The following is a 56,904-nucleotide window of genomic DNA, read 5'->3' as shown; positions in this document are numbered from 1 at the left end:
GCCAGACCGTCGCCGCGAGTTGCCCGGCCGGCGTGCGCCCCATCGCCTTCGTCGTGATGGAGCCCGGCCGCACGCTCGACGAGGCGGCGGCGCTGGCCGCCTGCCGGGCGCGGCTCGCCGTCTACAAGGTGCCGGCGCGCGTCTTCGCCATCGAGGCGATGCCGGTCACCGACGGGCCGAACGGCGCCAAGGTGAAGAAGAACGTGCTGCGCGACATGGCGACCGCCTGGATGAACCCGGCCGGCGAGGCCGCCGCCGCGTCCGCGTGAGAGCGCCGAATTCTTCATCAACCTTGCCCAAAGTGCGCAAAGTCGAACACCGATTCCGTTCAGTATTGCAGGTCAAGCTCTGCCGAGAAACGGGCGACCGCGCGCTTCATCGTGGCCGCGATCTCAAGAGCGCGAGCGGAACAGCGGTACATCGGACCGGCGACGACCAGCGCCAGCCGCTTGCCCTGGATCGGCAGGGGCAGGGCGACGCCGACCAGATCGGCGCTGTAGTCCGCGTTGCTCTGGTGATAGCCGCGCTCGGCCGATCGCCGCAGTTCCGCCTCGACCGCATCGATGCTCGTCGGAGTGGTCTCGGAGTATTTCTCGAAATTTATCCTGCGATAGAGGGCCTGCCGCTCCGCCGGGGTGTATTGCGCCAGGATGGCGCGGCCGGTCGAGGTGGCCTGGATCGGCAGCTTGTGGCCGACCTTGGCGAAATAGCGGATCGGATGAGACGACTCCACCACATGGATGAAGATCGCCAGGGTTCCGACGGGACCGCCGATCGCCGTGGTCTCGCCGGTTTCAGCCGCCACCTCGGCGACAAGCTGCATGGCGGCTTCGGGCAACGGCTCGGCCTCGGCGATGGAGCCGACGACACTGGACCAACGCGGGCTCGGATAATAGCCGTTCCGCGCCCTGGGTTCGTAGAGGTATCCCATCTCCGCCAAGGTCCCGATGATGTTGTAGGCGCTCGACCGTGGCCATCCCAGCTCTTCGGAAATTTCCGCCAGCGTCGCCGGACGCTGGCGCTTGGCAAAGAACTCCAAGAGTTCGATGACGTTGGCAGCCTGCTTGACTTGCATGCTCGTCGATACCCGCGTTTGGAACCAGCCGGCCTTCTTATGCTATTGCAACGCTGCGGATTCCAGGATTTTCTCGGCGGCGCGCAGGTGTGGCTTGTCGATCATCTGGCCGTCGATCTTCACTACGCCGGTGCGGTCGCCAGCAAACGCCTCGACGATGCGTCGGGCCCAGGCGATCTCACCTTCGGTCGGTCGGAAGGCGGCGTTCACCACCTCGACATGCTTGGGATGGATGATGCCTTTGGCGCGGAAGCCGTCGCGCCGCGCCGCGCGGGCCTCCTCGGCCACCGCGTCGAGATCGTCGATGGTGGTGGCGACCGTGTCGACGGCAACCACCCCGGCCGCCGCCGCCCCAGCCAAGCACAGGGTCCGCGCCAGCCGGAAACTGTCGAGCAGGGCCCCACCCTCGCGGTTGGTGGTGGCGCCGAGCGAGGCGATCAGATCCTCCGCCCCCCACATCAGCCCCCACAGCCGTGGACTGCACCCCTTGTACCGGCCGAGGTTGAACAGGGAGTCGGCGGTCTCCGTGGCAATGGCAAGGATGCGGGTATGACCCGGTTCCAGCCCGGCGGCGGCCTCCAGCGCGTCGAGCATGTGGGACAGGCGCTCGACCTGTTCCGGTCCTCCGCATTTGGGCAGGGCAATTCCATCCGGAGCGTATGGCAACACCGCGGCGAGATCCCGGGCGGTCAGGCCGGTGTCGAAGGCGTTGACCCGGACGAACAGCTTCTGTGCCCCGCGCGCCTCCCGCAGCATGGCGGCGGTCTCCTGACGGGCGCGCGGCTTTTCCTCGGCCGCGACCGAGTCCTCCAGGTCGAGGATCAGCGCGTCGGCGAGGCTCTGGCGGGCACGGGCGAATTTGCGCGGGCTGTCGCCCGGCACGAACAGGAGAGTGCGCATCACGCGGCGTCCTTGCGGCGGTAGATCATGGCCATGCGGCGGCAAACGGCGACAATCTCGCCGCGCTGGTTGAAGCCGGTGTGTTCGAATTCCACGAGCCCGACGTCGCCGCGCGACTTGCTCAGCCGCTTGGAGACCACTTGCGTTTGGGCGCGCAGGGTGTCGCCGTGGAACACGGGCTTGGGGAAGCGGACGTCACTCATGCCCAGATTGCCGACGGTGGTGCCGAGCGTGGTGTCCTGCACGCTCATGCCGATCAGGATGCCCAGCGTGTAGAGGCTGTTGAACAGCGGCTTGCCCCATTCCGTCCGACCGGCGAAGTCGGCGTCGATGTGCAGCGGCTGCGGGTTCAGCGTCATCAGGCTGAAGCTGATGTTGTCATATTCGGTGACGGTGCGTGAAACCGCGTGATTGAAGACGTGGCCTTCCTCGAATTCCTCATAGTACTTGCCGCTCATAAGTGATGCTCCTGCGGTGATCGGTGGATGGTTCAGAGCGGCCGGATGATGCCCTGCCGCTCCAGATGTTCGATGCGCTCCCCCGCGATGCCCCAGGCCGCGAGCACCGCATGGGTGCCGGCCCCCGGCGGTTCGGCCGGTTGCGGCATGGCGGCCGGCGTACGGCTGAAGCGTGGGGCCGGCGCCGGTTGGACCACGCCGTCGATGACGAGATGGGCGGCACGGGCGCGGGCGTGCGGATGGTCCGCCGCTTCGGCAACCGACAGGACGGGCGCGAAGCAGGCGTCGGTGCCTTCCAGCAGCGCGCACCATTCGGCCCGGCTGCGCTCGGCGAAGCGCGCGGTCAACAGCTCCCGGACTCGCGGCCATCGGGCGCGGTCGGCAACGTCGGGAAAGGTCGTCGGATCGAAGCCGATGCGGGTCAGCAGATCGTCGCGGAATTTGCGCTCGATCGGGGCGACGGCGACCCACTGTCCGTCGGCGCACCGGTAGACATCGTAGTGCGGCGCGCCGGAATCGAGCAGGTTGGTGCCGCGCTCCGGGCGGTGCAGCCCGGCGGCGGCAAGGCCGAAGGCGCTCGCCATCAGCGTCCCCGCACCCTCGGCCATCGCCGCATCGACCACCTGTCCCCGGCCGGACCGTCGGGCCTCCAGCAAGGCGCATACGATGCCGAAGGCGAGCAGCAGCCCGCCGCCGCCATAGTCGCCGACCAGATTGAGCGGAACGGTCGGCGGCTGTCCCACCCGCCCGATGGCGGCAAGCGCGCCCGACAGCGCGATGTAGTTCAGGTCATGTCCGGCCGCCCCCGCCAGCGGCCCGTCCTGGCCCCAGCCGGTGACCCGGCCGTAGACCAGACGCGGGTTGACCGCGTGGCAGGCGTCGGGGCCGAGGCCCAGGCGCTCCATGGTGCCGGGGCGGAATCCTTCGACCAGCGCGTCGGCCTGCGCGATGAGATCCAGCGCGCAGGCGATGCCGCCGGGCCGCTTGAGATCCAGCGCCACCGAGCGCCGTCCACGGCGGGTCACGTCGAACCGCGGCGCGCGGGGAATGCCGTTGCCGCTCGGCTCCAGCCGGTCGACCGAGATCACCTCGGCGCCGAGATCGGCCAGCAGCATCGCGCACATCGGCGCCGGACCGATGCCGGCGAACTCGATGACCCGCAGGCCGGCCAATGGTCCCGCCCCAGTCATGCCGCGCCTCCCAGGCTGCGTTCCAGCGCCTCGCGGTGTTGGGGAGCCGCGATCGCGATCAGCGCCCGGGCCCTTTCCGCCAGACCGAGCCCGACCAGCCGCGCGACGCCGTGTTCGGTGACGATGGTGTCGGCGTCGCTGCGTGCCAGCGTCACCGCGGCAACCCGCGGCACGATGCGGCTGACCGTGCCGGAGCGGTCGGTCGAGCGCAGCGCGACGATGGCCCGCCCCCCCTTGGCCGCCCGGGCGCCGCGGGTGAAATCGGCCAGCCCGCCCACGCCGCCGACCGGCGCGCCGTCGGCCAACTCGGCGTTGACCTGACCGGTCAGGTCCACCTCGATGGCGGCGTTGATGGCGATCATGCGGTCCTGCGCCGCCAGGATGGCCGGTGAATGGGTGTGCGACGCCGGCATCAGCCGCACCGCCGGATTGTTGTCGATGAACCGGCAGAGAGTGCCGGATCCGAAGGCGGTGTTGCTGACCGTCAGCCCGGGATCGACGGACTTGTGGGCGTTGGTGACGGTGCCGCTCCCGACCAGCGCCGCCACCCGGTCGCCGATCATGCCGGAATGAACGCCGAGATCACGGTGCCCGGCCAGCTCCGACAGCGCCGCGTCGGGAATCGCACCGATGCCGACCTGCAACGTGGCCCGGTCGGGAACCAGGCCGGCGACGTGGCGGGCGATGGCGCGCTCCGCTTCGCCGATCGCGGCCGGTTCGAGCGCCACGAGGTCCCGGTCGGTCTCAACCACCGCGTCGAGGCGGATCGCCGGATCGAGTTCCGCCCCCCGGCACCACGGCGCCCGCCGGTTGACCTCGGCGATCACGCAACGGGCCTTGCGCGCCGCCGCCAGGACATGGTCGTTGGCGAGCGCCGCGGCATGGCCCTGCGGTCCGGGGGCGAGTTGGATCAGCACCACATCCGCCCGCAGATCGCCGTTTGCGAAGGCCGGACCGAGCGCGCCGTAATGCAGGGGCAGCACCTCCAGCCGTCCGCGCCGCGCCAGCCGCGACGCCTTGCCCATGGCGCCGTAGCTGGCGAAGCGCAGGCGGCCGGGCTCGGCGAAGCTGTCGGAGAACAGCGGGCCGATGAACAGCTCGATCGGCAGATCGAGCGCCGCCAGCCCGGCGGTGAGCGCCAGCGGCTCGGCACAGCCCTGGCCGCACACGACCCGGTCGCCCGCCCGGATGAAACGGGCGAGGTCGAGGGCCGGCGTGAGCGTCGCAATCATCACGCCCTCAATAGGATTTGGGAAGGCCGAGCACCTTCTCCGCGATGAAGCACAGGACGAGTTGCGGGCTGATCGGCGCGATGCGCGGGATCATCACCTCGCGCAGATAGCGCTCGACATGGAATTCCTTGGCGTAGCCGAAGCCGCCATGGGTCATCACCGCCTGCTGGCAGGCGTTGAAGCCGGCCTCGCCCGCCAGATACTTGGCGGCGTTGGCACTGGCGCCGCAGGGCAATCCGTTGTCGTACTCCCAGGCCGCGCGCAGGATCATCAGCCAGGCGGCCTCCAGCTCCATCCAATTTTGGGCAAGCGGATGCTGGATCGCCTGGTTCTGGCCGATCGGCCGGTTGAACACCACCCGCTCCTTGGCATAGGCGGTCGCCCGGGACAGCGCCAGACTGCCGAGCCCGACCGCCTCCGACGCGATCAGCACCCGCTCCGGGTTCATGCCGTGCAGGATGTAGTCGAAACCGCGCCCCTCCTCGCCGATGCGGTCCTCCTCCGCGATCTCCAGCCCCTCGATGAACAGCTCGTTCGAATCGACGGCCTTGCGGCCCATCTTGTCGATGACGCGGACGTCGATCCTGCTGCGGTCGAACGCGGTGTAGAACAGGCTGAGCCCGTGCGTCGGCTTGCCGACCTCCTCCAACGGGGTGGTGCGGGCAAGCAGCAAGAGACGGTCGGCGACCTGGGCGGTCGAAATCCACACCTTCTGCCCGTCGACGATGTAACGGTCGCCCTTCTTCACCGCGCGGGTCTTGAGCTGGGTGGTGTTGAGGCCGGTGTTGGGTTCGGTGACGGCGAAGCACGCCTTCTCGCGCCCCTGCACCATGGGCGGCAGCATGCGGCGCTTCTGCTCGTCGGTGCCGTGCACCACCACCGGATTGAGGCCGAAGATGTTGATGTGCAGGCTGGAGGCGCCGGACATGCCAGCGCCGGATTCGGCGATCGTCCGCATCATGACCGCCGCCTCGGTCACGCCGAGGCCGGAGCCGCCATACTCTTCCGGGATGCAGATGCCGAGCCAGCCATTGTCGGCGAAGGCGGCGTGGAAATCGTCGGGAAAGCCGCCGTCGCGGTCGCGCGCCAGCCAGTAATCGTCTCCGAAACGCTTGCACAGTCCGGCGATGGCGTCGCGCAACGCTTCCTGGTCGTCGGTCAGTCGGAAATCCATGGTGCGGAATGCTCCCGTCAGGTGTCTGAGCCGGCCGCCTCGGCCGGAATGGTCAGGGCGCGCCGTTCGGCCAGCGCCGCGATCTCGTCGTCCGCAAACCCGGCTTCGCGCAGGATGGCCGGGCCGTCCTGGCCGCGCCGGGGGGCCAGGCGCCGGGTCGCGGCCGGCGTCCGGGACCAGCTCGCCGACAGCCGCATGTTGCGCACACGCCCCTCGGTCGGGTGCTCCACGAGTTCGAAGAAGCCGGTCTGTTTCAGTTGCGGGTCGTCGAAGATGCTGTCGAAGTCGTGCATCGGCATCGCCGGCACGTCGGCGCGGTCCAGCAGTTCCATCCATTCGGCGGTCGTGCGTTCGGCGAAGATCCGCCCCAGCTCGCCATAGACGAAATCGACGTTGCTCTGCCGGTCGGCATAGGTGGCGAAGCGCGGATCGTCGCGCGGCAGGTCCTCCCGTCCGATCGCCCGCAGGAAGTTGGCCCACTGCTTGTCGTTGTAGATCACGGTGCAGATATGGCCGTCGCGCGTCCGGTACGGCCGGCGCTCCGGCGAAAGCTGGCGGGCGTAGCCGCCGCCGCCGAGGGGAGGATCGAAGGTCAGCCCGCCCAGATGGTCGCCCAGCACGAAGCCGACCATGGTCTCGAACATCGGGATGTCCACCCGCTGCCCCAGACCGGTCTGGTTGCGGTTCACCAGGGTGGCGCAGATCGCCCCGACCGCGGCCAGCCCGACCACACGGTCGGCGACGGCCGAGGGAACGTAGCGCGGCGTGCCGTCGCCGGCCTGCGCGATCAGCGCCGACATCACGGAGGCGCCCTGGATCAGGTCGTCATAGGCCGGGCGTGCCGCGTAGGGACCGTCCTGGCCGAACCCGAAAAGCCCGGCATAGATCAGCCGCGGGTTGCGCGCGGCCAGGGTTTCATAGCCCAGGCCGAGGCGCGTCATCGCCTGCGGGCGGATGTTGTAGGTCAGTATGTCGGCGGTGTCGGCCAACCGCAGCAGGGCATCGAGGCCGGCCGGATCCTTCAGGTTCAGGCAGATGCTCCGTTTGTTGCGGTTGGCGTTGAGGAAGTACGCCCCCATTCCGGCGTTCCGCTGCGGCCCGATCTGCCGCACCACGTCGCCGTCCGGCGGCTCCACCTTGATGACATCCGCCCCCATGTCACCGAGCATCTGCGTTGCCGAGGGTCCCATGACGACAGAGGTCAGGTCGAGGATCCTGGTTCCTGCCAGCGGCCCCATTCCCATTCCTTCCACGATGTTCCTGGATTTGGTGCGGATGCCCGCCCCGACAGCTTTATGTCCATATACAGAGATTAATAATCCACATGCAAGGGCAATTTGGGTGGACGAGTTTATCGCTTCCGGAAAGTTCATGGTGCAACGCAGTAGGAATTTTCGCGCCGCACCAATATGTCAAAACGGGCGACTTCAAGGAAAACTGGTTTTTAATCAATTGAATAGCCTAAATAGTTCGCATGGCTGATTGATGGATAAGCGACTTGACAGACGCGTCCGTGAACATGTACGTATTATCCATCATACTGGACAAGAGGCTCGGGTCTGTGACCAACGCGTTCAAGAGCGGCTCTGGCGACGGCGAACTGCGCCGCTATCCGCACCTCTTCATCGGCGGCGAGTGGGTGGCACCGGCGGATGGCGGCATGGTCGAGAGCATCGACCCCGCGACCGGACGCCCCTGGGCCGCCGTCGCCTTCGGCGGACCGAAGGACATCGACCGCGCGGTCCAGGCGGCGCGCGATGCGTTCGAGGGGCCGTGGCGACGCATGCCGGGCTGGGAGCGCGCGGCGATCCTGCGCCGCCTGGCCGAACTGTACCGGGAGTTCGCGCCGGAGATGGCGGTGCTGGAAACCCGCGATTCCGGCCGCGCCATCCGCGAAACGCGCGCCGACATCGGCGCGCATCACCAGTGGTATCACTGGTTCGCCTCGCTGGCCGACAAGCTGTCGGGCCGCACCATCCCGATCGACGACAGCGTCCATTGCTTCACCACGCGGGTGCCGGTGGGGGTGGTGGGTGCGATCACCCCCTGGAACGCGCCGATGCTGACCACGGCCTGGAAACTGGCGCCAGCACTGGCCGCCGGCTGCACCGTGGTGCTGAAGCCGGCCGAGCAGACCCCCGTCACCGCGTTGGAACTGGCCCGGCTGGCCCATGAGGCCGGCGTGCCGCCCGGCGTGCTCAACGTGGTGCCGGGCTACGGCCACGACACCGGCGCCCGTCTCGTGGCGCACCCCGGCGTCAACAAGATCGCCTTCACCGGCGAGGGCAGCACCGCCAAGGTGATCCTGCGCAACGGCGCGGACACGCTGAAGCGCTTCTCCTTCGAGCTGGGCGGCAAGTCGCCCCACATCATCTTCAAGGACGCCGACCTGGAGCAGGCGGTGAACGCCGCCACCTCCTCGGCCTGGTCGGTGTGCGGGCAGAGCTGCGCCCTGGGCTCGCGCGTGCTGGTCGAACGGCCGGTCTACGACTGGGTGGTCGCCGCCTTCGCCGAGCGTGCCGCCAAGGTCCGCGTTGGCCTGCCTCTCGACGAAGCGACCCACATGGGACCGCAGGCCCACGGCGAGCAGCTCGCCAAGACGCTGTCCTACATCGACATCGGCCAGCAGGAGGGCGCGCGGCTGGTCACCGGCGGCCGGCGGCTCGACGCCGGGGATCTCGGCGACGGCTATTTCGTCGAGCCGACCGTCTTCGCCAACGTCTCCAACGACATGCGCATCGCGCGCGAGGAGATCTTCGGCCCGGTCGCCTCGATCATCCCCTTCGACGGCGAAGACGAGGCGGTGGCACTGGCCAACGACACCAGCTACGGCCTCGCCGCCGGCCTGTGGACCGGCGACACCGGCCGCGCCCACCGGGTGTCGGCGCGGATCGAGGCCGGCATCGTCTGGGTCAACACCTACCGCTTCATCCGCTGGTCGACGCCCTACGGCGGCTTCAAGGCGAGCGGCTGGGGCCGCGAGAACGGTATCGAAGCGCTCGACAACTATCTGGAGACCCGCACCACGGTCATCAGCACGACCGGCCGGTTCCCGGACGCCTACGCACAATAAAACGGGGAGGGGAACATGCGTCTCAAAGGCAAGCTGGCGGTGATCACCGCCGCGGCGTCGGGCATGGGCAAGGCCGGCGTCGAGCTGTTCGTGCGCGAAGGCGCCACCGTGGCGGCGATCGACATCAACGAAGGCGCGCTGAACGATCTCGCAGCCACGCTCGGCTCCGCCGTGATTCCGGTCGTCGCCGACCTGTCCACGGTGGACGGCGTCAAGGCCAGCATCGCGGCGGCGGCGGAGCGGCTCGGCGGCATCGACGTTATGTGGGCGCACGCCGGGATTCCCGGTCCGGCCTCGGTCGAGGACATGGACCTCGACCAGTACGATCTGGCGATCGCGCTCAACCTGACCTCCGCGGTGGTCGCGGCCGGCGAGGTGGCCAGGCACATGCGCGCCCGCGGCGGCGGCTCGCTGATCTTCACCGCTTCGGTTTCCGGCCTCGTCGGGTCGATGTTCAGCCCGGTCTACTCGGCGGCCAAGTTCGGCGTGGTCGGCCTGACCAAGTCGCTGGCCCAGCGCTTCGCCCCCGACGGCATCCGGGTCAACGTGGTCTGCCCCGGCCCGATCGACACCCCCATGCTCCCCGGCTTCGTCGCGCGCGGCGACGACACGGCGCAGGCTGCGGAGAACGAGAGGAAGCTGCTGGGCGCCGTCCCGCTCGGGCGGGTTGGCAAGCCGTCGGAGGTGGCGCATGCCGGCCTGTGGCTCGCTTCGGACGACAGTTCCTACGTCACCGGCGTGGCGCTGCCGGTCGACGGCGGCTTCCTGTCGCGGTGAGGTGGCGATGCGATCCTACTGCATCCACGCTTTCGGGGAACCGCTGGTCGGCGATGACCGGCCGATCCCTGAGGTCTCCGGCACCGAGGTGCTGATCAAGGTCAAGGCGGCGGGGGTGTGCCACAGCGACCTTCATCTGTGGGACGGCGGCTACGACCTCGGCCTCGGCCGCAAACTGTCGCTCAAGGACCGTGGGGTGGCGCTGCCGCTGACCATGGGCCACGAGACCGCCGGGGAGCTGGTGGCGGTCGGGCCGGACGCCACAGGGGTGGACATCGGCGCCTCCTGCCTCGTCTATCCCTGGATCGGCTGCGGCGAGTGCCGGAGTTGCCGCGACGGATACGAAAACTACTGCGCCAAGGCGACCTACATCGGCGTCCACCTCCATGGCGGTTATGCCGAGTATGTCCGGGTGCCGCACCCGCGCTACCTGCTGCCGATCGGCGACCTCGACCCGGCCCAGGTGGCGCCGCTCGCCTGCTCCGGCGTCACCACCTACAGCGCGCTGAAGAAGTTCGGGGACCAGATCGCCGAGCACCCGGTCGTGGTGGTCGGCGGCGGCGGGCTCGGCCAGATGTGCCTGCAAATTCTGCGCGCGCTCGGCGGCAAGGGCGCGGTCGTCGTCGATCTCGATCCCGTCAAGCGGGAGGCGGCGCTGGCCGCCGGCGCGCTGGCCGCTGTCGATGGCGGCGCCCCGGACGTGGCGACCCTTGTCATGGACGCGGCCGGCGGTCCGGCCCACTGCGTGCTCGACCTTGTCGGCAGCCCGCAATCGGCGGCACTCGGGTTCGATGCCCTGGCCAAGGGCGGCACGCTGGTCATGGTCGGGCTTTTCGGCGGCAACACGCCATGGTCGCTGCCGCTGATCCCGATCAAGGCCGCCCGCATCCTCGGCAGCCTGGTCGGCAATCTGGAGGAGATGCGGGAACTGGTGGCGCTGGCACGGGCCGGCCGCATCCAGCCGATCCCCGTCACCCGGATGCCGCTCGATCGCGCCAACGACGCGCTGCTCGCTCTGCGCAACGGCTTGGTGGTCGGCCGGGCCGTGCTCTGCCCCTGACGGCCGACAACTCCGCAATCCGCCTTTCCAGGAGGACACATGACGGGAATTACTCGCAGGGACGCGCTGTTGCTCGGCGGCGCGGCCATGGCGGCGCCAGGCCTCTTCTCCTTCGGCGCGTCGGCCCAGGGCGGCACGCTGAAGATCGGCGTCCTGGTGCCGCTCACCGGGACTCACGCCTCCGACGGCGCGCGCATGCTGAAGGCCCACCAGCTCGCCGCCAAGATGATCAACGACACCGGCGGCCTCAAGGGGCTCGGCGGCGCCAAGGTCGAACTGGTGGTCAGCGACATCCAGTCCAAGCCCGAGGTGTCGCGCAGCGAGGCGGAGCGGCTGATCAGCCGCGAGGGCGTCAGCGCACTGACCGGCGCCTGGGCCTCGTCTTCGACGATCCCCGCGGCCCAGGTGGCCGACCGCAACCGGACCCCGTTCATGGTGACCAGCGCCGTGACCGACGCCATCACCGAGCAGGGGCTGAAATACGTCTTCCGCACCGCGGTGAAGGCGAAATGGTTCGGCCAATACGTCGCCGACTTCATGGACGACATGAAGAAGAAGGGCATGGCGATCGACAAGGTGGCGCTGGCGACCGAGGACGGTCCGGCCGGCCAGTCGGTGCACGCCAATTACGCGTCGGTGATGCCGGGCCGCGGCTACCCCGTGGTGGCCGACGAGACCTTCCGCACCGGTTCGCCCGATTTCAGCACGGTGGCGACCAAGCTGCGCACCAGCGGCGCCGACGCGGTGCTCAGCGTCGCCTACGCCGACGACTCCACCGTGCTGCTGCGGGCGCTGGCCTCGCAGAGCTACCGGCCGCTCTACATCGGCTTCGGCGGCGCCCACGTCAACCAGACGGTGGCCGCCTCGGGGAAACCGGCCGAGCGGACGTTCGGCGTGGTGGAATGGGCGCCCGACCTGCGCAAGCCGGCCAGCGAGGCGTTCGTGAAGGCGTTCGCCGAGAGCTACCCCGGCGAGGTGCCGCTGAGCAACCAGGCCCAGGCCTTCGCCGCGACCTACGCGCTGGCGCTGGCGGCCGATGCGGCGGCCTCCACCGACCGCAACAAAATCCGCGACGCGCTGCGCACCCTGCGGATCAAGGACGGGCCGGCCTCGCTGCTGCCGGCGCCCGAACTGTATTTCGACGAGCAGGGGCAGGCGCCGGCGACCTGCGTCATCGTCCAGGTGATCGACGGCAAGTTCGTCACCGTCTGGCCCGACGCGGTCGCCGCCCGGCCGCCCGCCCCGCTTCAGGGGTAACGTCAGCCCCTCTCCCGCCGGCCGCGCATCCGACGCGCGCGGCCGGCGGGCGCCGGAGATTTCCATGTCAGCGACCATCTTCCTCCAGGCACTGCTGAGCGGGCTGACCAACGGCGCGATCTATGCGCTGATCGCGGTCGGCCTCACCCTCGTCTTCGGGGTCATGCGCGTGGTCAATTTCGCGCATGGCGAGTTCCTCATGCTGGCGATGTACGGCGGCTACCTCGCCTGGGCGCATCTCGGCGTCGATCCGGTGATCGCGGTGGCGCTGGTGGTGCCGGTGCTGCTGGCGCTCGGCGTCGGGCTGTTCGAAAGCCTGATCCGTCCGGCCATGAAGGTGCCGGAGATCAACCAGATGGCCGTCACGCTGGGGCTGTCGCTTCTGCTCCAGTACCTCGCCCTGATGGCGTTCAAGGCCGACAATCTGCTGATCGTGCAGGACCGGTCGACCGCCAGCGTCTGGATCGGACCGGTGCTGCTGCAAATGCCGCACGCGATCGCGGCGGGGGCTGCCGCCGTCCTGCTCCTCGGACTCTACCTGATCATGCGCAAGACCGATTTCGGGCTGATCATGCGCGCGGTTTCGCAATCGCACGACGGGGCGGCGCTGTCCGGAATCGACATCGGCCGCACCTACCGCTGGGCGATGGGGATCGGGGTCGGGACGCTGGGCGTCGCCGGACCGCTGATGGCGTCGGTGCTCTACGTCAACCCGCACATCGGCACCCTGTTCACCTTGAAGGCCTTCGTGATCGTCATCGTCGGCGGCATGGGCAGCTTCGGCGGGGTTCTGCTGGGCGCCCTGCTGGTCGGGGTGGCGGAGAGCGTGGCCGGCGTGCTGACCACCGCCTCGGTCGCCGCGGCGGTGCCGTTCGCGCTGCTGATCCTGGTCATGCTGGTGCGGCCGGAAGGGCTGCTGCCGGTCGGCGGGGGAGCGCGCGCATGAAACGCTTTCTCCCCGCCCTCGTGCCGGCGGCGCTGGCCGCGGCCCTCTTCGGGATTTGCCTCGGCGATCCGTATTTCATGGACATCTTCATCCTCACGGCGTTGATGGGAACCATCGCGGTGGCGTGGAACCTGATGGCGGGCTTCACCGGGCTGATCTCGCTCGGGCACTCGCTGTTCTTCGGCATCGGTGCCTACGTCGTCGCCTACGGGCATGTCGGCTTCGGGCTGGGGCCGCTGCTGACATGGCCGTTGGCCGCCGCGCTCGCCGCCGCGGTGGCGCTGGTGATCGGGCTGCTGTGCTTCCGCTACGGGCTGCGCGGCTATTTCTTCGCCATCGCCACGCTGGCCTTCAGCGAGGTGGCGTTCCTGCTGGTGTCGGCCACGCCATGGCTGGGGCGCTCCGACGGCATGATGATGCCGACCGAGGACGACGCGGCGCGCTACCTCCAGTTCATGGAGAAATGGCCCTACGGGCTGATCGTGCTGGCCTTCCTGACGGCGACCCTGCTCGTCGGCCAGCATTTCGCCAGCAGCCGCGCCGGTTCCTACTGGCGCGCCATCCGCGACAACGAGGGGGCTGCCGAGGCGCTGGGCGTCCCGGTGATGCGCTACAAGCTGCTGGCCTTCGTGGTCAGCGCGGTGCTGACCGCGGTGGGCGGCGCCTTCTTCGCCAGCACCTTCTCCTTCGTCGATCCGCGCTCGACGCTCGGCGTCGACCTGTCGATCCAGCTTCTGGTGTTCTCGATCATCGGCGGGCTCGGCCTGCTGTGGGGACCGCTGCTGGGGGCCGCTCTGCTGATCCCGCTGGGCGAGGTGCTGCGCACCGCGATGAGCGGTTTCACCGGGGTCAACATCGTCGCCTATTCGGTTCTGCTGATGGTGATGGCCCTGATGCTGCCACACGGGCTGGGCGGTCTGCTGAAGACCCGGCTGCCGCGCCCGCGCCTGGGCGCCAGGACCGCTTTCCGGCAGGAGGACGCCGCAAGATGACCGCTCCGATCCTTGAGGTCCGGGACCTCGGCAAGTCCTTCGGCGGGTTGCGGGCGCTGAGTGGCGTCAGCTTCGCGGTGCCGGCGGGCGCCGTGTTCGGGATCATCGGCCCCAACGGCGCCGGCAAGACCACCCTGTTCAACTGCCTGTCCGGTCTGCTGAAGCCGAGCGGCGGCCAGATCCTGTTCGAGGGTCGGCGCATCGATGGACTGCGGCCGCACGACATCTGCCGGCTGGGTCTCGCCCGCACCTTCCAGATCGTGCGGCCGTTCAAGGGCATGAGCGTGATCGAGAACGTCATGGTCGCCTCCTATGGCCGCTACCCGGCCTCGGCCGATGCCGAGCGCCACGCGTTCGAGGCGCTGCGCGCCATCGCCATGGACCATCTGGCCGGCACCGATGCCGAGCGGCTGAGCGTCGCCGAGATGCGCCGGCTGGAGATCGCCCGCGCCATCGCCACCGAACCGCGCCTGCTGCTGCTCGACGAGATGCTGGCCGGGCTGACCGCCACCGAGGCCGGCGCCCTGTGCGACCAGATCGTCGAGCTCAACCGGCGGGGCATCACCATCGTGATGGTGGAGCACTCGGTCCCGGTGATCAGCCGGATGTGCGCCCGGTCTGTCGTGATCAACTTCGGCTCCCTGCTGGCGGAGGGCGCGACGCAGGACGTGCTGCGCGATCCACGGGTGCAGGACGCCTATCTCGGGAGTGCCGCCGCATGACCCGTCTGACGCTGGAACGCGTCTCGGCCGGCTACGGCAAGGCCGACGTGGTGCGTGACATCGACCTGGTCATCGAGAGCGGCCAGCGGGTCGCTCTGATCGGCTCCAACGGCGCCGGCAAGAGCACGGTGGTCAAGACCATCAACGGGCTGGTCGCCACCCGCCGCGGCCGGGTCCTGTGGGACGGAGGGGAGCTTGGGCGGATGCGGGTGTCCGACCGCACCCGCGCCGGCATCGGCACGGTGCCGGAGGGCCGCCTGCTGTTCCCCGAGTGCACGGTGACCGAGAACCTCGTCGCCGCCAGCACCTTCGGCAAGGCGCGCGAGCATCGGGACGAGGGGCTGGCCCGCGTCTTCGGCCTGTTCCCCCGCCTCGCCGAACGGGCCCGCCAGCGCGTCGGCACCTTGTCGGGGGGCGAGCAGCAGATGGTGGCGATCGGCCGGGCGCTGATGACCCGGCCGCGCCTGCTGGTGCTGGACGAACCGTCGATCGGGCTGGCGCCGCGCGTGGTGGCGGAGATCTTCGAGATCCTCGGCACCCTGACCCGCAGCGGCCTCAGCCTGCTGCTGGTCGAACAGAACGTGCAGCTCAGTCTGCGCTCGGTCGATTACGCCTATCTGCTGCAACAGGGAGAGGTCGTGCTCCAGGGGCCCTCCGGGGAGCTTCTCGACAGTCCACTGGTGCGGGCCGCCTATCTGGGAATGACGGTATGAACATCGGCACCCTGCCGACGCGCGCGGCCTCGTCCGTCCCGAGCGGACCGCGGTCCTTGAGGGCGCCCGCCCGGTTTGGAGTTACCGCGGGCTGGCCGGCCGTGCCGCCCGCCTGTTGACGCGACGGCGCCGGAGGACCGCATTCTTCATCCGGCGCCGCTGTCGCACGGCTCCGGCATTTACGCCATCCCGCATGTGACGGCGGCGAGCTGCCACGCGAGGAACTCGACCGTCCGTGCGAGGCGCATATTGCCCGCTTCAAGCGGCCGAAGCAGTATCTGTTCTGCGAATCCTTGCCCAAGAACTCCTATGCGAAGATCCTGGAGACGGAGCTTCGCAGGCAGGCCGGATTGGGCAGGCGAACGGACGCGTGAAGCCGCACCCACCAACCATGCGCGGAGCTGATGGCCCATATCGGTTTCGCCGTCGCGAACGGCGCCCCGCAAGCCATCCGGCCTCGGCCGGCTCCGGCCGGCCGAGCCGGTCACCGAAAATGACTGCGACCGCTATTCGCCGTTGCGCAAGACGTTTGCCAGACGATCCGCCGTGTCCTTCAAAGGACCGAGAAACCGCTCCACGGCCATGTCGGGCGTGATCGCGTTGCGCAGCATCATGATGTTCAACGTCGCATGGATGCCGTCGTCATCCTGGACGGGAACGGCCATCGCCCACATTTGCCGCGAATATTCCCGTTCACTGTAGGCGTCGTCCATGCAGGCGAAGCCACGTGCACGAACGTCCGCGAGAAGCGCCTCCAATTTTTCCGGCTCGCTGGCCAACATGTTTCTCACATCCGGCTTCACGCGCAGGCGGGCAATGATCCGCTCCCGCTCGGCCGGATCGCAGTAGGCGAGGTAGGCGCGTCCGATCGACGTCTCCAGGATCGGCGCCCGAAAGCCTGGCCTGCGGTTGAAGAACAGCGGACCGGTTTCACGGCTCGTCTGCACGACGATCATCGCGTCGTGGTCGAACAGGGCCACATCCGATGGCCATCCGATCCTGTGACGGAACTCGGTCAGGATCGGTTCCGACAGCAGCCCGATGCGATGGTGAAGGTCGTAGCCGCGACTCAGTTGCAACGTGCGCCCGGTGGCGACGTAGCCGCTGTTCGACGGGCTGCGGGTGACGTAGCCCTCATGCTCCAGGGTTTCCAGCATGCGAACGATCGTCGCCTTGTCGAGGCCGGTCTCCTTGTGAAGAGCGGAGACGGTGGCTTCCCGCAGTTCGTTCACGACACGAAGAACGTCCAGACCGCGCGTCAGCGCGGCCACAGGTTTGAACGACGGCATTGAAACTTCAGTCCCTTCGATTCCAGGCACAACCGGATGGCAAAACCAGCCTATCGCTTCTCGTATTTCGCTTGGAAGGCCAGCGATCCGCCCTCCCGCATTTTTCCCGGCTAAGCGTTGAAATGCCAGTTGCATTTTATCAGCACGCTGGTTAGCCTTTCCACAATGAAACGGTCATTTCACTGTATGAAATGACGGGCACCAACCATCCACCCCTCCCAGCCGGGAAACCGGCCGCGAGCGGAGAGCCGACCATCGTGACTCAATCAGAACTTCCAGCCGATCGCGACGAAGCCGCGGCCGCACTCGCTGGCGTGCGGGTGCTCGATCTCAGCCGCGTTCTCGCCGGCCCCTGGGCCTCGCAGATCCTGGGCGATCTCGGGGCCGAGGTGATCAAGATCGAGCATCCCGGCAAGGGCGACGACACTCGTGCCTGGGGACCGCCCTATCTGCGCTCCGTACGGGAGGACGCGGACAACGATCCATTGAGCGCCTATTACCTGAGCTGCAACCGCAACAAGAAATCCGTGGCAATCGACATCGCCTCGCCCGATGGCGCCGCTCTGGTCCGACGCCTTGCTCGCTCCTGCGATATCGTGCTGGAGAACTTCAAGGTGGGCGGGCTCGCCCGTTACGGCTTGGACTATGAAAGCCTGAAGCGCGAGAACGAAGCGCTGATCTACTGCTCGATCACGGGCTTCGGACAGACCGGCCCCTATGCCACACGTGGCGGCTATGACTTCCTCATCCAGGGTATGAGCGGGCTGATGAGCGTGACCGGCCAGCCCGACGGCACGCCCGGCAGCGAGCCGCTCAAGGTCGGGGTTCCAGTGTCCGACCTCTTCACAGGGATGTACGCGACGGTGTCGATGCTCGCCGCTCTGCGGCACCGTGACCGCACAGGAGAGGGCCAGCACATCGACTGCGCCTTGCTCGACACGCAGGTCGCGGTGCTGGCCAACCAGGGAATGAACTGGCTGGTGGGCGGTCAAGTGCCCCGCCGCATGGGCAACGGCCATCCCAACGTCGTGCCCTATCGCTGCTTCGCCACAAGCGACGGCCATATCATTGTCGCCGTCGGCAATGATGGGCAATTCCGCTCCCTCTGCCAGTTGCTGGAGCGGCAGGATCTGCTCGACGACAGCCGCTTCGCCGACAACCCCGGACGCCAGCGGAACCGGCAGGAGCTGGAGGCCGCGCTCGCCGACAGCATCGCCGGATGGACCTCGGCGGCGTTGACCGCCGCGATGGCCGGCGCGGGCGTTCCCGCCGGCCCGATCAACCGCATCGATCAGGTCTTCGCGGATCCCCAGGTGGCCGCGCGAAGCCTCGTTCACCGGCTGGAAACCGATGACGGCACCGCCGTTCCGGTCGTCGGCTTCCCGGCCCGCCTGTCCCAGACGCCGGCGCGCTACCGGCAAGCCCCACCCCGCTTGGGACAGCAGACGGCGGACGTCCTCGGCGAGCTTCTCGGTCTCAGCCCCGCCGAGCTCGACGACCTCAAGGCTCGCGCGGTGATTCAGACAACGGACCGTCGCTGAGCCGCCCTGCCCTTCCGTCAGACGCGAAAGACGAACAAGTCATGGAAAAGACGAACTGGATCGGCGGTCGTCCGACCGGCAGCCCGATCTTCGAGCCGAACGTAAATCCGGCCAAGCTGGACGAGGTCATCGGCCATTACGCCTGGGCGACGGTCGAACAAGCCGCCGAGGCCCTGGCCGCAGCGCGCGAGGCGCTGCCCGGCTGGGCGGCGAGCAACCCGCAGACACGATCCGACATCCTGCGTCGCGTCGGCGACGAACTCCACGCGCGCGCCGAGGAGCTTGGCGCCCTGCTGACCCGCGAAGAGGGCAAGACCCTGCGGGAAGGCATCGGCGAGATCCGCCGCAGCGCCCAGATCTTCCATTACGCCTCGGGCGAACCGCTGCGGAACGGTGGCGAGTGCCTGCCCGGCCTGCGCGATGGGACGACCACGATGGTCACCCGTGAACCGGTCGGCGTGGTCAGCCTCATCACGCCGTGGAATTTCCCGATGGCCGTACCGGCCTGGAAGACCGCGTATGCGCTGGCCTTCGGCAACACCGTCGTGCTCAAGCCATCGGAGACCACCCCCGGCTGCGCCTGGGAACTGGCCGACATCCTGCACCGCGCCGGCCTGCCCGCCGGTGTGTTCAACCTCGTGATGGGCGACGGCCGAACGCTCGGCCCGGTTCTGGTCGATGGCGCCGACGCGGTCAGCTTCACCGGCTCGCCGCCGGTCGGCCGGGCGATCCTGGAACGCACGGTCGCGAGGATGACCAAGGTCCAGCTCGAGCTGGGCGGCAAGAATCCGTTGGTGGTGCTGGACGACGCGGACCTCGATCTCGCGGCCGACATCGCCCTCCAGGGTGCCTTCCACTCCGCCGGCCAGCGCTGCACGGCCACCAGCCGCATCATCGCGACCCGCCGGATTCACGACGCCTTCGTCGAGCGTCTGGTCGCCAAAGTCCGCGCGATGCGCGTCGGCGATCCGCTCGACGCCCGGACCGACATGGGGCCGGTGGTCAACCAGCCGCAGCTCGACAAGGATCTGCGCTACATCGCCATTGCCCGCGAAGAGGGGGCGGAGCTGGCCTGCGGCGGACAACGGCTCGATGCCAACGGCTACTTCCTGGAACCGACCCTGTTCATCGGCACCGACAACGACATGCGGATCAACCGCGACGAGGTGTTCGGTCCGGTTGCCAGCGTCATCGCCGTGGACGATCTCGAGCATGCCATCGCCATCGCCAACGACAGCGAGCACGCGCTGTCCAGCGGCGTCGTCACCCAAGGGCTGGTCGCGGCCGAAACCTTCCGGCGCCGCTCGCGCGCCGGGCTCGTGATGGTCAACGCGCCGACCGCCGGCATCGACTACCACGTTCCCTTCGGCGGGCGCAGCCCGTCCGGCTATGGCGGGCGCGAGCAGGGAAGCGCTGCGGTCGAGTTCTTCACCGAAGGCAAGACCGCCTACATCAACCACGGCGTCACGGCCTGAACACCACCGGATGCTCAGCGCGTGAACGAACAAGAAAGTGATGGGAGATCGAACATGAGCGAGACGATCGCGTTCATCGGCCTCGGGGCGATGGGGTTGCCGATGGCCTCCAATCTGGTCCGCAAGGGCTTCGCGGTGGTCGGCTTCGACCTCGATCGCGGCAAGCTCGACACCCTGGTCGGCCTGGGCGCCCGCGCCGCCGGCAGCGTCGCCGAGGCCGTGACGGGAGCGACCATCGTCGTCACCATGCTGCCGGCGCCCCCGCATGTGCGTGGCGTGGTTCTCGGCGGCGAGGGCGTGCTGGCCAACCTTCCGGGCGGATCGCTGGTGATCGACATGAGCACCGTCGATCCGCAGACCACCGACGACGTCGCGGCGGCGTGCAAGGAACGCGGCGTGGCCTTCGTTGACGCTCCGGTCGGTCGGCTGGTCAGCCACGCCGAGCGCGGCGAGTCCCTGTTCATGGTCGGCGCCAGCGACGAGGGCTTCGCACGGGCCGAGCCGTTGCTGCAAGCCATGGGAACGACGATCCACCGTTGCGGCCCCGAAGGATCGGGAACGCGGATGAAGATCGTCAACAACTACCTTGCCGTGATCGGCGCCCAGCTCACCGCCGAGGCGATCCTGCTCGGAACCAAGCTCGGCTTGCCGGTCGACGTGATGAAGGCGGTGTCGGGCGGCACCACCGCGACCAACGGTCAGTTCCAGGTCAATTTCGCGACCAAGGTTCTGAAAGGCGACACCGCGCCCGGCTTCACCATCGATCTTGCCCACAAGGATCTGATGCTGGCGCTTGCCGCCGCCGCACAGCAGCGCCTCGGTCTTCCCGTCGGACTGGCCGCCGCCGGCGCGCTCGGCGCCGCACGCGGCGGTGTCTACGCCACACGCGATTTCTCGGCGCTCCTCGACTACGCCTGCGACGTGGCCGGCGTCGTTCCCCCCCGCTTGCCTGATTGATCCATCCGCGGCCGGGCGATCCGCATCGGTTCGGTCAAAAAATGGCATCCCCCTTGGGAAGAAGACGTTCATGAAGACATTGGCAGTGCTGGCGACCTCGCTCGCCGTTCTGGCGCAGGCGGCGTCGGCCCAGAACATTTCGGACAACAAGGTCAAGATCGGCGTCGTCACCGATCTGTCGGGAGTCTACGCGGACATCGCCGGCTCGGGCTCCGTGGTTGCCGCCGAACTGGCGGCCGAGGATTTCGGCGGGCGCGTGCTCGGCATGCCCATCGAGATCGTGAGGGCCGACCACCAGAACAAAGCGGACATCGCCAGTTCCATCGTCCAGAAATGGTTCGACACCGAAGGCGTCGACGCCATCACCGACATGGTGACCTCCTCCGTCGGTCTCGCCTTGCAGGGTGTCGCCACCCGCGCGAAGAAGATCGCGTTGAACACCGGCGCCGGCACCTCGGCCATGACGAACGCCGCCTGTTCCCCCTATGGAGTGTCGTGGGTCTACGACACCTATTCCCTGGCGACGGTGAACGCCAAGGCGACGCTCAAGAGCGGCGGCGACACCTGGTTCTTCATCACGGCCGACTACGCCTTCGGCCACGACCTGGAGAAGGACGTCCGCAAGGTGGTGGAGGGCAACGGCGGCAAGGTGGTGGGCAGCGTCCGCCATCCCTTCCCGTCGCAGGATATGAGCGCCTACCTGCTCCAGGCGCAGGCATCGGGCGCGAAGGTCATCGCGCTTGCCAACGCCGGCAAGGACACGATCACCACGATCAAGCAGGCCAAGGAGTTCGGCATCCTCGACGACTCCAGGGTGAAGGTCGTCGCCCTGCTGGCCTTCGAACCGGACGTGCGGGCCATCGGGCTTGAGGACGCGGCGGGCATTTTGATGTCCAGCGGCTTCGTCTGGAACCGCACAGCGGAGTCCAAGAGCTGGTCCGACCGCTTCCACGCCAAGACGCAGAAGCGTCCGACCAGTGTGCAGGCGGGCACCTATTCGGCGGTCCTTCATTATCTGAAGGCCGTGGAGAAGGCAGGCACCGACGACTCCGAAAAGGTCGCGCAAACCATGCGGGCCATGCCGGTAAACGACATGTTCGCCACCAACGGCACGGTGCGCGCGGACGGGCGGATGCTTCACGAGATGTATCTGGTCCAGGTGAAGAAGGCTCAGGAATCCAACGATCCTTGGGATCTCTTCGAGGTGATCGGTTCGGTTCCGGGTGATCAGGCCTTCCGCCCGGTGGCCGAAAGCGAATGCGCGCTGCTCAAGAAGTGATGCGCGCTCCGTGTCCCGGCCCCTCCGGGCCGGGACACGGCTTCATGACGCATGGACCGCTTCAAGGAACAGGGCATGGCATCGGACATCATCCTGGAAGCGCGTGGCCTGACGAAGGAGTTCAAGGGCTTCGTGGCCGTGAAGGAGGTGAACCTGCAAGTGAGGCGGGGACGGTGCATTCGCCCTTCGGCCAAGTCCTGAAGGCGATCCGCGAGAACGAACCGCGCGCCATCCCGCTCGGCTATCGGACGGAGCGCTCCTTTCAGAACCCTCTTCCGGACAATGGACCGGAATCACCATTCACGCCCAGAGGTCCCAAGGTGAGCGAGACAAGTCAAATCGTGTGGGATACAGCGGCACGGCTGTTCACCGAGCAGTTCACACCGCAAGAGTTGCATCGTGCCGAGGCCGGGGAATGGCTTGGTGCCCAATGGGACAGGATCGAGGAACTCGGCCTTCCCCTGGCCCTGGTGCCCGAAGAGGATGGCGGCGTGGGCCTCGACGCGATCGAGGGGGCGATGCTGGTCCGCATCGCCGGCTCCTTCGCCGTCCCGCTTCCCCTCCCCGAAACCATGCTGGCGAACCGGCTTCTGGCGGCGGCCGGTTTGCCGCTCGCCGCCGGTCCGGCGACCGTGGCGCCGGTGCGGCTCGATGACCGGCTCACGCTGGCGCGCACGGAAGGCGGCTGGAGGCTGAGCGGTGTCGCGCACCGGGTCCCGTGGGGCCGCTCGGCGGCCGTCCTGGTGGGGCTCGCCGAGCATGAAGGGCGGGTTCTGGCGGTGCGCCTGACGGGGGCTCAGGTCCGGACGGAACCGGGCGTCAACCTCGCCTGCGAACCGCGCGACACCCTGCGGATCGAGGGCGTGGCGGCGGAGAGCGCCGTGGCGCCGCTTCCCGACGGCTTCGGCCTCGCGGAGTGCTTCGCCATGGGGGCTGCGCTGCGCACCGCCGCGATCGCCGGCGCGGTCGGCCGGGTGCTGGAGATGACCGTGGGCTACGCCAACGACCGGGTTCAGTTCGGCCGGCCGATCGGCAAGTTCCAGGCGATCCAGCAGAGTCTCGCGATCATGGCCGGACACGCCGCCGCCGCCGCCGGATCGGCGGACGTCGCGGCCGAGGCGATGCATGATGGAACCGTTCTCCTGCCCATCGCCGCCGCCAAGGCGCGGGCCGGCGAGGCCGCCGGGTCCGTCGCGACCATCGCGCATCAGGTGCATGGCGCCATCGGCTTCACCCATGAGCACAGCCTGCATTTTCTGACCAAGCGGCTGTGGTCCTGGCGTGACGAATTTGGAAACGAGGCGCATTGGAACCGCGTGATCGGGCGGCGGATGATCGCGGCGGGCGCCGATGGCGTGTGGCCCTTGATTGCCGCCCTCTGAGCGCCGCTGCCAATCCCGGAGAAACGCAGATGCAAGATTTTTCTTTCCCGGCGCCGCCCGCATCGCCGGACACGGAGTCCCTGCGCGCTGAGGTGCGGGAGTTCCTGGGAACCGAACTGGCGTCACGACCGGCTTCCGAACGCATCAAATCCTGGAGCGGCTTCGACGCCGATTTCAGCCGCAAGCTGGGCGAGCGCGGCTGGATCGGCATGACGTGGCCCAAGGCCTATGGCGGGCACGAGCGCAGCGCCCTGGAGCGCTACGTCGTGCTGGAGGAACTGCTGGCGGCCGGTGCGCCGGTCGCCGCGCATTGGATCGCCGACCGGCAGAGCGGCCCACTCATCCTCAAGGTTGGGACCGAGGAGCAGAAGCGCGCCTTCCTGCCGCGCATCGCCGCCGGGGAGTGCTTCTTCTGCATCGGCATGAGCGAACCCGATTCCGGTTCCGACCTCGCTGCGGTGCGGACACGGGCCGTCCCGATCGAGGGTGGCTGGCGGGTCAACGGCACCAAACTGTGGACCACCTACGCGCATCACGCCCATTGCATGATCCTTTACTGCCGGACGGGCGCCGCCGAGGAGCGTCATGGCGGCACCAGCCAGTTCCTGGTCGACCTCACCCTGCCCGGCGTCACCATCCGTCCAATCGCCGACCTGTCGGGCGAACGGCACTTCAACGAAGTCGTGTTCGAGGATGTCGTCTTGCCGGCCTCCGCCCTCATCGGGCCGGAGGGGAATGGCTGGAACCAGGTCATGAGCGAACTCGCTTATGAGCGCAGCGGTCCGGAGCGCTTCCTGTCGACCTTCGTTTTGCTGGTCGAGCTGATCCGTGCCCTCGGAGCGTCTCCCTCGGATCAGGCGACCGATGCCGCCGGACGCCTGGGCGCGCAGCTCGTCGTGCTGCGCCGGCTGTCCCGATCGGTCGCGGGCATGTTGCAGAAGGGAGAGAACCCCGCCCTCCAGGCCGCCGTCGTCAAGGACATGGGGGCGATCGTCGAACAGGAAATTCCCGAGATCGCGCGCCAGTTGGTGGCGACGGAACCGGCCCTGCGATCGCCCGATGTCCTGTCCGCGGTTCTCGGCTACGCGATCCTCAACGCTCCGGCCTTTTCCCTGCGCGGAGGAACGCGGGAGATTCTGCGCGGCATCATCGCGCGCGGGTTGGGACTGCGCTGACCGGCGGGTGTCCGGGAGCGGACACCCGCACCCTGTTCCTTGAAGGAGTCTTTTCCATGCCCGATCCTGTTCTTTACGAAGAGAACGATGGCATCGTCACGCTCACCTTGAATCGGCCGGAAACCCGCAACCCGATTTCCGATCATGATATGATCGAGGCGCTTCTTGAGGCGTTGAACCGCATCGACGGTGACATGTCCGTGCGGGCCGCCATCCTCACCGGCACCGGAAGCAGCTTTTCGTCGGGCGGCAACCTCAAGACGATGGGGGAACAAGGCGGCATCAACGATCCGCTCCCGGCCCAGACCCGCCGCAACTACAAGCGCGGCATCCAGCGCATTCCCCTGGCGTTCGAGGCACTGGAGGTCCCGATCATCGCGGCGGTGAACGGTCCGGCGATCGGCGCCGGCTGCGATCTCGCCTGCATGTGCGACCTCCGCATCGCGGCGGAAAGCGCCCGTTTTGCCGAAAGCTTCGTCAAGGTCGGGATCGTGCCGGGAGATGGCGGCGCTTGGCTGCTGCCGCGCGTCGTCGGCTTTTCCAAAGCCTGCGAGATGGCCTTGACCGGCGACCCCATCGACGCCGCTGAAGCTCTTGCCTGCGGTCTGGTCTCCAAGATCGTGCCGGACGCGGAGCTTCTGGACCATGCCCGGCGCCTTGCCCTGCGCATCGCCGCGAACCCATCACACGCGGTCCGCATGACCAAGCGCCTTCTCCGGGAAGGCCGCAACGTCAAGCTCGACGCGCTGCTGGAAATGTCGGCGGCCATGCAGGCCCTGGCGCACGCGACCGAAGACCACAAGGAAGCCGTCGCCGCCCTGCTGGGCAAACGTTCACCGGTCTTCTCGGGGCGTTGAAAGCTCATCAACCGGATAAAGGCAGGAGCAGGAGCGGAACCATGAGGATCCTGGTGCCCGTTGCCGCGCGTCGCGGCCCTGCTCGACGTCGCCGCCATCTCGGACATCACCGGCGTCGTCTCGGCCGACACCTTCGAGCGGCCGATCTACGCCGGCAACGCCATCGCCACCGTCCAGTCGAAGGACCCGATCAAGGTCGTCACCGTGCGGACCACCGCCTTCGAGACCGCCGCCGCGACCGGCGGCTCGGCCCCGGTCGAGCCGGTGTCGGGCGCCGGGGCCGCCGGCCTGTCGTGCTTCGTCTCGGCCGAGCTGACCAAGTCGGAGCGTCCCGAGCTCACATCCGCCCGCGTGGTGGTGTCGGGCGGCCGCAACATCGAGGCTCCCTGGGCGATCTTCGCGAGCCCCCTGCCCCTCGACGATTTCGCGACGATGAAGCCGGGCTTCGCCTCCATGCTCCAGTTCAAGCTGTTGAAGTTGGCGACCCCGAAATCGGTGCGCTTCTCTGAACTTTATTTCCTGGAGGCCGCCCGTAAGGTCCGCCGGTCGGTGTCGTGCAAGCTCGGCTACGTCGGCGGCGTCCTGTCGCTGGAAGCGGCCCAACAGGTGTTGAACGAAGGCTTCGACGCGGTGGTGATGGCGCGGTCGTTGGTTCACGACGCCGCGCTGGTGCAGCGCTTCCGGGAAGACCCGGCGCACCGGTCCGGCTGCACCGCCTGCAACCGCTGTGTGGCGGTGATGTACGGCCCTTCGGGAACCCACTGTCCGCTGACCGGAAACATGATCGATGCGCGGCTGAACGGTCTGCCCGCCGGGACCGTGGAACAATGAAGGCGGTCGCAGCATGACGCCACGACCGCCTCCGAAGACAGATTCCGCGTTTTGTTCCCGTGGCTGCCGGTCAGCCGAGGGAAGCGATCTCCCCGGCGCGTTTGGAGTTTGCGGCGGCGTGGTGGTCCTTGGCGAGGACCGTGTAGACCGCCGGCAGCACGAACAGGGTGAACAGCGTGCCGATCAGCATGCCGGCGACGATCACCAGACCGATGGAGAAGCGGCTGGCCGCACCGGCGCCGGCGGCGGTCAGCAGCGGCACCAGCCCGACCACCATCGCCGCCGTCGTCATCAGGATGGGGCGCAGGCGCACGCGGGCGGCGTGCTCGATCGCGGTGCGGCGGTCCACCCCCTCGTTGATCTGCATCTCGCGGGCGAACTCCACCAGCAGGATGCCGTGCTTGCTGATCAGCCCGATCAGGGTGACGAGACCGACCTGGGTGTAGATGTTCATCGTCGACAGGCCGAAGAACAGCGGCAGCAGCGCCCCGCAGATCGACATCGGCACCGAGATCAGGATCACCAGCGGGTCGCGCAGCGATTCGAACTGCGCCGCCAGCACCAGATAGATGACGATCAGCGCGAAGACGAAGGTCACCATCAGCTGGTTGCCCTCGGTCACGTACTGGCGCGATTCCGACAGGTAGGCGTGGTTGAAGCCGGCCGGAAGCTGGGTGCGCGCCTGCTCCTCCAGGAACTCCACCGCCTGTCCGATGGTGACGCCCGGCATCGGCACCGCCGAGAAGGTCGCCGAGGGGAGCTGGTTGTACTTGTTCAGCGCGTTGGGCTCGGTCGCCGTCTCGATCGACACCACGGTGGACAGCGGGATCTGCGCCCCCGATCCGGTGGTGACGTAGAATTTGGCCAGATCCTCCGGCGTCAGCCGCTGGGCGCGCGGCACCTGCGGGATGACCTCGTAGGAGCGGCCGTTCAGGTTGAAGCGGTTGACGTAGTTGCCGCCGACCAGCACCGCCAGCGTGCTGGAGACCGACTGCATGGTCAGGCCGAGGTCGGCCGCCTTGGCGCGGTCGATCTTCAGCCGGATCACCGGGCTGTCATATTGCAGGTCGCTGTCGGTGACGATGAACATGCCGCTCTTGGTGGCGGCGTCCTTGATGCGCTCCATCGCGTCGAAGATGGTGCGGTAGTCGCCCGAGCTGGAGATCACCATCTGCACCGGCAGGCCGCCGGTGGAGCCGGGAAGCGCCGGCGGCGACACCAGGAAGACGTTGATGCCGGTGACCTTGCCGAGCTCCGCCTGGGCCAGCGGCTGAAGCTCCGAGGCCTTGCGGGTGCGCTCGTCCCACGGCTTCAGGATCATGCCGGCGAAGCCCTGGTTGAGCGTCGGCATGCCGGTCAGCACGAAGCGGGTGTCGGTCTCCGGGAAGGACTTGAAGGTCTCGTCGATCTGCTTGCCGAAGCTGTCGATGTAGTCGAGGTTGGCGTATTGCGGCGCCTTGGAGATGCCGAACAGGATGCCCTGGTCCTCCTCCGGCGCCAGCTCCGACATGGTGTTGGCGAAGAGGTAGCCGACCGACAGCAGGATGCCGACGGCGAACAGCAGCGTCGCCGCCCGGTAGTCGAGCATGCCGTCGAGCCGCCGCACGTACCAGTTGGCCAGCTTGTCGAAGCTGCGGTCGAGGAAGGCGGCGAAGCGCCCCTGGCTGCCGTGGCCGGTCAGGATGACCGAGCACATCATCGGCGACAGCGTCAGCGCCACCACGCCGGACACGATCACCGACGCCGCCAGCGTGAAGGCGAACTCGCGGAACAGCGCGCCGGTCAGCCCGCCGAGGAAGCCGATCGGGGCGTAGACGGCGGCCAGCGTGATGGTCATCGAGATGACCGGCCCGACGATCTCGCGCGCCCCGATGATGGCCGCGACGACCGGCGGTTTCCCTTCCTCCAGGTGCCGGTGGACGTTCTCCACCACGACGATGGCGTCGTCGACCACGAGGCCGATGGCGAGCACCATCGCCAGCAGGGTCAGCAGGTTCAGCGAGAATCCGAGCGCCAGCATGAAGGTGCAGGCGCCGACGATGGAGAGCGGGATCGTCACCACCGGGATCAGCACCGACCGGAAGGATCCCAGGAACAGGAAGATGACGACGATGACGATGGCGACCGCCTCGACCAGCGTCTTCACCACCTCGTCGATCGAGGATTGGATGAAGCGGGTGCTGTCGTAGACGATCTCCATCACCATGTCGGGCGGCAGGTTGCGCCGCAGCTCCGGCTCCATCTTGCGGATGTCGGCGACGATGTTCAGCGGGTTGCCGGTCGGTGTCGAATCGACGCCGATGAAGATGGCCTGCTGGCCGTTCATCGCCACGCTGGCGTTGAAGCTCTGGGCGCCCAGCTCGACGCTGCCGATGTCGCGCAGGCGGACCAGCGCGCCGTCCTTGGCCTTCACCACCATGTCGCGGAACTGCTCGACGTCGGTCAGGCCGGTGTTGGCGGTGATGTTGGTGATGACGAAGACGCCCTTGGTCTGGCCCGGCGCCGACTGGTAGTTGTTCGCCGTGATCGCCGCCGACACGTCGGCCGGCGAGATGCCGCGCGCCGCCATCTTCACCGGGTCGAGCCACAGCCGCATGGCGAAGGTCTGGCCACCCAGGATCTGGGCGCGCGCCACCCCCTCCACCGTCGACAGGTTGGGCTGGACGACGCGGGTCAGATAGTCGGAGATCGCCGCCCCGGACAGCTCCGGGCTGGAGAAGCCGATGTAGAGGATCGAGGTCGTCTCGCCGGTCGATTTCAGGATGACCGGGTCGTTGGCCTCGCGCGGGAGCTGGTACTTCACCTGCTGCACCTTGGCCATCACGTCGGTCATCGCGACGTTGGGGTCGAAGTTCAGCCGGATGTAGGCGGTGACGACGCTCTGCCCCTGGGTCGAGGAGGAGGTCAGGTAGTCGATGCCCTCGGCCGACGACACCGCCTGCTCGATCGGCGTGGCGATGAAGCCCTGCATCAGGTCCGGCGAGGCGCCGGGGTAGGCGGTGGTGATGGTGATGACGGTGTTCTGGAGCTGCGGGTACTGCCGGATCGGCATTTCCAGCAGCGCCCGCAGGCCGACCAGCAGGATCAGCAGGCTGACCACGACGGACAGCACCGGCCGGCGGATGAAGATGTCGGTGAAGGTCATGACGCCGGCCTCAGTTCTGCGGCAGGGTTTTCGGCGGGGTCAGCGGGTTGCCCTCGGCCGGGACCACGGCGGCGTCGTTGGACAGCTTGAGCTGGCCCGACACCACCACGCGGTCGCCGGGCTTCAGCCCCTCGCGGATCTCCACCTTGTTCTCGGTGCGGTCGCCGACCTTGACCGGCTGGCGCTTGACGGTGAGCTGCTCCTTGCCCTCCGCGTCCTTGCCGCTGACGGCGACGAAGACGCTGTCGCCGTAGACGGTGTAGTCGACCGCCGTCTCCGGGATGGTGAGCGTGTTGGGCTGCGGCGGCAGCACGACGCGGACGTTGGCGAACATGCCCGGCCGCAGCGCCCGCCCGCGGTTGTCGAGCGTCGCCTGCACCTTGATGGCGCGGGTGTCGGCGGTGATCTGCGGCTCGATCGTGGTGATGGTCGCCTCGAAGTCGCGGCCGGGGGTGGCGTCGGTGTTGATCAGCACCTTCTGGCCGACCGACAGCTTGGTCAGCGTCTGCTCGGGCAGCGAGAAGTTGACGTAGAGCTGCGACAGGTCGGTCAGGGTGACGATGGTCGCCCCGGTGTTGACGTAGTCGCCGACGTTGATCTGGCGGATGCCGAGCTCGCCGTCGAAGGGCGCCTTGATCAGCTTCTGGGCGATCAGCGCCTGGGTGCGCTTCATGTTGGCGTTGGTCTCGTCGAGCTGGGCCTGGTACTGGTCGACGTTGCTCTGCGGCGTCGCCTGGCTGCGGCGCAGGTCGCGGTAGCGCTCCAGGTTCAGCTCGGCCAGCCGCGCCTGGGCGCGCAGCGCCAGCAGGTCGGCCTGCTCGGTGGCGTCGTTGAGCTGGACCAGCGGGTCGCCGGCCTTCACCGTGGCGCCCGACTCGAAGGGGATCTGGACGACGCGGCCGGCGACCTCGGGGGCGACGGTGAGCTGGCGGGCCGCCGCCACCGTGCCGATGGCGGTCAGGTATTTCGGCACCGTCTGCACCGTCGCCTCGGCCAGCGCCACCGGGGTGGGCGGCGGCTTGTTGTTGGCGAAGAAGTCGGAGATCGCCTTCGCCCGGAAGCTGTTGAAGCCGTAGAGGGCGGCGCCCAGCAAGGCCAGGATGATCACGGTGATCACCAGCCGGACGATCAGCCGGCCGCGGGTGACCGGCTTGCGCGGCGGGCCCGGCGGCTGGCCGTGCGGCGTCTGGTGGCCCGGAGCGGCCGCCGGATGGCCGAACGACGTCTCGGTCTTGGGGGGAGGGTCCAGGGTCACGATCGGCTACTCCGGAAAAGCTTGGTGTGGATTTGGCAGAGAATTGGTATCGAAAGAAACATAAGGAAAACGCGAGGCCCCCTCCTGGGCAGCGATGGCCTCGTCGCGCAGGCCGAGGCCGCGCAGGATGAACCAGATGGTCTGGCGGGCCAACTCCGGCCGGCCGCAGGGATAGGGAACGACCGACTGGCCGGACAGACAGACCGAAGCCATCATCGTGCAGAGATGGTCGGCCATCCACAGACCATTTTCCGCCCCCACAGGCCCGGCCACGAGGTCCCCGCCAGCAGCCGCCGCATGGACGGCGGCGGTGAAGGTTGGCAGGAAACGTTTGCGCACGCTGTCATAGACGTGGCGCATGAACTCCCCGTCCTCCAGCAGGCTGATCAGGGTCAGGCGGTGGCGCGACCGCTCCTTGGCGTTGGCCGGAACTTCGACCACGAGGTACAACACCAAGCCCTGTACCATCTGTACCAACGCGGTGGTGGACGGCGGCAGCGAGAGGAGCCGGGAATATTCCGGGTCGTCATCGATGCAGGTCAGGAAGATCGCCTCATAAAGCGAGGTCTTGGTCGGAAAATGCTTGAAGATCAGAGCTTCCGACACACCCGCCGCCTGAGCGATCTCCTTGGTTGTCGTCGCCGCGAACCCCTTCCGCGCGAACAGCGGCAAAGCGGCATCGAGAATGCTCCGTCGGCGAGCGGCGCTATCGAGACGCGGTGCCATGGATGATCCGTCCGAATATTTTTGACCCATATGCCGAGTGAGGCCTCACTCACCTTCCTTGCGGTGTATAATCCAGTTGCGGCACTCTGTCCAACCTCTTCAGCATGAGACTTCAATGATGGGACGAGAGATAACGCCATGCCAATGGCAGATTCATGACAGATTTACACGCATTCTCTCAAGTAATAATGGAATTCCATTGACTATGTATGAATATATTGCACCAGATCATGTGTTTCGTCAGACAAGTCAAACTGAAATATTTAGAATATTTTTCATTTATCACTTTAAGAAAGAGCACTCATAACACGAATTTGGTATTTTTCGGAGTAATGGAGTGAACTTTCTCCTGTCATGGGACTGAACCGAGAGTTTGGCCGAAGGCGTTCTGAACCGCTCCGAGTTTTTCGGAGGCCATTTGCTTTGAGTCACGTCACCCTGGCGACGTCCTCGGTTTGAGCATAATCGCGCGCTTCGGCCTCGGCGGGGGAATGTTGCCGATAGGCTCGAGGAGGCGCCGGTGGTTGTTCGCCTTCGTGCTCGAACACCATCCGAACCGCGCGCTCGCGGACTTCAGGGGCGTATTTGGGGATGCCTGCTTCGTCATAATGCCCCCCTCTCTCAGAAGATGGAGCCTCCAGGAAAGCCGGCGCGGTTCAATCTCCCGCATAGATCTTCCATCAGGAGACCAGAACATGGCACTCGAAGGAGTGCAGCCGTCCCCCTTTGCCGATCTTCGCCACGTCCTTCCCCACCTCCGTGCACAACCACTCACGCACGTCTCCCACAACACCACCCACCGGCGCTTGATCGCCAAGTATGAAGTTGAATGTCGCGCGGGTGTTGAACCCCCTGTCCGATGCCGCCAGAAGCGAGCGGTAGCGAAGCAATCGGGATGTCACCGACAACCATCCCAGGACGATCCCTTGCCCGTTCAAGGCCGACTGAAGCGCCACCGAATAATCGGAGAAAACCATCGTCTTGTGGTTCGGAGGCAGTTCCATGCCAGCGAGGCGGGCGAACGTATTCCAGTCGCACCAGTGATCGCTGAGGGTGATCAAGGTGTGCGTCCGGTTGCGCCGGGGTTGGTCGAGCGTTCCCATGCGCTTTATGTAGTCCAACGCGGCCACCGGCTGGATGATCTCATCCAGGAAGTGGCTTTCTGGAGGAGCCTTGGTCGTTTCTGGAAAGCGGCGCAAGCCGAGATCAGCTCGAACCGGACTCTGCCCGACCCCTCCGGCGATCAGCTCGAAGCGCAGGTCCACGTCGGGGAACGCCAGCCGGAAGTCGAACAGCCGCGGAATCAGCCAATGTGCCGCCATCGATGAAGAGATGGACAACAGCACCGGCTCCCGCCCGCTCTCCTTGTCCTTCCACGACCCGATCAGTTTTTCGATGGCATCGAAGCTGCTGGACATCAACCCGCTCAGTTCGGCACCGCGCGTGGTCAGACGCACGCGAGGCCCTGACCGCAGGAACAGCTTCACACCGACGGCCTCCTCCAGGGACGCCACCGCCCGGCTGACAGCAGGCTGGGTAATTCCCAATTCTTCCGCCGCGCGCGAAAAATTCCGGTGCCGCGCAGCCGCCTCAAAAGCCAGAAAGAGGTTCGTTGGCGGCAAAACCCGCTTCATATCATGCGCCCTGGTTATGATTACCCCAATGCAGACGGTATACCGCACCCCGCAAAAGCAAACAAATCATTTATTATCAGTCTGTTGTGAACTCGCTTCCCACGCCTGTCGTCCTGTTCCATATACGGAGGAAGTAACAGGGAGAACAGAGAATGACTTTTTCAAAAATCAGCCGGCGTGACTTCCACACCTTGCTCGGGACCACTGTGGGAACGGCCATGCTCGGGGGGATCCCCCTCATCGCCCAAGCGGCCGGAACAGCGGGCAGCCCCTCCGCGATGGCGCCGAAGAAGGGCGGCCGCATCCGGCTGGCCCTTGCCCAGCAGAGCACCAACGATACCTTCGACAGTGCGCGTTTCACCAACGCCAACGACTACATCCGCGGGTCCGCCGTCTTCAACACGCTGACCCGCGTCGATGGCTCCGGCCAGGCGCAACCGGAACTTGCCTTGTCCTGGGAAGCCAACCCGTCGGCCACCGAATGGCGCTTCAAGATCCGCAAGGGCGTGGAATTCAGCGATGGCCGGCCCCTGTCGCTTCAGGACATAGCGTTCTCCATCATGCGCCACAAGAATGAAGCCAAGGCCTCGTCGGCGAAGCCCCTGGTGGCCAACATCGCCGCGGTGACCGTGGAAGGTGACGATACCATTCTGGTGCGCCTGGCTGAGGCGGACGTCGAGTTGCCCGTTCTGCTCGGCCTGCTGCAGTTCTGCGTGGTGAAGGACGGCACGGAGGACTTTTCCAAGCCGATCGGCACGGGTCCCTTCGTCATGGCGGAGTTCCAGCCCGGCATTCGCACCGTGCTGACCCGCAACACCAATTTCTGGAAGGACGGTCAGCCTTACCTGGACGAGATCGAGATGATCTCGATCACCGATGCCAACGCACGGGTCAGCGCCTTGCTGTCCGGCGACGTCGACATGGCCGCCGACATCAAAGGCGCGGGCATCGATCAAGTCGCGGCGAACCCGTCCACGAAGATCTTCGAGACGCCGAGCACCCGCTACGCCGGCTATCAATTCGACGCCGCGACCAACTTCGACCCGAACCTCGGGTTGGCCATCGCCAACATGTTCGACCGCTCGAAGATCGTCGAAACCGTGCTCAAGGGCCACGGCTCCGTCGCCAATGACCATCCGGTCGGCAAGATGAGTCCCTACTACAACGCCAACCTGCCACAGCGCGGACTGGACCTCGACAAAGCCAAGCATTACCTGCGGAAATCGGGAATCGGGCGGACCCCGCTCGAACTCTCGGTCAGCGACGGCGTGGTCTACAGCGTCGAGATCGCCCAGCTTCTGCAACGCTCCGCCGCCCAGGCAGGCCTCAACCTGACCTTGCGGCGCGAGCCGTCGGAGAGCTACTGGACCGCCGTCGCCGGCAAGCGCCGCTTCTTCGCAACCAACTTCTTCCCTCGTCCGACCCCGCATCTGCTGCTCAACGTGACCTGGAAGAGCGGCTCGCAGTGGAACTTCTCCCACTACGGCAACCCGCGCCTGGACTCTCTCATCGACGGCGTTCGGGCCACCCTGGATGTGGACAAGCGCATCGCCATGTACCATGAGATCCAGGAGATCCTGCACAACTGCGGTGCGGTGACGATGCCGGTCTTCCTGAGCTATCTCGACGGTGTCTCAAGCCGCGTTCAGGGGCTTACACCCAATCAGATCGGAAACTTCTCCGGCTTCCGGTTCTCCGATCAGGTCTGGCTTTCGTAAGCACTAGGGCTCGCCGTGATCAGATTCATCGTCAAGCGGCTGGCAGCAGGCTTCGTCCTGCTGCTGGTCATCTCCCTGCTCATTTTCGTCGGCTGCGAGATGTTGCCCGGCGATGTGGCGCAAATCATGCTCGGACAGTCGGCCAGCCCCGAGAATGTGGCGGCGCTGCGGGCCGAACTCGGATTGGATCGGCCCGCACCGGTTCGCTACCTGGCTTGGCTGTGGGGCACATTTCATGGCGACTGGGGCGTTTCGATGACCTCCCGCCAACCCGTCAGCGTGATGTTGTCCGAACGCCTGTCCAACACCTTGACCCTGGCCGGGCTGACCACGCTGGTCTCGGTTCCCCTGGCCTTGCTGATCGGCATGGTCCTGGCTGTCCACAAGGGCACCCGTCTGGACCGGGTCGGGACCATCGTCATCGTCGGCCTGTGCGCGACGCCGGAATTCCTGGTCGCCACGCTGGGTGTGCTCGTCTTCTCAATCCATCTGCGTTGGCTGCCGGCGATCTCTTACGTGACACCCGGCACGGGCGTCCTGACCCAGATCAAGTCCATGCTGCTGCCGTTGGCGACCATGACCATCATCGTCACCGCGCAGCTCGCCCGGATGACCCGCGCCGTGGTCGGCAACATCCTGACGCAGCCCTATGTCGAGACGGCCCGGCTGAAAGGCGCCGGACCGGTCCGCGTGATCATGGTCCACGCCTTGCGAAACGCCGTCGGCCCGCTGATCAACATCATCGCGATGAATGTCGCCTACCTCATCAGTGGCGTGGTGATCGTCGAAACCATCTTCGCCTTCCCCGGCCTCGCCCGGCTCATGGCGGATTCGGTTCAGGCGCGCGACCTGCCGGTGGTCCAAGCCTGCGCAATGATTTTCTCGGCCTCCTACATCGGCCTGATCATGGTCGCCGATATCGTCGCCAAGCTGTTCGACAGCCGCAAGGAACCGGGGGCTCCCTCATGATCCCGCACCAGACACCCACCCTGCTCAAAAGCCTGTTCCGGCCTACGCTGCTGTCGGTTGTCGTCGCCCTCCTGCTGCTGCTCGCCGTCGTCGTTCTGGCGGCACCGCTGTTGCCGCTGCACGACCCCGACGCCTTTTTGAGCAGCGACGGCTTCGTTCCGCCGTCCGGCGAGTATTGGTTGGGCACCGACTTCCTCGGCCGCGATCTGCTGGCACGACTGCTCGGCTCGGCCCGCGTCACCCTTGGCATGGCCTTGCTCAGCACCATTCTCGCCCACCTGATCGGCGACACGCTGGGTTTGCTGGCGGCGTTGCGCGGCGGATGGTTCGATGCGGTCGTCAGCCGTGTCGTCGACGTGGTTCTGTCCGTTCCCAAGATCATTGCCGGTCTCGTCGTGCTCGCCGTGACCGGCCCGTCCCTCGTCGCCATCGTGGTGCTGACAGCCGTGGTCTATGCCGCCGGTGTGTTCCGGATCTCCCGTGCGCTCGGGCAGGATCTGATCGCCCAGGACTTCATCACCGTGGCCCGTGCCCGCGGCGAGGGCAATCGCTGGCTTCTGTTCGGCGAGATGCTGCCGCATGTGGTCATGCCATTGACCGCCGATTTCGCCCTGCGCCTGAGCTTTGCGATCCTCTTCATGAGCGGCCTGAGCTTTCTTGGTCTTGGCGTGCAGCCGCCCATGGCGGACTGGGGCGGGCTGGTCCGCGAAAATCTGGACGGCCTGCAGATCGGTTCCTGGGCACCGATCTATCCGGCTCTCTCCATCGCGGTCGTCTCCGTCCTGTTGAACCTGTTCGTCGACGGCCTGCAAGAACGTGAAAAGAAGGGAGGCGGGGCATGACGCTTCTCCATATCCAGAATCTGAACCTGTCCGCGGACAGCGGGAAACCCATTCTGCGGGACGTCTCACTGACCCTGGAAAATGGCCAGATCCTGGCGCTCATCGGGGCATCCGGGTCCGGGAAAACGACCCTGGCGCTGACCGCCCTGGGGCACATGCGGCCGGGCGTCCGCCACGTCTCCGGACAGGTGCTCTTCCGAGGCCAGGATCTGCTGCGGATGAGCCGGCGGGCACTGGCGCGCCTGCGTGGCCGCAAGCTGGCCTACATCGCCCAGAGCGCCGCGGTCTCCTTCAACCCGCGCATCCGGCTGGACCGCCAGGTCACGGAAAGCAGCCGCATCCATCACACCATGTCCCCCGACGCGGCCCACGCCCGGGCTCGGGAGGTCTATCGGACTCTTGACCTGCCCACCGGCGAAGCCTTCTACAACCGATTCCCGCACGAGGTTTCCGGCGGGCAACTTCAGCGGTTCATGATCGCCATGGGCCTGCATGAAATGCCCGAGATTCTGGTCTGTGACGAACCGACCAGCGCCCTTGACGCCACCACCCAGGTTGAGGTGTTGAAGGCCCTGGACACGGGGATTCACGCCAGCGGGACCGCCGCCATCCTGGTCGGCCACGACATCGCCCAGGTGGTCCAGGTCGCCACCCACATCCTGGTGATGCGCAACGGCGAGGTGGTCGAGCGCGGCACGGTCGAGAAGATCCTCCATCATCCCGAACATCCCTACACGCGGCGGCTCCTGGAGATGCATCGCGGTTTCGATGCCGAATCCGGAACCATGGCGGAAACCGTCGCCGCTGCCAGCGCGACAGCGGTGTCTCCGTCCGACCGGACCGACCGGGCGCCGCTTCTGGAGGTTCGCGATCTGGCCGTGTGCTACGGCACCGGCGGTTTCGCGGTAAAGGCACTCAGCGGTGCGTCGCTGACCCTGAACGGCGGCGAGATGATGGCGGTGGTCGGCGAGTCCGGGTCCGGCAAGAGCACCATGGCCCGTGCCATCGCCGGCTTGGTCCAGCCCAGCCAGGGCGAAGTCCTGGTCAACGGGCGGCCGATGGAACGGGATGTGCTCAAGCGTCCCCTCCCCATGCGCCGGGCCGTCCAGATCACCTTCCAGTCGGCCGACACCTCCCTGAACCGCCACCACACCGTTGGCCGCATCCTCGGACAAGTGCTGACGTTCTTCGGAGAACGCTCCAAGGAGCGCCGCGCCGAGCGGATACGCGATCTTCTGGAACAGGTCCATCTGCCCGCCGACTACGCAGACCGCAAGCCGAGCCAGATGTCCGGCGGTGAAAAGCAGCGCGTCAACCTGGCCCGTTCTCTCGCCGCCCGGCCGGACGTGCTGATCTGCGATGAAATCACCTCGGCGCTCGACAACATCGTCGCGGCATCGGTCCTCGACCTGATCGCCGAACTCAAGCGCGAGCTGAACATCGGCATCCTGTTCATCAGCCACGACCTTTCCGCGGTGGCTGCGATGTCGGACAAGATCATGGTCCTGCGCAACGGCGAAGTCGTCGAACAAGGCCCCACGGCGCAGGTCCTCGGGGCTCCCCGTCATCCCTACACCCGGCTGCTGCGCTCCTCGGTCGCCGCACTGCGCCTGGGATGGCTGGAGGAGGCTTCCGCGCTCCACCGGTCCCTGCGCGATGAACTCGGCGCCTGAGCCCTTATCCCATCCCATTCACCGGACACCTTCATCATGAAGATCACCAAAGCCACGATCTACGCCATCAACAGCGAGGGCCTCAAACCCGTCATCGTCAAACTCGATACCGATGAGGGAATATCCGGCCTCGGCGAGGTCGCCACGGCTTATGGCTGCGGCCGGACCGGCGCCGCGGGCATGATCCAGGATCTGTGCGCGCGGTTCGTGATCGGCGCCGATCCGACCCGCATCAACAGCCTGGTCGGCGAGATGTACGATCAGTCCTTCTGGCTAAAGAATCCGGGGGGCATTGCCGGAGCCGGCCTCAGCGCCATCGAGCAGGCTCTGTGGGACATTCGGGCACGGGCGCTGAACGTTCCAGTCCACGAACTGTTCGGCGGACGGATGCGTGACACGCTCGCCTACTACGCCAATGGCTGGTACTTCGGCGCGACCTCCGTCGGCGATCTGTTGCGCCAGGCGGAGGCGGCCGTGAAGGACGGGCACAAGGCCCTGAAAATGTACCCCTTGGCGCGGATTCAGCCCAACGGGACCCTTCGGCACACGGTCAACCGCTACGCGGATGACCGCGAAGCGGTAAGCACCGCGCTGGATATCGTCGCGCAGGTCCGGCGCACCGTGGGCGCCGATGTCACGCTCATGCTCGATCTGGCCGGTGGTTTTTCGGTGAGCGATACCATCCGCTTCGTCCATGGTCTGGAAGACCTGGACATCGCGTTCATCGAGGAAATCAGCGATCCGGGAGACCTGGGTGCGCTGGAGCGGGTCGCCGCCAGCACGAATATTCCAATCGCCACCGGCGAGCGGCAATATCTGCGGTATGGCTTCCGCGATCTGTTGGAGCGTCGGGCCGTCGGCATCCTGCAGCCGGACATCGGCAACACCGGCGGGTTCGCCGAAGCCCATAAGATTGCCGCCATGGCCGACGCCTACGGTGTCAAGGTGCAACCCCATGTCTGCGGCAGTTCCGTTGCGGCCAGCATCGCCACCCATCTCAGCGCGGTGATTCCGAACTTCTACGTTCAGGAACACTTCCCCTACTGGGCCCGCGTTCCCGGCTGGATCGAAGTGGCGACGGAGCCCTTCGAGACCCGTCTGAAGAACGGCGCTCTGCAAATTCCGGACGGGCCGGGTTACGGCGTCACGCTGAAGGACGCCGTGGTCCGGGAGCACATCTGGGCCGAGGTTCGTTAAGTCCGCCTGACAGAAGCTTGAGTCGTCTCTCGACTCGTCATCCCCGCGAAGGCGGGGATCCAGAGTTTTCCGAGCGGAACCAATGGGAAAAGCCTGGATCCCCGCCTTCGCGGGGATGACGGTTCCATTGGGCACCGATGGCGAAAACGGAATTCTGTTCGGCGCTCTAAGTCCGCCCACGGGCGGGTGCGGCACACGTTCAAGACCACCGGGGAAGGGCGATGCCTTTCCCCGGCGGCCGTTACAAAGCAGTCCAATGACCATGACCGGAAACGATCCGCGTCCGGCCGGCGCCTTCCCTTTGCCTGCCGACATCCAAGACGAGGAACTGGACGCGCTCCGTGCCGAGACGCCGGGGCTCGCCGGACAAACGTTCCTCTTGAGTTGCGGCGCGTCGCTGATGCCACGCCCCGTGGTCGAGCGGATGCACGACTACCTGGAGCTGGAAGCCCGGCTGGGCGGATACGGTGCCTTCGCGGCTTCCGAGGAGCGGCTGGAGCGTGTGTATGGGTCGATCGCCCGGTTGATCAACGCAGCGCCCTGCGAGATCGCTCTCGTCGAGAACGCCACGGTCGCGTGGCAGCTGGCGTTCCATTCCCTCGACTTCACCCCCGGCGATGTGATCATCACCGCCGAGGCCGAATACGGCGCCAATTATGTGACCCTGCTCCAGATGCAGCGGCGCCGGGGAGTCGTCATCCGCGTGTGTCCGTCGGATGAGCAAGGCATCGTCGATCTGACGGCGCTAGAGCGGATGATCGATCCGAAGGTTCGCCTGATTTCGTTGACCTGGGTGCCGACCAACGGCGGGTTGAACAACCCGGCGGCGGCCGTCGGGCGGATCGCCCGCGCGCACGGCATTCCCTATCTGCTGGATGCCTGCCAGGCGGTCGGTCAGATGCCGGTCGACGTCCAGACGCTCGGCTGCGACTTTTTGGCCGCGACGTCGCGCAAGTTCCTGCGGGGACCGCGTGGCGCGGGCTTCCTGTATGTCCGCCGCGCGATGCTGGATCGGTGCGAGCCTCCCTTCATCGATCACATCGGCGCCCGGTGGGTGGAGCGCAACCGCTATGAGCTGCGCGACGACGCCCGGCGCTACGAAAGCTGGGAAAGCAACCACATGGCTCGGCTCGGCATGGGCGAGGCCGCCGATTATGCAATGGAAATCGGCATCGACCGCATCTGGCGCCGCTGCCGCGGGTTGGCGCAGCGGCTTCGAGATGGCTTGGCAAGCGTGCCCAGCTTCCGGACTCATGACCTGGGCGAGTGCCCCAGTGCCATCGTCAGCTTCACCTCCGATGCCGTGGACCCGCGGAACATCGTCGCCGGAGCCGCAGCCCATGGCATCGTCATCAGCACCTCGTCGCCGGAAAGCACCCGCCTGGACGCCGAACGCCGGCATCTGCCCACGCTGGTTCGGGCGGCCCCGCACTACTTCAACACCGAGGCGGAAATCGACCAGCTCGTCGCTTTCGCCGAATCCCTGATCCGTCACGGCGACGGCTGATCTCGCTTCCCCGCCCCCCGAGCCATGACGAGCCATAAGGAGACAGACCGTGACCCCCATTCATACCGACTCCGCCCCGGCTGCCATCGGCCCCTATTGTCAAGCCATGCGCCACGGCGACCTGCTGTTTGTTTCGGGCCAGCTTCCCATCGTTCCGGCGACCGGGGTTTTTGTATCGGAAGACCCCAAAGAACAGATGGCCCAATGCCTTGCCAACATCGCCGCGATTGCCGAGGCCGCCGGCACGGACATCGCCAAATCCCTGAAAATCACCGTTCTGGTCACCGACCTGTCCACCTTCGCCGCCCTGAACGACGAATATGCGAAGGTGTTTTCCACGCATAAGCCGGCCCGTGCCTGCTATGAAGTTTCGGCCCTTCCGAAAGGCGCCCAGGTCGAAATCGACGCGATCATCGCCGTGTGAAGCACTTCACGGAACAATGGTGTCCGCTGATGTGGTGGAAGGGCCGTCCACCACATCAGCTCAGCGTTGCTTGTCGCCGCTGCTTGTCGCCCCGCGGCGGGTCCAGTGGTACAGCTTCACCCCTTGACCATATAGCATTTGCTTTCCGAGAGAGGAATGACCGCCTGCTCGGCAGGGATGGTCCGAAGCACCTTGTAATAATCCCATGGCCCCTTCGAATCCTCTGGACGCTTCACCTCGACCAGATACATGTCGTGGACGACGCGCCCATCCGCCCGGATTTTGGCATCATGGGCGAAGAAGTCGTTCACCGGCAGCTCGCGCATCTTTTCGGCAACGACCGTCCCCTTGTCCGTGCCGGCGGCTTGAACCGCTTTCAGATAATGGAGCACGGAGGAGTAGATGCCCGCGTGAACCTGGGTGGGCATCCGCTTCATCGTCTGTTCGTACCGCTTGGCAAAAGCCCGGCTCCCGTCATCGCGATCCCAATAATAGGCGGTTGTGGCGATCAGCCCCTTGGCGTTGCTGAGTCCCATCGCGTGGACATCGCTGATCATCAGAACAAGGCCGACCAGCTTCTGCCCGGCATCGGTTATTCCGAACTCGGCGGCCTGCTTGACGGAGTTGATCGTGTCCGAACCGCCATTCGCGAGTCCGACGATCTGCGCGCCGGACGACTGCGCTTGCAGGAGATAGGAGGAGAAGTCATTGGCGTTCGTCGGATGCCGGACCTCGCCGACGATCTTGCCTCCGTTCGCGGTGATCTCCTTCCGCAGATCCGCGGCCATCTGGTGACCGAACGCGTAATCGGCGGTCACCAGAAACCAATTCTTACCGCCCTCCTGGACCACCGCCCGGGCGCTGCCGATCGATTGCGAGTAGGTGTCCATGACCCAATGGAAGCCCGTCGGCGAGCAGTCCTCGTTCGTCAGGCGGGTGGTGGCGGGGCCGGACGCCAGGGCGACGATGCCGCGCTCCTTGGTCAAGGCCTGCACGGACAGCGCCGCCGCGGAATTGGTCATATCGGCGATCGCGTGGACACCGTCGACGTCGATCCATTGCCGCGCCTTGTTGGAGGCGGTGTCCGCCTTGTTCTGGTGGTCGGCCGACAGGATTTCGATGCGTTTGCCCAGAACGGTGCCACCGAAATCCTCGACGGCGAGTTTCGCCGCGACGACCGCGCCGGGGCCGCTGAAATCCGCGTAAGGCCCGGAATGGTCACCGAGCACACCGATGCGGAAGACATCCTGGGGCGCCTGGGCGAGGGCCGCGGTGGCCCCGAGGCAAAGCGCCGTGGAGAGCAGAAGGCTGGACAGACGCATGGTTCCTCCCGTTTTTCGGTTGAGATCATCGATTGATGGATTGCGCGGTCAGGCTTCGGTTCGTGCCAGGAACCTGCGCACGCCTTCCCGGTATTCGTCCGTTTCGGCGAACGCATAATGCCGAAGGCGTTCTTCCCTGGTGACCGGCGAGGGATCGGTCATGAGGCGGCGGATCTGCTGCTTGTGCGACCGTGCCGCCCCGATCCCGCTGCGCGCGATGCCGTCGACCACCGCCTCAAGGGCGGCTTCGAACTCCCCGGCCGGCGCGACCCGGGTCAGCAACCCCTTCTCGTAAGCGCGCGGGGCATCATACACGGCGCCCTGTATCAGCATTTCGGCGAGGGTCGCCGGCCCGACCAGCCTGAACAGCGCCTGGGTCTCCGCAATGGCCAGCGGAAAACCGAGCCGTCCGACCGGCGCCCCGAACCGCGCGGCCTCGTGGGCCAGACGGATGTCGCACACCGCCGCGATCTCCAGCCCTCCCCCGAAGCAGGCCCCCTGAATGGCCGCCACCGTGGGAACCGGACATTCCGCAAGCGCTTTCAGGCATTTCAAGACATGGTTTTCGTGAAACGCGACGACCTGATCGAAGGTCGACCGCAACTCGGCGAATTCCGATATGTCGGCGCCGGCGGAGAAGGCCGCGTCCCCCTGCCCACGGATGACGATGCACCGCAAGGCCTCGTCGCGGCCCAGGCGCGTGACGCTTGCCTCGAGTTCCGCCCACATGGCTAGGGACATGGCGTTGAGCTTGCCGGCATTCTCCAACGTCACCGTTGCGCGATGGCCCGTTACCGCCGTGAGGACCGCACCGGTCATTTGAACGCTCCAACCGATTGAAAATGGCGAACAGGCGGGTCAGGCGACCTTTTCCCGGCCGTCCCGATGATCCGATCCGCGCGGGTTCTGGTAGACGACGCGCGTCTCCTCCCAATGGGCGATCTCGCCGGCGGAGAAGCCGAGATCCGTGAGGATCGCCCGGCTGTGCTGCCCAAGCACGGGCGGAGGTTTCCGGATCCAGCGGCCGTCATGGCCATCCATCCGCAGCGGGTTGGAAATCTGCCGCATCGGCCCGAGCGTCGGATGCTCGAAGGACTCGATCAGGTCGAGATGCGCGACCTGGGCATCGGCGACGACGTCGTCGATCCTGTTGATCGGGCCGGCGGGGATTCCCGCCTCGACCAGCCGTTCCGTCCAGTCCGCACGGGTCCTCGTCGCCAGACGCTCCTCGATGATGAGCCGCAGTTCTTCCCGATGGGCCATGCGGCCGGCGTTGTCGGTGAAGCGTTCGTCATCCTTCAGACCGGCGAGGCCGATGACGTCGCACAGGCTGAGCCACATGTCCTGCGTGGCGGCGCCGATGTTCAGGTTGCCGTCCTGCGCGCGGAACACGCCGTAGGGAGCGATCACCGGATGCACGTTGCCGGTGGGCAATGCGACCTCGCCCAGGTTGAGGTAGCGCTGGCCCTGCACGCTCAACAGGCTGACCAGACTGGACAGCAGCGAGGTCTCGATGACACGTCCCGCACCGGTCTGCTGCCTTTGCGCCCAAGCGGCCAGCACGCCGATCGCCAGCCACATGCCCGACGTCATGTCCCCGATGGCCACGCCGACGCGCGTGGGTCCGGTTTCCGGCGTGCCGGTGAAGCTCATGAAGCCGGCGTAGCCCTGGGCGATCTGATCGAAGCCCGGCCGGGAGGCGAGCGGCCCGTCGCTGCCGAAGCCGCTCAGGCTGGCGATGATCAGCTCGGGTTTTTCCGCTCGCAGGCCGGCGGGCTCCAGCCCCATCTGGGCGAGGGTGCCGGGACGGAAATTCTCGATGATCACGTCGCAGCGCAGCGCCATCTCGCGCAGCAGGCGCCGCCCTTCCTCGCAGCGGAAGTTGATGCCGATGTCGCGCTTGTTTCGGTTTCCGCAGAGGTAATAGACGCTCTCGTCACGGTCGAACGGCCCCCACGCCCGGATCATGTCGCCATCGGGGATCGCCTCGACCTTGATGACGTCCGCTCCCAAGTCACCCAGGATCAGCCCGCAGAACGGCCCCGACAGGGCCCGACTCAAATCCAGCACTCTCATGCCTGTAAGCGGAAATGACGCTTGATCCACCGTGACCTCGCTTGCTGAATGCGCTGGATGTGTTGGATGTGTCGGCGTCCCGCACGCGCCTTTGCCGCGCATCGCCGTCTGATCGCCCGGTTCGATGGGCGGCGATCGCCGTCGCCCTGGCCGGCTGCCATGGAAAGTTGGCGGCGTGCGCGATCCGTTGATTGATCTTGCGAACAGTCAGCCGTCTCGTCAAGCTATATGTATGTAGATAAGCGATTTAAATATTTTTATGGCCCAACTCCGCATGGACCGAGGAGCGGGCAAGGATTTTGGGCCCACGCCCCGGCAGACGGCGCGGCCGCCCCGAAGGGTCGCGGGCGCATCCAGGCGGATGCCTTCAATCCACCGTCACGTCAGGGGGCAAAAACGCCGCGTTTCAGGTCGCAACGGCGGACTTGCGGCGTGGCCCGCTCTTGCGCGTCGTCGTTTTCCGGGCGCCGCTCCGTTCCCTGCGCGGCGCTTCAACGACGGAGGAACCGCTGGAATCGGAGGGTTGGGAGGGCTGGCCCGGATCGTCCGGAAGCTCCGCCAGGAAATCCATCAGCCCAACGGCACCGATCACATGCTCGTGCATCGCCGCCTCGGCGCCGGCGTCGTCCCCGGCCACGATCGCCTCGGCCACACGATGATGGCCGGCGTAGGATCGTTCCATGCCGCCGGGCCGCTGGAAGGGATTGCGGCGGTACATGCGCAAACGGCGCCGGATGTCCCGCACCTGGCTTGCCAGGAACTCGTTCCTGGCGCCGGCGTAGATCGCCTCGTGGAACTCGTGGTTCGCCTCGTCGTAGCCGGCGACGTCCTTCGCCTCGACCATCGGCAGAAAGGACAGAAGGATGGCGCGAAGCCTGTCCTGCTCTTCCCGGGTCATGCGCCTGGCGGCGAGCTGCGCGCAGTATCCTTCGAGTTTCGCCAGCACCTCGAGCATGGCGGCGATCTGCTTGACCGACAGGCGCGCGATCTCGGCACCCTGGCGGGGCCGGAAAATGACGAGACCGAGCGACGCGAGCTGGAGAAGGGCCTCGCGCACCGGCGTGCGGGAGACCCCGAACCTCTTGCAGAGTTCCTGTTCGTCGAGCCGGTCTCCCGGACGGAAATGGCCTTCCGAAATCTCGTTCTCCAGCCAGGCCCGCAACTGGCTTGGACGGCTGAGAGAGATGTCGTCTGGACCGGCCGGCATGCAACCTCACACTCTCATTCTTGGAAACCGTTGGAACGCGCTGGTTTGGACCACGCTGGGCGATATGCGGATGCGCACAGCGTCATATACTTTGCCACACTTCAATCGGTGGCGCCAGCGTGGGCCCCGTCACGCAGGTAGCGCACAATCGCCGAGAAATCGTCACCCCCATGCCCGCTGTCCGCAAACAGGGAGTAGACATCGACGGCGGCAAAGCCGAGCGGGGTCGTCGCGTTCGCGGCCAGGGCGGCCTCCTTCGCCAAACGCAGATCCTTGAGCATCAGCGAGGCGGCGAAGGGACCGCCCATGTTGCCGAGCCCGACACATGCGATGACATCCACGCGTGTTCTCCTCCATGAAAGGCGGTCGGCCGTCGCTGCCAGCCAAGCGCGCCCCGGTTGGGTGCGCCGCGTCGTCATCCCCGTTCGAGGCGACCGCGCGTTGGAATGAGGGATAAGGCGCGCGGAGAGACCTCCGCGTAGCGCCCACGCACATCTTATCCAGCGAGCGCATACCTTGTCCATTCCAATGCATACGAAACCAAGATCCGGTCGTTCCGGATCGCATCTTTCCTGACGGCAATTCGCGCGGATTCGCTGGATCAGCGCCATGAAAAAAATATTTATAAGCAAAATTTGAATACACATCGTTGACCAAACGAACATCGCCGGCTATGGTGGGATCGACAGGAAGCGATCGAAGGCGCCCCGGCCGTACCGCCGCCGTCCGGCGCGGTCGGAGCGGGGACCTGTGCCGGCAGGGGGAACGGCGCGCTCCCCCGCCCTTCCCAGCTGGCTGATGGCAAAGAATGACGTTCTGGGCATGGAGTGACGCGCGATGCAGCATACAGGTGAGATCAGCCAGCCGGCCGTGATGCGGCGACGGATGCTGATTGGAGGCGATTGGGTGGAGGCGGCCTCCGGCGAGGCATTCCCGGTGGAGAATCCGGCCAAGCGCGCGATCATCGCAACGGTTCCCCGCGGCACCGCCGTCGACGTCGAGCTGGCCGTGCGGAGCGCGTCCGATGCCTTCCCGGCGTGGAGCGCCGTCGCGCCCCGGGAACGTGGCCGGATGCTGCTCCAGATCGCCGACGCGATGGAGGCCCGGCTGGAGGACGTCGCCCGCCTTATCGCGCTGGAAACAGGCAACGCTCTGCGCACGCAGGCCCGTGCCGAGGCGAGGATCTCGGCGGACATCTTCCGCTATTTCGGCGGCCTCGGCGGTGAACTCAAAGGAGCGACGATTCCGCTCGGCGATTCGGTTCTCAGCTACACGCGACGCGAGCCTCTCGGCGTGGTCGGCGCGATCATTCCCTGGAACGCCCCGGTCCTTCTGGCGGCGCTCAAGATCGCGCCGGCCCTGTGCGCCGGCAACACGATGGTGCTGAAGACCGCCGAGGATGCGCCGCTCGCCGTTCTGCTCATGGCGGAGATCTGCCAGCAATTCCTGCCGGCCGGCGTGCTGAACGTGCTGACCGGCTTTGGCGTCGAATGCGGCGCCCCGCTTCTCAACCATCCGGCCATCGCCAAGCTGTCCTTCACCGGATCGACCGCCGTCGGCAAGATCGTCATGGAGGCGGCCTCCCACCGTATCGTTCCGGTGTCGCTCGAACTTGGCGGCAAGAGTCCCTCGATCGTCTTCCCCGATGCCGACGAGGACTGGGTGGTGGAGGGCATCGTCGCGGCCATGCGCTTCACCCGGCAAAGCCAGTCCTGCACGGCGGGCTCGCGCCTGTTCCTGCACAGGAGCGTCTTCGACTCGTTCCTCGACAAATTGTCCGCCAAAGTTTCGACGCTGCGCATTGGCGATCCGTTGGCGGAGGACACCGACGTCGGCACCATCATCAACGAAAGGCAGTTCAACCGCGTCTGCGGATACATCGAATCCGGCCTTGCCGAGCCGGATGCCAAACTTGTGGCCGGCGGTCTTCCGCCGACCGACGGGCCGTTGAGCGAGGGCTACTTCGTGCAGCCGACGATCTTCGCGCACACCTCCAACGACTGGCGTCTGTCCCGGGAAGAGATCTTCGGTCCGGTGCTGGTGGCCATTCCCTGGACCGACGAGGCCGACGTCATCAGAATGGCGAACGACACCCATTATGGCCTCGCCGCCTATCTGTGGACCCACGACATCGGCAAGGCCCTGCGGACCGCGCATCAGGTTCAGGCCGGCTGGGTCCAGATCAACCAGGGCACCGGGCAATCCCCGGGACAATCCTATGGTGGCTACAAGCAGAGCGGCCTCGGCCGCGAATTCTCGCTCGAAGCCATGCTGGACAGCTTCACGCAGCTCAAGAACATCACCGTCAACCTGACCCGCTGACACGACAGAGCCGCAACAGGGCGGCGTACGGGAGGCGCTTTATGAGAGCGTGTCCGGGTATGTGGAGCTGCTCGAGGTCGAGTTCTTCACAACACCGGACGCCTCCGGGACATCGGAAAACTGCTGCATCACCGCGATCACGGTCAACAGCAGCTATCCCGGCTTTCCGGCGAGCGATGCCATTGACGGCAACACCTTGACGACGTGGTCGACGGCTGACAATTCGGCGTCCAACTCTTGGATCGCCGTAGACTTCATCGCGTTCATCGGCCTGTCGACGCGCACGACCCGTGCGATGGCGATCTACCCGAGAGACACGCGGATTTCCCCGACGACATACCTTGAGGCGTCCTCGGACAATTCGACGTGGACGCGCGTCGCGACGCTGTCCCCGGCAAGCACGCAGGTGCGTCAGGTCTTCGCCAACTTCCAACAATCCTCCAATAAGCAAGAGAAAAAGCGATGCTCCCCCCTGTTGCCATTGTGTCCGGCGGCCTCGTCCGGGCAAATTTCGACCGAGCCGCCCCCTTGACCGGCCCCGGCGGCGTCCAGCACCCCGCCGAAGCTTGGACGCTTGGCGGCCGGATCAGGTTGTAGGCGGCAGCGGTCAGGGTGAACACCCAGCCGACGCGAGCCGTGCCCCGGTGGCGGGTCTTGGTGAACACCGTGACGTCCCACACCGGGGCGTCCATCGACAAGCCGACGAACCAGCGGAACGGCAGGTTGTAATCGAGTTGCTCCATCAGTTGGCGTTCCGAGCGCACCGAGTGGAAGGCCTGGAGCAGCCGCGCCCGCAGCAGCCTCTCCGGCGGGATCGAGGGGCGCCCGATCTTCGAGTACAGCCCCTCGAAGGCGGGCGACATCACCTCAAGCGCTTCGTCCACGATGGCCCGGATCGCTCGCAGCGGGTGGTTGGCTGGAACACGCCCCTCGCAGCTCACCGAGCTGAACAGACCCTCGCTGCGTTCATCCGAGACCCGCATCGTCCTCTCGCAGGCCGCATTCCCCTCGACCGGAGAGAATCACGACCGCCCGGCCGGGCAAAGCCTTTTTCTGCGTCCTGATAATCGACTGGGATACAAATAAGCCCCGTTGATGGCGTCAGCTTCCTGCTCGGCCCATGAAGCGACATTTAACTGCCGTCTCATACAACTGCTTTCGGCGAAATCACGCATATTGGTCTGATATTTCGGTGTCTGCTCATGGCGCAGAGCAAAAGCCCCGCTGTTCCGCCTCGTCTGCACCGACGTTCGGCATTCATCCGGCAGCATGCGTCCAAACCTCGATGATCGGAACCTCCCAGCTTTCGGTCCTCAGCTGCCCACGCCAAGCCTCGGCGCCATCCGTCCGATAGCGCCGGACCACGGCGTGCACTCTCGCCTGTTCGATGGCCGGCACCAGAACCGACCAGTGCCGGCTGGCCATCTCCGAAAGCCGCAGCACCACGGTGCCGTCGGCCGCCAGCACCGTTACCCGGTCCTCCGGCGTGGGCGGTGCCCGCAACGCAACCGCATCGCCCGGCCGCAGCCCAGCGAGAGCGCGATGGACCGGTGCCGTCGCCGGCTGGCGGCCGGCAAAATCGATGTAAAGATCACCAAGCCCGAGCACCGTGCGCTGGCGGTTGAGCAGCCCCGGATCGGCCCGCCCGGCGGCGGATGCCACCTGTTCCACGCCGTCGAGCAGGGGGAGGTGCGGATTCCTCACATCGGCCCGGCGCATCAGGCACAGCGTCTCGCGGGCCCGCGTCATGCCGACGTAGAACAGCCGGCGCTCCTCCTCCTGCGCCCCGGTCCCGGCGCGCGGCCGGCCGGCCCATCCGCCATCGAGGATGAAGACATGCCGGAATTCCAGCCCCTTCGCGCCGTGCGGCGTGCCGATGTGGATGCCGGCCCCGGTCGACCGCTCGCGGCGCAGCTGGGCCAGCCCCTCGTAGAGGAAATCGCGCGCCGCCTCCGGCTCCGCCGCCCGGCCGGCACACACCGCCGCCCACCCGTCGAGCAGCTGCCCGACCAGTCCCCACCAGGGGGAAGCGCCCTGCTCGTGCCGCGCGGCCGCCAGCTGGGCGCGCAGCCAGGCCTCGTCGACGCGCGCGGTCGCCCGCCGCAACCGGTCGAGGAACGCCACCACCTCGCGCAGCCGGTGCAGGGGAAATCGGTCGGAGGTGTCGTCGTAGGCGGGGTCGCAGGGCACGCCGTTCCGTTCGCACAGGGCATGGAACGGCGCCAGATCATGGCGCGTGCGCGCCAGCACGGCGACGTCGCTCCAGGACGCCCGCGGATTGAGCGCCCGCCGCTCGTGAATGAGCGCCATGACTGTGCCGATCTGGTGCGCGGCGTCCTCGACGGCCAGGACCCGCACGGGCTCGCCCGCCGCCCCCCCGGCCCGCGCCCGGTCGATGCGGATGGGATGGCCGGTCTTCATCCGGTCGCCGTTGTGCCGGATCAGCGTGTTGGCCGCCGCGATCACGGCGGCGGTCGACCGGTAGTTCTCCACCAGATGATGGACCTCGGCCGCGTAATCCTCGCGGTAGCGGCGGATGAAGGCGACGTCGGCGTGGCGGAAGCCGTACACCGCCTGGTCGTCGTCGCCGACCGCCATCAGGGCGATCCGCCCCTCCGGATCCTTCTCCTGACGGCCGGCGATGGCGGAGACGAGGTCGTACTGCTCCTCGTCGATGTCCTGGTACTCGTCGATCAGGATGTAGCGGTAACGCGCCAGCAACCGTTCCCGCACCTCCTCGGCGTCCAGCCCCGGAAACACGCTGTCACCGCGCAGCAGCGCGGTGGCGTCGCGGATCACCGCGGCGAAGGGATCGCGGACGGTCGCCTCCGTGCCGCGCTCCAGCCGCTCGCTGATGCTCGCCCCGACCAGCCGCATGGCGAGCGCGTGGTAGGTGTGGGCGTCGACCCAGCCGACCTCGTCGCCGATCAGGTCGCGCAGCAGCCGCCGGACCGACAGCGCCGCGGCGTGGTTGAAGCACAGCACCAGGATCGCCTGCGCCGGCACCCGCAGCACCCGCATCAGGTAGGCGCAGCGATGGACGATGACCCGCGTCTTGCCCGACCCCGGCCCGGCCAGGACCAGCAGGTTGAGGCCGACCGGGGCGGTGACGATCGCCTGCTGCGCCGGATTGCCGAGACCGGTGACGATGCGGGCGTAGGTCTCCGCCGACACCGGCCGGGTCAGCTCGGTGCGGCGGCCGGGAAAATGCCGGGCCAGCAACCGGCCCTCCTGCAACAGGATCACCTTCCAGTCGTGCAGCATCAGCAGGGCCGCCTGGACCTCGGCGACGGGATCGGCGACGTCGGCCCCCAGGACGATGTCGCCGCGCACCGCCTCGGCCAGCTCCTCAAGGGTGAAGGGCACCACCGCCTTGCCGGCGCCGTCCGCCGCCCAGCTCAGCGCCAGCAGCCGGTCGAGCAGCAGGGTGGCGACGGCCTCCCGGCGCCGGGCACCCTCCTCCACGGCCTCCCAGCCGCCGGACAGTTTCAGGCTGTAGCGCCAGCGCGCCACGGTGGCGAGCCGCAGGCGTCCGCCCTGGCCACGGTTCGGGTCGGCCAGCGTCTTCAGCAGGCGCAGCACCACCTCGGGCTGGCAGTCGGCGCAGCCGCGGTCGCGCAGCCGCTGGGTGGCCGACCGGCACGCCGCACCGCCTACCCCGAAGGACGATGCCGGCAAACGGCGCCGCAACCGCGAGGAAGGCAAGCCCGGCTGATGCTCCGGGCCAAGCGGAACGGGCTGTCCGCAGCCCTGCCCTCCCCCCTCGCCGCCGGGAGCATGGAGAAACGGAAAGGTCGCCGCGGACCATGCCGGCAGTGCGGTGGCGGCGCGTTGCCTCCGCCGGACCGCGACGCAACGGCCCCCGGCGGGGCGGAACGCGCCATGACGCCGCCCGGGCACGTCCGGACCGACGCTTACCGCTGCCGCCCGCCCGTCGGATGGTTCTCTCCTTCCGGGAGGAGGCGACGGAATTCGTCGCGGACGATGCGGTAGCAGTCGCACGCGGTCTCCTCCAGCCCGGCAGGGTCGAGGATGGTGATGTTGCCGCGCGTGTAGGCGATCAACCCGGCGTTCTGCAAGAGCTTCGCCGTGACGGTCACGCCGGCCCGCCGCACGCCGAGCATCACCGCCAGATACTCCTGGGTGAGTGGAAAATCGTCGCCGGCCCGGTCCCGGCTCATCAGCAGCCAGCGGGCGCACCGCTCCTCGATGGTGTGGAGGCGGTTGCAGGCCGCCGACTGGGCGACCTGGTTGAAGTGCGCCTGCGCGAAGCGCAGGAGCTTGGCGCGCAGCGTGCCGCTCTGGTGCACGGCGGCCTGGAACGCCATGGCCGGCATCCGCCAGCCGTCGCCCGGAATCTGCACCTCGCATTGGTAGGGCATCCGGTTCGCCTCCATCAGGATCGGGGTGCCGACCAGCCCCTCGTTTCCGATCGTGCCGACCTCCACGGCGTCGCCGTCGGGCAGGACGCTGATCAGCGACGCGCATCCCCGCTCGATGAAATGCACGTGCGTGATGTCTTCGTCCGGCCGGACCAGGGGCGCCTTCTGAGGCAACTGGACAGCTTCCAGATGAGGTCTGACCACAGGGCCTCCTCCGTCGCCGAGAGGCTGCTGAGGATGTAGTTGCGGCTGTCCATGGCGATCCCCCCGGCTGTGTGGCCGGCTGTGTGGCGTGCGAGCGGGCGCCCCGTCAAAGGGCGCAAACCCGTCCATCGCGCCGACGTTCCGCGCGACATTCCCTTGTGCACGGTAGCGTACCGACGGGCACCCGCCGTTCCCGCTATTCTGCCCGTGTGGATGAGCAGCGGGAGGCGTCAGCAGCGATGGACGAGATGGACTATGAACTCCTCAAACGCCGACATCGCACCCTCATGAGGCAGGCGCAACAGGTCATCGACGAGGCCCGCCGCATCCGCTACGACTTCCGGCGCAGTTTCAAGACGGTCGACGCCTGGGGTCTCCGGCCCGCGCGGAGCGACAAGGCTGCGGCGAAGCCGTCCGGGATGACGACCAGCGCCCCGCCGGTGGCGGACGGCGACACCGAAGACTAGGGTCTGTTGACATTCATGGAACGAAGAGGGATTCCCGCGGCACGAGAAATCTGATTCAAGGCTGCCGAACCGGAGGTGGCCTTGGATCGATTGGTGCTGCGGGATGATCAATGGGAGCGGATCGCTCCTCTTCTGCCTGGAAAGGCCGGCGATCCCGGCCGTTCAGGGGTAGACAACCGGCTGTTTGTTGAAGCCGTGCTCTGGATCGTGCGGGTGGGGGCGCCCTGGCGGGACCTTCCCGCTTCGTTTGGCTGCTGGAACTCGGTGTTCCAACGCTTTCGCCGTTGGGCCAAGGCCGGTGTCTTCGACGAGGTGTTCACGGCCTTGTCGGGCGACGCGGATTTCGAGTATGCGATCATCGATGGAACCATTGTCCGGGTGCATCAGCACGGTACCGGCGCAAGGGGGGGACGCAGACTCAGGCTATCGGCCGCTCTCGCGGCGGGTTGACGACCAAGATCCTGGCCGTGGTCGATGCGCTGGGCAATCTTGGGCGCTTCATGCTGCTGCCGGGCCAGCGGCACGACAGCGTCGGTGTCGCGCCGGTCCTGGAAGGCATCGAGTTCTCCGCCTTGCTGGCCGATAAAGCCTTCGATAGCAATGCCATCCGCGCTCTGGTTGCCGAGCGAGGGGCGGTCGCCGTCATCCCTTCGAAGGCAGACCGCTCCGTGCCCATCCCTCATGACACCGAAATGTACAAATGGCGTCACCTGGTCGAGACTGGTCGAGAATTTCTTCTGCAAGATCAAGGGGTTTCGGCGCATCGCCACACGCTATGACAAGACCGACACGAGTTTTTCCGCGGCCATTCACCTGGTAGCCACCGTCTTGGCAACCTGATGAATGTCAACAGACCCTAGGCCATGCGAGACGGAGCCGGGTGTTCCCTCTCAATACGGCGAAAACATTAAGAAAATCAATTAGATATGAGACATAAGCCCCCTTCTTGGGGGCTCTTTTGTGCCTTGAGTAGCGGTTTCCCGAATTTTACCCACAGTCCAACTAAGTACCTGACGAAACAACGCTTTCACCGACGCATCCCCAAAAATACGCAGCCGTTCGGCTGTTCCGTGACGCAAGGAATGACGCATGATCGACGCAAGCGAGACGCAAGCCGTGCGGGAGGACGCGGGCGATTTGCTCTATGGAGCGCCCGCGATTGCCGCTTTTCTGAACGTGAGAACGAGACAGGCATATCACCTGATCGAGAAAGCCGGACTGCCCAGCTTCAAGCTGGGCGGTAAGGTCTGCGCCCGCCGCTCCACCCTGGCAAAGTGGCTTGTCGAGCAAGAGGCCGCTGGCCAGCCCGATCCGTCCGGGAAGGGGGCGGGCGATGAATGAGCCACAAGCCCCACCACGCCCGGCCGAACGCCACCGGCCGGAACGAGACGCGGCGGTTCGTGGCGCTCCCCCACTACCTGCTGAATAGCCCCGCATGGCGCACCCTGACCCCGAACGCCAAGGCCCTGTTGATCGACGTCTGGTCGCGGCACAACGGGGCGAACAACGGCTCCATCGCCTACGCGGTGCGGGAGGCCGCCGGGATCGGGCTGAGCAAGGACCAAGCCGGCCGGGCCTTCCGGGAGTTGGAGGAACGGGGGTTCCTGAAGGTCCGCCACGCCTCCACCTTCACCCTGAAGACCAGGGAGGCACGAACCTGGGAACTGACCGCCGAGCCGTGCGCCGGACAGCCGCCGGGCAAGGATTTCATGCGTTGGCAGCCGCCGGCCGAAAACAAAACACAGTCGCACCAGCGCGACGCACAGTCGCACCAGTGAGACACACCCGGCACTAACGCAACATTATTACCTCTGACGGTCGCACCAGCGCGACCGTGGAGGCCCGTGAAACGGTTTCACAGTCGCACCAGCGCGACACTTCTATATTCCATGTGGGTGGCACGCAGAACCCCGCTCGGCACGGCTGCCGGTGCGGTGGAGCGCCCGCCCAACGCAGAGCCGCACCGGCTGCCGATGGACGCAGCCAAGGCGCAAGACCATCGCCGTCAGGCGATGCCCGTAGACCCCCCATCACCACCACCATGAAGGACGCCCGCATCATGCCCGATGCCACCAACACCTATGCCCGCACCGTCGCCAAGAACAGCACGAAGACCATCCGCGTCGCCGTCGAGTCCAACGGAGCCGCCGGCTACGTCGATTTGCGCTGCATCGACCAGCGCCGGCCCGCGTCCGCTGGCGACGGCTTCGGCTTCCTGCCCGCCCGGTTGCCCGAACTGATCGCCGCCCTTCAGGACGCGCAGGCCGAGTGTGTGCGTCGCGGATTGCTGACCGAAGGGGAGTGCGCCCGATGACCGAGCACACCCACATCGCCACCATCGCCAAGAACGCGACCGAGGAAATCCGCGTCGGCCTGACCGCGTTCAACGGCAAGCCGCTGTGCGACTTCCGGATCTTCACCGAATACCGGGCAACCGGCGAGACCGGCCCGACCAAGAAAGGCGTGACGTTCGCCGTTGCGCTGCTGCCGCAGATCATCGCGGCGTTGCAGGAAGCCGAAGCCCGCCGGCTGGGGCTGCTGACTGGGGAGACGACGCGATGACCAGCCGTGCCGAGGTGATCGAGCGGATGCTGGCGCCCGTGGTCTTCGACAGCCGGCCTGTGCGGCGCTCCCGGATCGACGCGGCGTTGCGGGTCATCTGGGAAGGCCCGGCCCGCGACAGTGAACTGGACGGCGCCCTGGCGGGCTTGCAGGCCCGTCGCAGGGCTGGGGGTGGGGAGGGCCGGAAGGGTCCTTCCCGGCCGGACAAGGGCAGTCGGGGCTGACGGCCGCATCCCATTCCTAGCGTGTCATCGGTGTTAAGGCTTAACGGGCACAACCGTAAGCCGCACCTTTCTTAACGTTCCCGAGGTGCCCATGCCCGGACCCGTCATCGAAACGAAAGCCGCCTTCGCCCGCCGCGTCGGGCTGAGCCGGCCCCGCATCACCCAGCTTGCCGCCAAGGGCCTGCCGGTCACGGCGGACGGCAAGGTGGATGTCGGCGCGGCGCTGGAGTGGATGAGCCGTGAACTCGACCCCACCCAGCGCGTCGCCCAATCCAAGGCCAAGGCCCGGCCCGCCCTGGTCCCTCCGGTGCCCGCTCCCGTGGAGGGCGACGCGGAGGGCGAGGACGACGGCGACCTGATCGCCGCCCGCACCGAACACGAATGGCTGAAGGTGGAGCGCGCCCGGCTGGCGCTGGAGCGCGACAAGGGCGACGTCGCTCCGTGGGCGGACATCGACCGCGTGCTGTTCGAGTACGGCCGGCGCCACCGGGATGCCTGATTGGCGTGGTCCCAGCGCGTGGTTCCCGACATGGCGGCGGAACTGAAGGTGGACGGCGGCACGCTGACGGCGGTGCTGCGCAAGTTCGTGACCGCCCACCTGCAAAAGCTGTCGGAGGCCGCCGATGCTGGCCGCTGAGATCGAAGCCCGCGCGCTGGCGACCATCGCCGCCGGGCTGGCCCCGCCTCCCGACC

The 56,904-nt window shown here is 66.8% G+C and carries 53 protein-coding genes and 4 pseudogenes (1 of these 57 only partly in view); 37 read left to right on the top strand and 20 right to left on the bottom strand.

What is annotated here, in order from left to right; genetic code table 11:
* Positions 1–269 carry the end of an AMP-binding protein gene (locus J2847_RS13580; protein WP_209779480.1) on the top strand. The gene continues 1,360 nt to the left of window position 1, outside the view, so 269 of the gene's 1,629 nt are visible here — the last part of the coding sequence; its start codon lies beyond the left edge, outside the window; it ends in the stop codon at positions 267–269.
* A gap of 59 nt (positions 270–328) precedes the next feature.
* Here the strand turns inward: J2847_RS13580 and J2847_RS13575 are convergent, their stop codons facing one another.
* Genes J2847_RS13575 through J2847_RS13545 form a run of 7 tightly spaced genes read right to left on the bottom strand, consistent with a single transcriptional unit; the run spans position 329 to position 7,267 of the window.
* On the bottom strand, positions 329–1,075 hold the full coding sequence (locus J2847_RS13575; protein WP_209779479.1) for an IclR family transcriptional regulator: 747 nt from the start codon (positions 1,073–1,075) through the stop codon (positions 329–331).
* Between the two features lie 42 nt (positions 1,076–1,117).
* Entirely contained in the window at positions 1,118–1,975 is an 858-nt protein-coding gene (locus tag J2847_RS13570; RefSeq protein ID WP_209779478.1) for an HpcH/HpaI aldolase/citrate lyase family protein, read from the bottom strand.
* On the bottom strand, positions 1,975–2,433 hold the full coding sequence (locus tag J2847_RS13565) for a MaoC family dehydratase (RefSeq protein ID WP_209779477.1): 459 nt from the start codon (positions 2,431–2,433) through the stop codon (positions 1,975–1,977). Before J2847_RS13565 ends, J2847_RS13570 begins: the two co-directional genes overlap by 1 nt.
* 32 nt (positions 2,434–2,465) lie before the next feature.
* On the bottom strand, positions 2,466–3,623 hold the full coding sequence (locus J2847_RS13560) for a CaiB/BaiF CoA transferase family protein (protein ID WP_209779476.1): 1,158 nt from the start codon (positions 3,621–3,623) through the stop codon (positions 2,466–2,468).
* Positions 3,620–4,855 (bottom strand): acetyl-CoA hydrolase/transferase family protein, encoded by a 1,236-nt coding sequence (locus tag J2847_RS13555; RefSeq protein ID WP_209779475.1) that lies wholly within the window; start codon positions 4,853–4,855, stop codon positions 3,620–3,622. Before J2847_RS13555 ends, J2847_RS13560 begins: the two co-directional genes overlap by 4 nt.
* Positions 4,856–4,862: 7 nt before the next feature.
* Positions 4,863–6,029: an acyl-CoA dehydrogenase family protein gene (locus tag J2847_RS13550; RefSeq protein ID WP_209779474.1), complete on the bottom strand. Its 1,167-nt coding sequence runs from the start codon at positions 6,027–6,029 to the stop codon at positions 4,863–4,865.
* A gap of 17 nt (positions 6,030–6,046) precedes the next feature.
* Positions 6,047–7,267 carry a CaiB/BaiF CoA transferase family protein gene (locus J2847_RS13545; RefSeq protein ID WP_209779473.1) on the bottom strand — a complete coding sequence of 407 codons (1,221 nt, stop codon included), beginning with the start codon at positions 7,265–7,267 and terminating at the stop codon, positions 6,047–6,049.
* 323 nt (positions 7,268–7,590) lie between these two features.
* Here J2847_RS13545 and J2847_RS13540 point away from each other — a divergent pair, with 323 nt between their 5' ends.
* From J2847_RS13540 to J2847_RS13505, 8 genes are all read left to right on the top strand, one after another.
* Positions 7,591–9,102, top strand: a complete 1,512-nt coding sequence (locus J2847_RS13540; RefSeq protein ID WP_209779472.1) for an aldehyde dehydrogenase — start codon at positions 7,591–7,593, stop codon at positions 9,100–9,102.
* Between the two features lie 15 nt (positions 9,103–9,117).
* On the top strand, positions 9,118–9,879 hold the full coding sequence (locus J2847_RS13535) for an SDR family NAD(P)-dependent oxidoreductase (RefSeq protein WP_209779471.1): 762 nt from the start codon (positions 9,118–9,120) through the stop codon (positions 9,877–9,879).
* A gap of 7 nt (positions 9,880–9,886) precedes the next feature.
* Positions 9,887–10,939, top strand: a complete 1,053-nt coding sequence (locus J2847_RS13530; protein WP_209779470.1) for an alcohol dehydrogenase — start codon at positions 9,887–9,889, stop codon at positions 10,937–10,939.
* Positions 10,940–10,978: 39 nt separating this feature from the next.
* Positions 10,979–12,196, top strand: coding sequence for an ABC transporter substrate-binding protein (locus J2847_RS13525; protein ID WP_085553004.1), 1,218 nt, complete (start codon positions 10,979–10,981; stop codon positions 12,194–12,196).
* Positions 12,197–12,260: 64 nt separating this feature from the next.
* Positions 12,261–13,142, top strand: a complete 882-nt coding sequence (locus tag J2847_RS13520) for a branched-chain amino acid ABC transporter permease (protein ID WP_209779469.1) — start codon at positions 12,261–12,263, stop codon at positions 13,140–13,142.
* Positions 13,139–14,134, top strand: coding sequence for a branched-chain amino acid ABC transporter permease (locus J2847_RS13515; RefSeq protein ID WP_209779468.1), 996 nt, complete (start codon positions 13,139–13,141; stop codon positions 14,132–14,134). Before J2847_RS13520 ends, J2847_RS13515 begins: the two co-directional genes overlap by 4 nt.
* Positions 14,131–14,856, top strand: coding sequence for an ABC transporter ATP-binding protein (locus J2847_RS13510; protein ID WP_209779467.1), 726 nt, complete (start codon positions 14,131–14,133; stop codon positions 14,854–14,856). The genes J2847_RS13515 and J2847_RS13510 overlap by 4 nt, the downstream gene beginning before the upstream one ends.
* Positions 14,853–15,569, top strand: coding sequence for an ABC transporter ATP-binding protein (locus tag J2847_RS13505; RefSeq protein ID WP_209779466.1), 717 nt, complete (start codon positions 14,853–14,855; stop codon positions 15,567–15,569). Before J2847_RS13510 ends, J2847_RS13505 begins: the two co-directional genes overlap by 4 nt.
* A gap of 506 nt (positions 15,570–16,075) precedes the next feature.
* On the opposite strand, the gene J2847_RS13500 is transcribed toward J2847_RS13505, so the two are convergent.
* A complete protein-coding gene (locus J2847_RS13500) occupies positions 16,076–16,858 on the bottom strand; it encodes an IclR family transcriptional regulator domain-containing protein (RefSeq protein ID WP_209779465.1) in 783 nt (260 codons plus the stop codon).
* Between the two features lie 257 nt (positions 16,859–17,115).
* On the opposite strand from J2847_RS13500, the gene J2847_RS13495 reads away from it, so the two are divergent.
* From J2847_RS13495 to J2847_RS13455, 9 genes and pseudogenes are all read left to right on the top strand, one after another.
* Positions 17,116–18,399: a CaiB/BaiF CoA transferase family protein gene (locus J2847_RS13495; RefSeq protein ID WP_325169407.1), complete on the top strand. Its 1,284-nt coding sequence runs from the start codon at positions 17,116–17,118 to the stop codon at positions 18,397–18,399.
* Positions 18,400–18,440: 41 nt separating this feature from the next.
* Positions 18,441–19,874 carry an aldehyde dehydrogenase family protein gene (locus J2847_RS13490; RefSeq protein WP_209779463.1) on the top strand — a complete coding sequence of 478 codons (1,434 nt, stop codon included), beginning with the start codon at positions 18,441–18,443 and terminating at the stop codon, positions 19,872–19,874.
* Positions 19,875–19,895: 21 nt separating this feature from the next.
* Positions 19,896–20,831 (top strand): NAD(P)-dependent oxidoreductase, encoded by a 936-nt coding sequence (locus J2847_RS13485; RefSeq protein WP_411800574.1) that lies wholly within the window; start codon positions 19,896–19,898, stop codon positions 20,829–20,831.
* A gap of 70 nt (positions 20,832–20,901) precedes the next feature.
* Positions 20,902–22,110 (top strand): ABC transporter substrate-binding protein, encoded by a 1,209-nt coding sequence (locus J2847_RS13480; protein WP_209779461.1) that lies wholly within the window; start codon positions 20,902–20,904, stop codon positions 22,108–22,110.
* A gap of 75 nt (positions 22,111–22,185) precedes the next feature.
* Positions 22,186–22,281 (top strand): annotated as a pseudogene (locus J2847_RS13475) (ABC transporter ATP-binding protein); the annotation flags it as partial.
* A gap of 149 nt (positions 22,282–22,430) precedes the next feature.
* Positions 22,431–23,492 (top strand): acyl-CoA dehydrogenase family protein, encoded by a 1,062-nt coding sequence (locus J2847_RS34835; protein WP_209779460.1) that lies wholly within the window; start codon positions 22,431–22,433, stop codon positions 23,490–23,492.
* A gap of 29 nt (positions 23,493–23,521) precedes the next feature.
* On the top strand, positions 23,522–24,667 hold the full coding sequence (locus tag J2847_RS13465) for an acyl-CoA dehydrogenase family protein (protein ID WP_209779459.1): 1,146 nt from the start codon (positions 23,522–23,524) through the stop codon (positions 24,665–24,667).
* 56 nt (positions 24,668–24,723) lie between these two features.
* Positions 24,724–25,524 carry a crotonase/enoyl-CoA hydratase family protein gene (locus tag J2847_RS13460; protein WP_085553020.1) on the top strand — a complete coding sequence of 267 codons (801 nt, stop codon included), beginning with the start codon at positions 24,724–24,726 and terminating at the stop codon, positions 25,522–25,524.
* Between the two features lie 60 nt (positions 25,525–25,584).
* Positions 25,585–25,908, top strand: a pseudogene (locus tag J2847_RS13455) (electron transfer flavoprotein subunit alpha/FixB family protein); the annotation flags it as partial.
* 517 nt (positions 25,909–26,425) lie between these two features.
* Here the strand turns inward: J2847_RS13455 and J2847_RS13450 are convergent.
* The 4 genes from J2847_RS13450 to J2847_RS13435 all read right to left on the bottom strand — a co-directional run bounded on the left by J2847_RS13450 (position 26,426) and on the right by J2847_RS13435 (position 33,115).
* Entirely contained in the window at positions 26,426–29,500 is a 3,075-nt protein-coding gene (locus J2847_RS13450; protein WP_209779458.1) for a multidrug efflux RND transporter permease subunit, read from the bottom strand.
* Between the two features lie 10 nt (positions 29,501–29,510).
* Positions 29,511–30,755: an efflux RND transporter periplasmic adaptor subunit gene (locus tag J2847_RS13445; RefSeq protein WP_325169406.1), complete on the bottom strand. Its 1,245-nt coding sequence runs from the start codon at positions 30,753–30,755 to the stop codon at positions 29,511–29,513.
* A gap of 6 nt (positions 30,756–30,761) precedes the next feature.
* Positions 30,762–31,481 carry a TetR/AcrR family transcriptional regulator gene (locus J2847_RS13440; RefSeq protein WP_209779457.1) on the bottom strand — a complete coding sequence of 240 codons (720 nt, stop codon included), beginning with the start codon at positions 31,479–31,481 and terminating at the stop codon, positions 30,762–30,764.
* A gap of 680 nt (positions 31,482–32,161) precedes the next feature.
* Positions 32,162–33,115 carry a LysR family transcriptional regulator gene (locus J2847_RS13435; RefSeq protein ID WP_209779456.1) on the bottom strand — a complete coding sequence of 318 codons (954 nt, stop codon included), beginning with the start codon at positions 33,113–33,115 and terminating at the stop codon, positions 32,162–32,164.
* Positions 33,116–33,267: 152 nt separating this feature from the next.
* On the opposite strand from J2847_RS13435, the gene J2847_RS13430 reads away from it, so the two are divergent.
* From J2847_RS13430 to J2847_RS13400, 7 genes are all read left to right on the top strand, one after another.
* The gene (locus tag J2847_RS13430; protein WP_209779455.1) at positions 33,268–34,833 is read left to right on the top strand and encodes an ABC transporter substrate-binding protein; all 1,566 of its coding nucleotides are present in this window, start codon (positions 33,268–33,270) and stop codon (positions 34,831–34,833) included.
* A 15-nt stretch (positions 34,834–34,848) separates the two neighbouring features.
* A complete protein-coding gene (locus tag J2847_RS34830; RefSeq protein WP_209779454.1) occupies positions 34,849–35,802 on the top strand; it encodes an ABC transporter permease in 954 nt (317 codons plus the stop codon).
* The gene (locus tag J2847_RS13420; RefSeq protein ID WP_209779453.1) at positions 35,799–36,644 is read left to right on the top strand and encodes an ABC transporter permease; all 846 of its coding nucleotides are present in this window, start codon (positions 35,799–35,801) and stop codon (positions 36,642–36,644) included. Before J2847_RS34830 ends, J2847_RS13420 begins: the two co-directional genes overlap by 4 nt.
* Entirely contained in the window at positions 36,641–38,317 is a 1,677-nt protein-coding gene (locus tag J2847_RS13415; RefSeq protein ID WP_209779452.1) for an ABC transporter ATP-binding protein, read from the top strand. The genes J2847_RS13420 and J2847_RS13415 overlap by 4 nt, the downstream gene beginning before the upstream one ends.
* A 36-nt stretch (positions 38,318–38,353) precedes the next feature.
* Positions 38,354–39,514 carry a mandelate racemase/muconate lactonizing enzyme family protein gene (locus J2847_RS13410; RefSeq protein ID WP_209779451.1) on the top strand — a complete coding sequence of 387 codons (1,161 nt, stop codon included), beginning with the start codon at positions 38,354–38,356 and terminating at the stop codon, positions 39,512–39,514.
* A gap of 262 nt (positions 39,515–39,776) precedes the next feature.
* Complete coding sequence (locus J2847_RS13405) at positions 39,777–41,021, top strand: aminotransferase class V-fold PLP-dependent enzyme (RefSeq protein ID WP_209779450.1); 1,245 nt, start codon at positions 39,777–39,779, stop codon at positions 41,019–41,021.
* A 49-nt stretch (positions 41,022–41,070) separates the two neighbouring features.
* On the top strand, positions 41,071–41,445 hold the full coding sequence (locus tag J2847_RS13400; protein WP_209779449.1) for a Rid family detoxifying hydrolase: 375 nt from the start codon (positions 41,071–41,073) through the stop codon (positions 41,443–41,445).
* Positions 41,446–41,561: 116 nt separating this feature from the next.
* Here the strand turns inward: J2847_RS13400 and J2847_RS13395 are convergent, their stop codons facing one another.
* The 5 genes from J2847_RS13395 to J2847_RS34145 all read right to left on the bottom strand — a co-directional run bounded on the left by J2847_RS13395 (position 41,562) and on the right by J2847_RS34145 (position 46,391).
* Complete coding sequence (locus J2847_RS13395) at positions 41,562–42,767, bottom strand: ABC transporter substrate-binding protein (RefSeq protein ID WP_209779448.1); 1,206 nt, start codon at positions 42,765–42,767, stop codon at positions 41,562–41,564.
* Between the two features lie 48 nt (positions 42,768–42,815).
* Positions 42,816–43,586, bottom strand: coding sequence for an enoyl-CoA hydratase/isomerase family protein (locus tag J2847_RS13390; RefSeq protein WP_209779447.1), 771 nt, complete (start codon positions 43,584–43,586; stop codon positions 42,816–42,818).
* A 39-nt stretch (positions 43,587–43,625) separates the two neighbouring features.
* Entirely contained in the window at positions 43,626–44,843 is a 1,218-nt protein-coding gene (locus tag J2847_RS13385) for a CaiB/BaiF CoA transferase family protein (RefSeq protein WP_267912528.1), read from the bottom strand.
* A 406-nt stretch (positions 44,844–45,249) separates the two neighbouring features.
* Positions 45,250–46,050 (bottom strand): GntR family transcriptional regulator, encoded by an 801-nt coding sequence (locus J2847_RS13380; protein WP_209779445.1) that lies wholly within the window; start codon positions 46,048–46,050, stop codon positions 45,250–45,252.
* A gap of 101 nt (positions 46,051–46,151) precedes the next feature.
* Positions 46,152–46,391 (bottom strand): NAD-binding protein, encoded by a 240-nt coding sequence (locus J2847_RS34145; RefSeq protein WP_325169405.1) that lies wholly within the window; start codon positions 46,389–46,391, stop codon positions 46,152–46,154.
* Positions 46,392–46,956: 565 nt separating this feature from the next.
* Between J2847_RS34145 and J2847_RS13370 the strand changes: the two genes are divergently transcribed.
* Complete coding sequence (locus J2847_RS13370; RefSeq protein WP_325169404.1) at positions 46,957–48,372, top strand: aldehyde dehydrogenase family protein; 1,416 nt, start codon at positions 46,957–46,959, stop codon at positions 48,370–48,372.
* 61 nt (positions 48,373–48,433) lie between these two features.
* Positions 48,434–48,904 carry a discoidin domain-containing protein gene (locus tag J2847_RS13365; protein WP_209779442.1) on the top strand — a complete coding sequence of 157 codons (471 nt, stop codon included), beginning with the start codon at positions 48,434–48,436 and terminating at the stop codon, positions 48,902–48,904.
* 109 nt (positions 48,905–49,013) lie between these two features.
* Here the strand turns inward: J2847_RS13365 and J2847_RS13360 are convergent.
* The 3 genes and pseudogenes from J2847_RS13360 to J2847_RS13350 form a co-directional block, all read right to left on the bottom strand.
* Positions 49,014–49,355, bottom strand: a pseudogene (locus J2847_RS13360) (transposase); the annotation flags it as partial.
* A gap of 274 nt (positions 49,356–49,629) precedes the next feature.
* A complete protein-coding gene (locus tag J2847_RS13355; protein WP_209779441.1) occupies positions 49,630–52,050 on the bottom strand; it encodes an ATP-dependent helicase in 2,421 nt (806 codons plus the stop codon).
* A 236-nt stretch (positions 52,051–52,286) separates the two neighbouring features.
* Entirely contained in the window at positions 52,287–52,880 is a 594-nt protein-coding gene (locus tag J2847_RS13350) for a Crp/Fnr family transcriptional regulator (protein WP_325169403.1), read from the bottom strand.
* 317 nt (positions 52,881–53,197) lie between these two features.
* Here J2847_RS13350 and J2847_RS13345 point away from each other — a divergent pair, with 317 nt between their 5' ends.
* The 10 genes and pseudogenes from J2847_RS13345 (at position 53,198) to J2847_RS13305 (ending at position 56,848) form a co-directional block, all read left to right on the top strand.
* Positions 53,198–53,425, top strand: coding sequence for a hypothetical protein (locus tag J2847_RS13345; RefSeq protein ID WP_209779439.1), 228 nt, complete (start codon positions 53,198–53,200; stop codon positions 53,423–53,425).
* A 75-nt stretch (positions 53,426–53,500) separates the two neighbouring features.
* Positions 53,501–53,824, top strand: a pseudogene (locus J2847_RS34140) (IS5 family transposase); the annotation flags it as partial.
* Positions 53,710–54,204, top strand: coding sequence for a transposase (locus tag J2847_RS13340; protein ID WP_233474504.1), 495 nt, complete (start codon positions 53,710–53,712; stop codon positions 54,202–54,204). The pseudogene J2847_RS34140 and the gene J2847_RS13340, both read left to right, overlap by 115 nt.
* Before the next feature lie 310 nt (positions 54,205–54,514).
* Positions 54,515–54,766 (top strand): MerR family transcriptional regulator, encoded by a 252-nt coding sequence (locus tag J2847_RS13335; RefSeq protein WP_209779438.1) that lies wholly within the window; start codon positions 54,515–54,517, stop codon positions 54,764–54,766.
* Complete coding sequence (locus J2847_RS13330; protein ID WP_209779437.1) at positions 54,763–55,203, top strand: helix-turn-helix domain-containing protein; 441 nt, start codon at positions 54,763–54,765, stop codon at positions 55,201–55,203. Before J2847_RS13335 ends, J2847_RS13330 begins: the two co-directional genes overlap by 4 nt.
* A gap of 281 nt (positions 55,204–55,484) precedes the next feature.
* Positions 55,485–55,739 (top strand): hypothetical protein, encoded by a 255-nt coding sequence (locus tag J2847_RS13325; RefSeq protein WP_209779436.1) that lies wholly within the window; start codon positions 55,485–55,487, stop codon positions 55,737–55,739.
* Positions 55,736–55,987 (top strand): transcriptional coactivator p15/PC4 family protein, encoded by a 252-nt coding sequence (locus tag J2847_RS13320; protein ID WP_209779435.1) that lies wholly within the window; start codon positions 55,736–55,738, stop codon positions 55,985–55,987. Before J2847_RS13325 ends, J2847_RS13320 begins: the two co-directional genes overlap by 4 nt.
* Positions 55,984–56,211: a hypothetical protein gene (locus J2847_RS13315; protein ID WP_209779434.1), complete on the top strand. Its 228-nt coding sequence runs from the start codon at positions 55,984–55,986 to the stop codon at positions 56,209–56,211. The genes J2847_RS13320 and J2847_RS13315 overlap by 4 nt, the downstream gene beginning before the upstream one ends.
* 91 nt (positions 56,212–56,302) lie before the next feature.
* A complete protein-coding gene (locus J2847_RS13310) occupies positions 56,303–56,710 on the top strand; it encodes a hypothetical protein (protein ID WP_209779433.1) in 408 nt (135 codons plus the stop codon).
* Positions 56,711–56,848 (top strand): hypothetical protein, encoded by a 138-nt coding sequence (locus J2847_RS13305; RefSeq protein WP_209779432.1) that lies wholly within the window; start codon positions 56,711–56,713, stop codon positions 56,846–56,848.
* The last annotated feature ends 56 nt before the right edge of the window (positions 56,849–56,904 follow it).

This window comes from Azospirillum agricola (genome assembly GCF_017876095.1).
GTDB classification, from domain to species: Bacteria; Pseudomonadota; Alphaproteobacteria; order Azospirillales; family Azospirillaceae; genus Azospirillum; species Azospirillum agricola.
This window is presented reverse-complemented; position numbering and strand designations above follow the sequence as displayed.

Excerpts from the sequence above, each read along its gene's own strand:
- J2847_RS13575 (WP_209779479.1), bottom strand. The coding sequence starts at position 1,075 with ATGCAAGTCAAGCAGGCTGCCAACGTCATCGAACTCTTGGAGTTCTTT.
- J2847_RS13570 (WP_209779478.1), bottom strand. The coding sequence starts at position 1,975 with ATGCGCACTCTCCTGTTCGTGCCGGGCGACAGCCCGCGCAAATTCGCC.
- J2847_RS13565 (WP_209779477.1), bottom strand. The coding sequence starts at position 2,433 with ATGAGCGGCAAGTACTATGAGGAATTCGAGGAAGGCCACGTCTTCAAT.
- J2847_RS13560 (WP_209779476.1), bottom strand. The coding sequence starts at position 3,623 with ATGACTGGGGCGGGACCATTGGCCGGCCTGCGGGTCATCGAGTTCGCC.
- J2847_RS13555 (WP_209779475.1), bottom strand. The coding sequence starts at position 4,855 with ATGATTGCGACGCTCACGCCGGCCCTCGACCTCGCCCGTTTCATCCGG.
- J2847_RS13550 (WP_209779474.1), bottom strand. The coding sequence starts at position 6,029 with ATGGATTTCCGACTGACCGACGACCAGGAAGCGTTGCGCGACGCCATC.
- J2847_RS13545 (WP_209779473.1), bottom strand. The coding sequence starts at position 7,267 with ATGGGGCCGCTGGCAGGAACCAGGATCCTCGACCTGACCTCTGTCGTC.
- J2847_RS13535 (WP_209779471.1), top strand. The coding sequence starts at position 9,118 with ATGCGTCTCAAAGGCAAGCTGGCGGTGATCACCGCCGCGGCGTCGGGC.
- J2847_RS13530 (WP_209779470.1), top strand. The coding sequence starts at position 9,887 with ATGCGATCCTACTGCATCCACGCTTTCGGGGAACCGCTGGTCGGCGAT.
- J2847_RS13525 (WP_085553004.1), top strand. The coding sequence starts at position 10,979 with ATGACGGGAATTACTCGCAGGGACGCGCTGTTGCTCGGCGGCGCGGCC.
- J2847_RS13520 (WP_209779469.1), top strand. The coding sequence starts at position 12,261 with ATGTCAGCGACCATCTTCCTCCAGGCACTGCTGAGCGGGCTGACCAAC.
- J2847_RS13515 (WP_209779468.1), top strand. The coding sequence starts at position 13,139 with ATGAAACGCTTTCTCCCCGCCCTCGTGCCGGCGGCGCTGGCCGCGGCC.
- J2847_RS13510 (WP_209779467.1), top strand. The coding sequence starts at position 14,131 with ATGACCGCTCCGATCCTTGAGGTCCGGGACCTCGGCAAGTCCTTCGGC.
- J2847_RS13505 (WP_209779466.1), top strand. The coding sequence starts at position 14,853 with ATGACCCGTCTGACGCTGGAACGCGTCTCGGCCGGCTACGGCAAGGCC.
- J2847_RS13500 (WP_209779465.1), bottom strand. The coding sequence starts at position 16,858 with ATGCCGTCGTTCAAACCTGTGGCCGCGCTGACGCGCGGTCTGGACGTT.
- J2847_RS13490 (WP_209779463.1), top strand. The coding sequence starts at position 18,441 with ATGGAAAAGACGAACTGGATCGGCGGTCGTCCGACCGGCAGCCCGATC.
- J2847_RS13480 (WP_209779461.1), top strand. The coding sequence starts at position 20,902 with ATGAAGACATTGGCAGTGCTGGCGACCTCGCTCGCCGTTCTGGCGCAG.
- J2847_RS13465 (WP_209779459.1), top strand. The coding sequence starts at position 23,522 with ATGCAAGATTTTTCTTTCCCGGCGCCGCCCGCATCGCCGGACACGGAG.
- J2847_RS13460 (WP_085553020.1), top strand. The coding sequence starts at position 24,724 with ATGCCCGATCCTGTTCTTTACGAAGAGAACGATGGCATCGTCACGCTC.
- J2847_RS13450 (WP_209779458.1), bottom strand. The coding sequence starts at position 29,500 with ATGACCTTCACCGACATCTTCATCCGCCGGCCGGTGCTGTCCGTCGTG.
- J2847_RS13440 (WP_209779457.1), bottom strand. The coding sequence starts at position 31,481 with ATGGCACCGCGTCTCGATAGCGCCGCTCGCCGACGGAGCATTCTCGAT.
- J2847_RS13435 (WP_209779456.1), bottom strand. The coding sequence starts at position 33,115 with ATGAAGCGGGTTTTGCCGCCAACGAACCTCTTTCTGGCTTTTGAGGCG.
- J2847_RS13430 (WP_209779455.1), top strand. The coding sequence starts at position 33,268 with ATGACTTTTTCAAAAATCAGCCGGCGTGACTTCCACACCTTGCTCGGG.
- J2847_RS13420 (WP_209779453.1), top strand. The coding sequence starts at position 35,799 with ATGATCCCGCACCAGACACCCACCCTGCTCAAAAGCCTGTTCCGGCCT.
- J2847_RS13415 (WP_209779452.1), top strand. The coding sequence starts at position 36,641 with ATGACGCTTCTCCATATCCAGAATCTGAACCTGTCCGCGGACAGCGGG.
- J2847_RS13410 (WP_209779451.1), top strand. The coding sequence starts at position 38,354 with ATGAAGATCACCAAAGCCACGATCTACGCCATCAACAGCGAGGGCCTC.
- J2847_RS13405 (WP_209779450.1), top strand. The coding sequence starts at position 39,777 with ATGACCGGAAACGATCCGCGTCCGGCCGGCGCCTTCCCTTTGCCTGCC.
- J2847_RS13395 (WP_209779448.1), bottom strand. The coding sequence starts at position 42,767 with ATGCGTCTGTCCAGCCTTCTGCTCTCCACGGCGCTTTGCCTCGGGGCC.
- J2847_RS13390 (WP_209779447.1), bottom strand. The coding sequence starts at position 43,586 with ATGACCGGTGCGGTCCTCACGGCGGTAACGGGCCATCGCGCAACGGTG.
- J2847_RS13385 (WP_267912528.1), bottom strand. The coding sequence starts at position 44,843 with ATGAGAGTGCTGGATTTGAGTCGGGCCCTGTCGGGGCCGTTCTGCGGG.
- J2847_RS13380 (WP_209779445.1), bottom strand. The coding sequence starts at position 46,050 with ATGCCGGCCGGTCCAGACGACATCTCTCTCAGCCGTCCAAGCCAGTTG.
- J2847_RS13345 (WP_209779439.1), top strand. The coding sequence starts at position 53,198 with ATGGACGAGATGGACTATGAACTCCTCAAACGCCGACATCGCACCCTC.
- J2847_RS13335 (WP_209779438.1), top strand. The coding sequence starts at position 54,515 with ATGATCGACGCAAGCGAGACGCAAGCCGTGCGGGAGGACGCGGGCGAT.
- J2847_RS13330 (WP_209779437.1), top strand. The coding sequence starts at position 54,763 with ATGAGCCACAAGCCCCACCACGCCCGGCCGAACGCCACCGGCCGGAAC.
- J2847_RS13325 (WP_209779436.1), top strand. The coding sequence starts at position 55,485 with ATGCCCGATGCCACCAACACCTATGCCCGCACCGTCGCCAAGAACAGC.
- J2847_RS13320 (WP_209779435.1), top strand. The coding sequence starts at position 55,736 with ATGACCGAGCACACCCACATCGCCACCATCGCCAAGAACGCGACCGAG.
- J2847_RS13315 (WP_209779434.1), top strand. The coding sequence starts at position 55,984 with ATGACCAGCCGTGCCGAGGTGATCGAGCGGATGCTGGCGCCCGTGGTC.
- J2847_RS13310 (WP_209779433.1), top strand. The coding sequence starts at position 56,303 with ATGCCCGGACCCGTCATCGAAACGAAAGCCGCCTTCGCCCGCCGCGTC.